At 71.5% G+C, this 54,438-nt stretch carries 58 protein-coding genes and 1 pseudogene (1 of these 59 only partly in view); 28 read left to right on the forward strand and 31 right to left on the reverse strand.

The window, feature by feature from the left end; translation table 11 throughout:
* Positions 1-863 precede the first annotated feature (863 nt).
* A complete protein-coding gene (locus tag ACFXAE_RS25170; protein WP_384718702.1) occupies positions 864-1,301 on the forward strand; it encodes a hypothetical protein in 438 nt (145 codons plus the stop codon).
* A 134-nt stretch (positions 1,302-1,435) separates the two neighbouring features.
* On the opposite strand, the gene ACFXAE_RS25175 is transcribed toward ACFXAE_RS25170, so the two are convergent.
* Positions 1,436-2,047 carry a DNA-3-methyladenine glycosylase gene (locus tag ACFXAE_RS25175; RefSeq protein WP_384718815.1) on the reverse strand — a complete coding sequence of 204 codons (612 nt, stop codon included), beginning with the start codon at positions 2,045-2,047 and terminating at the stop codon, positions 1,436-1,438.
* Positions 2,048-2,080: 33 nt separating this feature from the next.
* Positions 2,081-2,177: pseudogene (locus tag ACFXAE_RS25180) on the reverse strand (3-methyladenine DNA glycosylase); the annotation flags it as partial.
* Positions 2,178-2,383: 206 nt separating this feature from the next.
* Between ACFXAE_RS25180 and ACFXAE_RS25185 the strand changes: the two are divergent.
* The 3 genes from ACFXAE_RS25185 (at position 2,384) to ACFXAE_RS25195 (ending at position 4,466) form a co-directional block, all read left to right on the forward strand.
* Entirely contained in the window at positions 2,384-3,166 is a 783-nt protein-coding gene (locus tag ACFXAE_RS25185; RefSeq protein ID WP_384718704.1) for a sporulation protein, read from the forward strand.
* Between the two features lie 44 nt (positions 3,167-3,210).
* Positions 3,211-3,750: a YbhB/YbcL family Raf kinase inhibitor-like protein gene (locus ACFXAE_RS25190; RefSeq protein WP_384718706.1), complete on the forward strand. Its 540-nt coding sequence runs from the start codon at positions 3,211-3,213 to the stop codon at positions 3,748-3,750.
* Between the two features lie 209 nt (positions 3,751-3,959).
* A complete protein-coding gene (locus tag ACFXAE_RS25195; protein ID WP_384718708.1) occupies positions 3,960-4,466 on the forward strand; it encodes an HNH endonuclease in 507 nt (168 codons plus the stop codon).
* 84 nt (positions 4,467-4,550) lie between these two features.
* Here ACFXAE_RS25195 and ACFXAE_RS25200 read toward each other — a convergent pair whose 3' ends face one another.
* The 3 genes from ACFXAE_RS25200 to ACFXAE_RS25210 all read right to left on the reverse strand — a co-directional run bounded on the left by ACFXAE_RS25200 (position 4,551) and on the right by ACFXAE_RS25210 (position 6,968).
* Positions 4,551-5,498, reverse strand: coding sequence for an SPFH domain-containing protein (locus ACFXAE_RS25200; RefSeq protein WP_384718710.1), 948 nt, complete (start codon positions 5,496-5,498; stop codon positions 4,551-4,553).
* Between the two features lie 147 nt (positions 5,499-5,645).
* Complete coding sequence (locus ACFXAE_RS25205) at positions 5,646-6,077, reverse strand: NfeD family protein (protein ID WP_384718713.1); 432 nt, start codon at positions 6,075-6,077, stop codon at positions 5,646-5,648.
* A gap of 93 nt (positions 6,078-6,170) precedes the next feature.
* Entirely contained in the window at positions 6,171-6,968 is a 798-nt protein-coding gene (locus ACFXAE_RS25210; RefSeq protein WP_384718715.1) for an ABC transporter ATP-binding protein, read from the reverse strand.
* Positions 6,969-7,130: 162 nt separating this feature from the next.
* Here ACFXAE_RS25210 and ACFXAE_RS25215 point away from each other — a divergent pair, with 162 nt between their 5' ends.
* Positions 7,131-7,919 (forward strand): hypothetical protein, encoded by a 789-nt coding sequence (locus tag ACFXAE_RS25215; protein ID WP_384718717.1) that lies wholly within the window; start codon positions 7,131-7,133, stop codon positions 7,917-7,919.
* Positions 7,920-8,244: 325 nt separating this feature from the next.
* Here the strand turns inward: ACFXAE_RS25215 and ACFXAE_RS25220 are convergent, their stop codons facing one another.
* From ACFXAE_RS25220 to ACFXAE_RS25230, 3 genes are all read right to left on the reverse strand, one after another.
* Entirely contained in the window at positions 8,245-8,490 is a 246-nt protein-coding gene (locus ACFXAE_RS25220; RefSeq protein ID WP_030833995.1) for a chaplin, read from the reverse strand.
* 158 nt (positions 8,491-8,648) lie between these two features.
* A complete protein-coding gene (locus ACFXAE_RS25225; protein WP_384718719.1) occupies positions 8,649-9,290 on the reverse strand; it encodes a response regulator in 642 nt (213 codons plus the stop codon).
* Positions 9,283-10,428 carry a GAF domain-containing sensor histidine kinase gene (locus tag ACFXAE_RS25230; RefSeq protein WP_384718721.1) on the reverse strand — a complete coding sequence of 382 codons (1,146 nt, stop codon included), beginning with the start codon at positions 10,426-10,428 and terminating at the stop codon, positions 9,283-9,285. The genes ACFXAE_RS25225 and ACFXAE_RS25230 overlap by 8 nt, the downstream gene beginning before the upstream one ends.
* A 249-nt stretch (positions 10,429-10,677) precedes the next feature.
* Here ACFXAE_RS25230 and ACFXAE_RS25235 point away from each other — a divergent pair, with 249 nt between their 5' ends.
* From ACFXAE_RS25235 to ACFXAE_RS25245, 3 genes are all read left to right on the forward strand, one after another.
* A complete protein-coding gene (locus tag ACFXAE_RS25235) occupies positions 10,678-11,376 on the forward strand; it encodes an SDR family NAD(P)-dependent oxidoreductase (RefSeq protein WP_384718723.1) in 699 nt (232 codons plus the stop codon).
* On the forward strand, positions 11,373-12,416 hold the full coding sequence (locus ACFXAE_RS25240) for an S-adenosylmethionine:tRNA ribosyltransferase-isomerase (RefSeq protein WP_384718725.1): 1,044 nt from the start codon (positions 11,373-11,375) through the stop codon (positions 12,414-12,416). Before ACFXAE_RS25235 ends, ACFXAE_RS25240 begins: the two co-directional genes overlap by 4 nt.
* A gap of 341 nt (positions 12,417-12,757) precedes the next feature.
* Entirely contained in the window at positions 12,758-13,498 is a 741-nt protein-coding gene (locus ACFXAE_RS25245; RefSeq protein ID WP_384718727.1) for a transglycosylase SLT domain-containing protein, read from the forward strand.
* A 90-nt stretch (positions 13,499-13,588) separates the two neighbouring features.
* On the opposite strand, the gene ACFXAE_RS25250 is transcribed toward ACFXAE_RS25245, so the two are convergent.
* On the reverse strand, positions 13,589-16,126 hold the full coding sequence (locus ACFXAE_RS25250; RefSeq protein WP_384718817.1) for an FHA domain-containing protein: 2,538 nt from the start codon (positions 16,124-16,126) through the stop codon (positions 13,589-13,591).
* 241 nt (positions 16,127-16,367) lie between these two features.
* Here ACFXAE_RS25250 and ACFXAE_RS25255 point away from each other — a divergent pair, with 241 nt between their 5' ends.
* Both ACFXAE_RS25255 and serB read left to right on the forward strand, forming a co-directional pair.
* A complete protein-coding gene (locus ACFXAE_RS25255; RefSeq protein ID WP_384718729.1) occupies positions 16,368-18,278 on the forward strand; it encodes a streptophobe family protein in 1,911 nt (636 codons plus the stop codon).
* A 94-nt stretch (positions 18,279-18,372) separates the two neighbouring features.
* Positions 18,373-19,581 carry a phosphoserine phosphatase SerB gene (gene serB / locus ACFXAE_RS25260; protein WP_384718731.1) on the forward strand — a complete coding sequence of 403 codons (1,209 nt, stop codon included), beginning with the start codon at positions 18,373-18,375 and terminating at the stop codon, positions 19,579-19,581.
* Between the two features lie 78 nt (positions 19,582-19,659).
* Here the strand turns inward: serB and ACFXAE_RS25265 are convergent, their stop codons facing one another.
* From ACFXAE_RS25265 to ACFXAE_RS25280, 4 genes are all read right to left on the reverse strand, one after another.
* The gene (locus ACFXAE_RS25265; protein WP_384718733.1) at positions 19,660-20,178 is read right to left on the reverse strand and encodes a SixA phosphatase family protein; all 519 of its coding nucleotides are present in this window, start codon (positions 20,176-20,178) and stop codon (positions 19,660-19,662) included.
* A gap of 65 nt (positions 20,179-20,243) precedes the next feature.
* Positions 20,244-20,450 (reverse strand): hypothetical protein, encoded by a 207-nt coding sequence (locus tag ACFXAE_RS25270; protein WP_384718735.1) that lies wholly within the window; start codon positions 20,448-20,450, stop codon positions 20,244-20,246.
* A gap of 156 nt (positions 20,451-20,606) precedes the next feature.
* Positions 20,607-20,723, reverse strand: coding sequence for an SGM_5486 family transporter-associated protein (locus ACFXAE_RS25275; protein ID WP_006132620.1), 117 nt, complete (start codon positions 20,721-20,723; stop codon positions 20,607-20,609).
* 392 nt (positions 20,724-21,115) lie between these two features.
* Positions 21,116-22,420: a CynX/NimT family MFS transporter gene (locus ACFXAE_RS25280; RefSeq protein WP_384718737.1), complete on the reverse strand. Its 1,305-nt coding sequence runs from the start codon at positions 22,418-22,420 to the stop codon at positions 21,116-21,118.
* Positions 22,421-22,490: 70 nt separating this feature from the next.
* Between ACFXAE_RS25280 and ACFXAE_RS25285 the strand changes: the two genes are divergently transcribed.
* Positions 22,491-23,222, forward strand: a complete 732-nt coding sequence (locus ACFXAE_RS25285; protein WP_384718739.1) for a FadR/GntR family transcriptional regulator — start codon at positions 22,491-22,493, stop codon at positions 23,220-23,222.
* Positions 23,223-23,276: 54 nt separating this feature from the next.
* Here the strand turns inward: ACFXAE_RS25285 and fabI are convergent, their stop codons facing one another.
* The 5 genes from fabI to ACFXAE_RS25310 form a co-directional block, all read right to left on the reverse strand.
* Positions 23,277-24,044, reverse strand: coding sequence for an enoyl-ACP reductase FabI (fabI, locus tag ACFXAE_RS25290; protein ID WP_384718741.1), 768 nt, complete (start codon positions 24,042-24,044; stop codon positions 23,277-23,279).
* Between the two features lie 5 nt (positions 24,045-24,049).
* Positions 24,050-24,754 (reverse strand): 3-oxoacyl-[acyl-carrier-protein] reductase, encoded by a 705-nt coding sequence (fabG, locus tag ACFXAE_RS25295; RefSeq protein ID WP_384718743.1) that lies wholly within the window; start codon positions 24,752-24,754, stop codon positions 24,050-24,052.
* 140 nt (positions 24,755-24,894) lie between these two features.
* Positions 24,895-25,308, reverse strand: coding sequence for a PIN domain-containing protein (locus tag ACFXAE_RS25300; RefSeq protein ID WP_384718745.1), 414 nt, complete (start codon positions 25,306-25,308; stop codon positions 24,895-24,897).
* Positions 25,305-25,589 carry a type II toxin-antitoxin system Phd/YefM family antitoxin gene (locus ACFXAE_RS25305; RefSeq protein WP_384718747.1) on the reverse strand — a complete coding sequence of 95 codons (285 nt, stop codon included), beginning with the start codon at positions 25,587-25,589 and terminating at the stop codon, positions 25,305-25,307. Before ACFXAE_RS25305 ends, ACFXAE_RS25300 begins: the two co-directional genes overlap by 4 nt.
* 60 nt (positions 25,590-25,649) lie before the next feature.
* Positions 25,650-26,105, reverse strand: a complete 456-nt coding sequence (locus ACFXAE_RS25310; RefSeq protein WP_384718749.1) for an ATP-binding protein — start codon at positions 26,103-26,105, stop codon at positions 25,650-25,652.
* Between the two features lie 167 nt (positions 26,106-26,272).
* On the opposite strand from ACFXAE_RS25310, the gene ACFXAE_RS25315 reads away from it, so the two are divergent.
* The 5 genes from ACFXAE_RS25315 to tyrS all read left to right on the forward strand — a co-directional run bounded on the left by ACFXAE_RS25315 (position 26,273) and on the right by tyrS (position 31,733).
* Positions 26,273-27,133, forward strand: a complete 861-nt coding sequence (locus ACFXAE_RS25315; RefSeq protein ID WP_384718751.1) for a helix-turn-helix domain-containing protein — start codon at positions 26,273-26,275, stop codon at positions 27,131-27,133.
* Positions 27,130-27,330 carry a DUF397 domain-containing protein gene (locus tag ACFXAE_RS25320; protein ID WP_384718753.1) on the forward strand — a complete coding sequence of 67 codons (201 nt, stop codon included), beginning with the start codon at positions 27,130-27,132 and terminating at the stop codon, positions 27,328-27,330. Before ACFXAE_RS25315 ends, ACFXAE_RS25320 begins: the two co-directional genes overlap by 4 nt.
* A gap of 154 nt (positions 27,331-27,484) precedes the next feature.
* Entirely contained in the window at positions 27,485-29,008 is a 1,524-nt protein-coding gene (locus tag ACFXAE_RS25325) for a TldD/PmbA family protein (RefSeq protein ID WP_384718755.1), read from the forward strand.
* Positions 29,005-30,399 (forward strand): metallopeptidase TldD-related protein, encoded by a 1,395-nt coding sequence (locus ACFXAE_RS25330; RefSeq protein ID WP_384718757.1) that lies wholly within the window; start codon positions 29,005-29,007, stop codon positions 30,397-30,399. The genes ACFXAE_RS25325 and ACFXAE_RS25330 overlap by 4 nt, the downstream gene beginning before the upstream one ends.
* 65 nt (positions 30,400-30,464) lie before the next feature.
* Complete coding sequence (tyrS, locus tag ACFXAE_RS25335) at positions 30,465-31,733, forward strand: tyrosine--tRNA ligase (RefSeq protein ID WP_384718759.1); 1,269 nt, start codon at positions 30,465-30,467, stop codon at positions 31,731-31,733.
* A 97-nt stretch (positions 31,734-31,830) separates the two neighbouring features.
* Here the strand turns inward: tyrS and ACFXAE_RS25340 are convergent, their stop codons facing one another.
* Positions 31,831-32,115, reverse strand: coding sequence for a GlsB/YeaQ/YmgE family stress response membrane protein (locus tag ACFXAE_RS25340; protein ID WP_384718761.1), 285 nt, complete (start codon positions 32,113-32,115; stop codon positions 31,831-31,833).
* 244 nt (positions 32,116-32,359) lie between these two features.
* Between ACFXAE_RS25340 and ACFXAE_RS25345 the strand changes: the two genes are divergently transcribed.
* Together ACFXAE_RS25345 and ACFXAE_RS25350 are read left to right on the forward strand one after the other, a co-directional pair.
* Entirely contained in the window at positions 32,360-32,758 is a 399-nt protein-coding gene (locus ACFXAE_RS25345; RefSeq protein WP_384718819.1) for a DUF3099 domain-containing protein, read from the forward strand.
* A gap of 244 nt (positions 32,759-33,002) precedes the next feature.
* Positions 33,003-33,227, forward strand: coding sequence for a hypothetical protein (locus tag ACFXAE_RS25350; protein WP_384718763.1), 225 nt, complete (start codon positions 33,003-33,005; stop codon positions 33,225-33,227).
* Between the two features lie 5 nt (positions 33,228-33,232).
* On the opposite strand, the gene moaA is transcribed toward ACFXAE_RS25350, so the two are convergent.
* The 3 genes from moaA to ACFXAE_RS25365 all read right to left on the reverse strand — a co-directional run bounded on the left by moaA (position 33,233) and on the right by ACFXAE_RS25365 (position 36,360).
* Complete coding sequence (gene moaA, locus ACFXAE_RS25355) at positions 33,233-34,222, reverse strand: GTP 3',8-cyclase MoaA (RefSeq protein WP_384718765.1); 990 nt, start codon at positions 34,220-34,222, stop codon at positions 33,233-33,235.
* A 156-nt stretch (positions 34,223-34,378) separates the two neighbouring features.
* Positions 34,379-36,007, reverse strand: coding sequence for a cation acetate symporter (locus ACFXAE_RS25360; protein ID WP_384718767.1), 1,629 nt, complete (start codon positions 36,005-36,007; stop codon positions 34,379-34,381).
* Positions 36,004-36,360 (reverse strand): DUF485 domain-containing protein, encoded by a 357-nt coding sequence (locus ACFXAE_RS25365; RefSeq protein WP_384718769.1) that lies wholly within the window; start codon positions 36,358-36,360, stop codon positions 36,004-36,006. The genes ACFXAE_RS25360 and ACFXAE_RS25365 overlap by 4 nt, the downstream gene beginning before the upstream one ends.
* 270 nt (positions 36,361-36,630) lie before the next feature.
* Here ACFXAE_RS25365 and ACFXAE_RS25370 point away from each other — a divergent pair, with 270 nt between their 5' ends.
* The 5 genes from ACFXAE_RS25370 to ACFXAE_RS25390 all read left to right on the forward strand — a co-directional run bounded on the left by ACFXAE_RS25370 (position 36,631) and on the right by ACFXAE_RS25390 (position 43,503).
* Entirely contained in the window at positions 36,631-38,160 is a 1,530-nt protein-coding gene (locus ACFXAE_RS25370; protein ID WP_384718771.1) for a S8 family serine peptidase, read from the forward strand.
* A 52-nt stretch (positions 38,161-38,212) separates the two neighbouring features.
* Positions 38,213-39,745: a S8 family serine peptidase gene (locus ACFXAE_RS25375; protein WP_384718773.1), complete on the forward strand. Its 1,533-nt coding sequence runs from the start codon at positions 38,213-38,215 to the stop codon at positions 39,743-39,745.
* A 69-nt stretch (positions 39,746-39,814) separates the two neighbouring features.
* Positions 39,815-41,218 (forward strand): CoA transferase, encoded by a 1,404-nt coding sequence (locus ACFXAE_RS25380; protein WP_384718775.1) that lies wholly within the window; start codon positions 39,815-39,817, stop codon positions 41,216-41,218.
* A gap of 207 nt (positions 41,219-41,425) precedes the next feature.
* Complete coding sequence (locus tag ACFXAE_RS25385; protein WP_384718777.1) at positions 41,426-42,412, forward strand: CopD family protein; 987 nt, start codon at positions 41,426-41,428, stop codon at positions 42,410-42,412.
* 107 nt (positions 42,413-42,519) lie between these two features.
* Positions 42,520-43,503 carry a DEDDh family exonuclease gene (locus tag ACFXAE_RS25390; protein ID WP_384718779.1) on the forward strand — a complete coding sequence of 328 codons (984 nt, stop codon included), beginning with the start codon at positions 42,520-42,522 and terminating at the stop codon, positions 43,501-43,503.
* Positions 43,504-43,699: 196 nt separating this feature from the next.
* Here the strand turns inward: ACFXAE_RS25390 and ACFXAE_RS25395 are convergent, their stop codons facing one another.
* On the reverse strand, positions 43,700-43,948 hold the full coding sequence (locus ACFXAE_RS25395; RefSeq protein ID WP_384718781.1) for a hypothetical protein: 249 nt from the start codon (positions 43,946-43,948) through the stop codon (positions 43,700-43,702).
* A gap of 226 nt (positions 43,949-44,174) precedes the next feature.
* On the opposite strand from ACFXAE_RS25395, the gene ACFXAE_RS25400 reads away from it, so the two are divergent.
* The 4 genes from ACFXAE_RS25400 (at position 44,175) to ACFXAE_RS25415 (ending at position 47,989) form a co-directional block, all read left to right on the forward strand.
* Positions 44,175-44,474 (forward strand): hypothetical protein, encoded by a 300-nt coding sequence (locus ACFXAE_RS25400; protein WP_384718783.1) that lies wholly within the window; start codon positions 44,175-44,177, stop codon positions 44,472-44,474.
* Between the two features lie 62 nt (positions 44,475-44,536).
* Positions 44,537-45,331 carry an SURF1 family protein gene (locus tag ACFXAE_RS25405; RefSeq protein ID WP_384718785.1) on the forward strand — a complete coding sequence of 265 codons (795 nt, stop codon included), beginning with the start codon at positions 44,537-44,539 and terminating at the stop codon, positions 45,329-45,331.
* A gap of 116 nt (positions 45,332-45,447) precedes the next feature.
* Positions 45,448-47,229 carry a glycoside hydrolase family 15 protein gene (locus tag ACFXAE_RS25410; protein ID WP_384718787.1) on the forward strand — a complete coding sequence of 594 codons (1,782 nt, stop codon included), beginning with the start codon at positions 45,448-45,450 and terminating at the stop codon, positions 47,227-47,229.
* A 4-nt stretch (positions 47,230-47,233) separates the two neighbouring features.
* Positions 47,234-47,989: an SDR family oxidoreductase gene (locus ACFXAE_RS25415; RefSeq protein WP_384718789.1), complete on the forward strand. Its 756-nt coding sequence runs from the start codon at positions 47,234-47,236 to the stop codon at positions 47,987-47,989.
* Positions 47,990-48,123: 134 nt separating this feature from the next.
* Here the strand turns inward: ACFXAE_RS25415 and amaP are convergent, their stop codons facing one another.
* Genes amaP through ACFXAE_RS25440 form a run of 5 tightly spaced genes read right to left on the reverse strand, consistent with a single transcriptional unit; the run spans position 48,124 to position 50,398 of the window.
* The gene (gene amaP, locus ACFXAE_RS25420) at positions 48,124-48,702 is read right to left on the reverse strand and encodes an alkaline shock response membrane anchor protein AmaP (RefSeq protein WP_384718791.1); all 579 of its coding nucleotides are present in this window, start codon (positions 48,700-48,702) and stop codon (positions 48,124-48,126) included.
* Between the two features lie 2 nt (positions 48,703-48,704).
* On the reverse strand, positions 48,705-49,319 hold the full coding sequence (locus ACFXAE_RS25425) for a DUF6286 domain-containing protein (protein WP_384718793.1): 615 nt from the start codon (positions 49,317-49,319) through the stop codon (positions 48,705-48,707).
* A complete protein-coding gene (locus ACFXAE_RS25430) occupies positions 49,316-49,687 on the reverse strand; it encodes a hypothetical protein (protein ID WP_384718795.1) in 372 nt (123 codons plus the stop codon). The genes ACFXAE_RS25425 and ACFXAE_RS25430 overlap by 4 nt, the downstream gene beginning before the upstream one ends.
* A 5-nt stretch (positions 49,688-49,692) precedes the next feature.
* The gene (locus ACFXAE_RS25435) at positions 49,693-49,878 is read right to left on the reverse strand and encodes a hypothetical protein (protein ID WP_384718797.1); all 186 of its coding nucleotides are present in this window, start codon (positions 49,876-49,878) and stop codon (positions 49,693-49,695) included.
* 25 nt (positions 49,879-49,903) lie between these two features.
* On the reverse strand, positions 49,904-50,398 hold the full coding sequence (locus ACFXAE_RS25440; protein WP_384718799.1) for an Asp23/Gls24 family envelope stress response protein: 495 nt from the start codon (positions 50,396-50,398) through the stop codon (positions 49,904-49,906).
* 87 nt (positions 50,399-50,485) lie between these two features.
* Between ACFXAE_RS25440 and ACFXAE_RS25445 the strand changes: the two genes are divergently transcribed.
* Positions 50,486-51,220, forward strand: coding sequence for a nucleopolyhedrovirus P10 family protein (locus tag ACFXAE_RS25445; RefSeq protein WP_384718801.1), 735 nt, complete (start codon positions 50,486-50,488; stop codon positions 51,218-51,220).
* Between the two features lie 243 nt (positions 51,221-51,463).
* Here ACFXAE_RS25445 and ACFXAE_RS25450 read toward each other — a convergent pair whose 3' ends face one another.
* The 3 genes from ACFXAE_RS25450 to ACFXAE_RS25460 all read right to left on the reverse strand — a co-directional run.
* Positions 51,464-52,267, reverse strand: coding sequence for an enoyl-CoA hydratase/isomerase family protein (locus ACFXAE_RS25450; RefSeq protein ID WP_384718803.1), 804 nt, complete (start codon positions 52,265-52,267; stop codon positions 51,464-51,466).
* Positions 52,268-52,373: 106 nt separating this feature from the next.
* Entirely contained in the window at positions 52,374-52,595 is a 222-nt protein-coding gene (locus tag ACFXAE_RS25455) for a helix-turn-helix domain-containing protein (RefSeq protein ID WP_016826854.1), read from the reverse strand.
* Between the two features lie 355 nt (positions 52,596-52,950).
* On the reverse strand, positions 52,951-54,438 hold the 3' portion of the coding sequence (locus ACFXAE_RS25460) for an ABC-F family ATP-binding cassette domain-containing protein (RefSeq protein WP_384718805.1). The gene runs 111 nt beyond the window's last position; 1,488 of the gene's 1,599 nt are visible here — the last part of the coding sequence; the start codon falls outside the window, past its right edge; it ends in the stop codon at positions 52,951-52,953.

The raw sequence follows: 54,438 nt of genomic DNA on the forward strand, positions 1-54,438 counted from the left end.
AAGGAACGGACGCTTCCTTTGTACTCACCCTCTCGGGCTTTCCTCCGGGCGCTTCCCTTCGGTCTTGCGTTTCCGACTCTATCAGATCTTCCCGATCCGATTCCCTCGGTGCTTTCCAGGTTCCCGCTTCCGCGTTTCCCTTTCCGGCGGCTCCGACTCTATCAGATCCTTTCGGGCCTGATTCCCGGTCGACGGGATGTGCCTTTGAGCCTTCGGCTTGCGCCTGTCGGCCTTTCGACATTCACTACGCTAACCGATTCCCCCGCTCGATTCATAATCGGGCTCCGCGGTTCGAAATTCAGACATGCGGACATGACGAATTCGACCCCGCTGAGGGGTGATCGTAGGTAGTGGGTTGGCCGCTTCCGGCTGCAGGCGATCGCCGTACCCGGATCAAGCGGCTCGGGCTACATTACGCGCCCTGCAAGGCCGAGTCAACTTGGGCGGTCGCGCAGCGGGGTGGGAAGTCGGAAGGGAGACGTCTCCGTATCGACCACACGTGCGGGCATCAGCAGGTGCGATGCCGACCTGACGGAGATCCGGACCGAGCCGACAGGCCGGGCGGCGACGGAAGGATGGGGCATGGAAGGGGTCGGGGACGCTCGGCTGGCGGCCGGGCCGGAGGCCACCTGCGTACCTCGAGACGGCGTTCATGCCCGGGGAGCACCTGGGGACGGTGTACGACGATCCGACGACACCCGTCGTGGTCACGGGGATTGAAGAGGTGACCGCCATTCGCATACCCAGCGGTCGTCTTGTCGTGGACGCGCCGTGGCATGACGACGAAGCCCGGGAGTACGAGCGAGGACCGCCGACGAGGCCTCCACGGGAGCCGGCGGTGCGAATTCCCCGGCGCCCACCGGGTGGAGATCGCGTGGACGGCGGGGCCGTACGAATTCTCCGGGGAGCGCTTCGACGGCGCCGTGTGCGCCGCAACCCGCTTGTGCATCGGTGACGACCCCGTGGTCGGGTGGGAGAGGGGTCTGGGTGTCGACGACGATATCGACCGGCTTCAGCCGGGCGTGCAGATCGGCTCCGACGCCCATGCGGGCTGCTTCGCCGACGCCGGCGCGTGGACGGCTTTGACCGCGCCGTTTCGCACGTATGTGGACGGCGGGCCGGTGCCGCGCGACTCCGAACAGCTGCCCGGCTGGTGCGAGCGGGTGACCGAGGAGTCGCAACAAGCCGATCTGGTCACGTTCACGGCAGAGTCGGGCGACGTCGTCTGGCTGGGCCGCACCAGGACCGGCGACGTGGCCGCGATCGTCGTCACCAGCGGCATGCCCGGCGCCAAGGCCTGACACGGCGCCACCGGGCCCGCCGGTCGCCGGCCGGGCCGAGCAGACGCACGAGCATGGGGCCGGGGCGGGTGAGCTCTGGAGTTTCAGCGGGCCGCGAATGCGGCGAGCGCCTTCGGGCCCGACTCCACGTCGGCTCAGGCTCCGGCGGACGGCTTGGCCCTCGGGCTCAGTCGGTACGCCGAGACCGTGGGATCACCGGCGAGGTAGAAGCGGTGCTGCCAGTCGTGGGCTCTGCTCACGCCGACCCGAGGGCCGGCCCGGACGAGTGCGTCGGGGACCGGCTCGCCCTGGGACAGCGTGACCGAGGCGCCCGCCAGTAGGTCTGTGCCGTTGTGCGCTGCCGTGATGCCGAGCGCCTGGCAGAAGTTCCCCGGACCCCGCGCAAGACGTGGGGTCTCGACCTTCTCTCCTCGCCGCTCGCGTGCCAGGTCTTCCCCTTCGATGACCCTGCCCGCCCGGATGAGGACAGCTGAGGCGATGCCGTCTGTCCCGGTGACGATGTTCGCGCACCAGTGGAGGCCGTGGGACCGGTAGACGTACAGGTGTCCTGCAGGTCCGAACATGACGGCGTTTCGGGGTGTCCTGCCCCGGTAGGCGTGGGAGGCGGGGTCGGCCGTACCGGAGTACGCCTCGGTCTCCGTGATGGTGATGCTCACGGTTCCCTCGGGGGTCTCGTGGGTGAGGATGGCACCGAGCAGCCCGGGGGCGACTTCTTCAGCGGGGTGAGCGAGATCCATGACGTTCATGCTGACCGACTTGACATGCCGTGGGTGAAGTGGACGTACACAGGGCGCCGAGGAGATCGGGGGCGGCCTCGAGGACGGGGCGGTCGAAGAACCCTCCGGGCGGGGGCGTACGGTCGGGGATCGCGATCATGCCGTCCGAGGGTACTGGAGACGGACAGGTGCCACGGGGTGGTCAGCGGGCTCCGCGGTTGCCAGGGTGTGGGAAGCGGAACCGGCCACGGCCGGATCGCGTTGTTAGGGATCAAGGGTCCATACGTACGACGGTCCATACGTACGGCTCGACGCAGGACGACGGATCAGGTGTGGCCCACGGGGGTCGCCTGGAGAGGGAGAGACATGGCGTTCAAGAAGCTGCTGGCGAGTCTGGGTGCCGGCGGGGCCTCGGTCGAGACGGTGCTGCACGAGGTCAACGTGGTTCCGGGCGGTGTCGTCCAGGGTGAAGTGCGGATCCAGGGCGGGTCCGTGAACCAGCAGATCGAGGGGCTGTCGGTCGGACTCCAGGCCAAGGTCGAGGTGGAGAGCGGCGACCAGGAGGTCAAGCAGGACATCGAGTTCACGAAGTCGTCGCTGGGCGGCGCCTTCGAGATCCAGGCCGGTGCGGTGCACGCGGTGCAGTTCGGGCTGGAGATCCCGTGGGAGACGCCGATCACGATGATCGACGGGCAGGCGCTGCGCGGGATGAACATCGGGGTGAGCACCGAGCTGGCGATCGCGCGGGCCGTGGACTCCGGTGACCTGGACCCGGTCAACGTGCACCCGCTGCCCGCGCAGAAGGCGATCCTGGACGCGTTCATCCAGCTGGGCTTCCGGTTCAAGAACGCGGACATGGAGCGCGGGCACATCCGGGGCACCCGGCAGAAGCTGCCGTTCTACCAGGAGATCGAGTTCCTGCCGCCGCAGCAGTACCGGGGGCTGCACCAGGTCGAGCTGAGCTTCGTGGCCGACGAGCAGGCCATGGACGTCGTGCTGGAGATGGACAAGAAGCCGGGTCTGTTCAGCGAGGGCAGCGACACCTTCCGCTCCTTCAAGGTGGGGCTGAACGACTACCAGGGGACCGATTGGACGGCGTACCTCAACCAGTGGCTGTCGGAGGTCGGCAGCAAGCGCAACTGGTTCTAGGCTCGGTCTGCGACTGAACGCAAAACCGATCAGGAGGTACCGAGGTGACCGAGCTCAAGCGGCGGCCGCTCCCCCACGACTTCCATCCGCCCGTGCCGTCGTTCACGGTGACGAGCGAGGACGTGCAGGAAGGGGCGACGCTCAAGGACGCTCAGGTCCACGCGGCCGGCAACACCTCGCCGCACCTGCAGTGGGAGGGGTTCCCGCCGGAGACCAAGAGCTTCGCCGTGACCTGCTACGACCCCGATGCCCCGACGGGCAGCGGGTTCTGGCACTGGGTGGTGTTCGACATCCCGGCCACGGTGACCGAGCTGCCGGTCGGTGCGGGGAGCGGGAAGTTCGAGGGGTTGCCCGAGGGCGCGGTCCACGCGCGCAACGACTACGGCGGCAAGGACTTCGGTGGTGCCGCGCCGCCGCCCGGGGACGGGCCGCACCGGTACGTGTTCACGGTGTACGCCGTGGATCAGGAGAAGCTCGGTCCGGACGCGGACGCGTCGCCCGCCGTGGTGGGCTTCAACCTGCGGTTCCACGCGCTGGCGCGTGCGCAGCTGATCGGTGAGTACGAGGTGCCCGCGAAGTCCTGAAGCGGTCCGAGCGGTCCCGAGCGTTCATGGAACGTTTGCCCGTCCCTGGTCATGGAATTGATCAGGGGCGGGCATTTTTGTTGCCGGGGGTCGCGGGGGTCACCTCCCGCAGGAGCAGCAGATATTGCGTTGTCCATCTCGGCGTGCCCGGCCAGAGTTGATCCCAGCCCGCCGAGGGGTGGGCCGGTGCACACGGGAGGTGGGCTGGTATGCGGGACACGCTGGTACTGAACGCGAGTTTCGAGCCGTTGTCGACGGTGACGCTGAACCGAGCCGTCGTGCTGGTGCTTCAGGACAAGGCCGTCGTCGAGCAGGCCCACCCCGAGCTGCGGATGCGTGGAGCCGCGGTCGACATACCGGCGCCCCGGGTGATCAGGCTCTGCCAGTACGTGAGGGTGCCGTTCCGAAGACGAGCGCCGTGGTCGAGGCGGGGCGTCCTGGTGCGGGACCGGCACCGGTGCGCGTACTGCGGGCGGCGGGCGACGACCGTGGACCACGTGGTGCCGCGGTCGCACGGCGGGCAGGACACGTGGCTGAACACGGTGGCGTCGTGCGCGGAGGACAACCACCGGAAGGCGAATCGGACGCCCGAGCAGGCGGGGATGCCGCTGTTGCGGCGGCCTTTCGAGCCGACGCCGGCCGATGCGATGTTGCTGGCGCTGGGCACCGAGGACTTCGAGGCGTTGCCCGAGTGGTTGACGCTGGATGCGGCGTGACGGCTTCGCCGTAGGGGTGTGAGTGGTTCCCCGGGCGCGGGTTGTGCGTGGTTGTTCGCGCCGTTCCCCGCGCCCCTGGGGGTTTCAGTCGATGGACGGCTTTTCGCGGCGTTCCTGGGGTGGGACGTTGGCGGCTCCCGAGGCGCCGTTGCCGCCCATCGCGCCGAAGTTGCCCATCGCGCCGGAGAGGCCCTTGAGGGCGTCGCCGATTTCGCTGGGGACGATCCAGAGCTTGTTGGCGTCGCCCTCGGCGATCTTGGGGAGCATCTGGAGGTACTGGTAGGAGAGGAGCTTCTGGTCGGGGTCACCCGCGTGGATGGCCTCGAAGACCGTACGGACCGCTTGGGCCTCACCCTCGGCACGCAGGGCCGCCGCCTTGGCCTCACCTTCGGCGCGCAGGATCTGGGACTGCTTCTCGCCCTCGGCGCGCAGGATCTCGGACTGGCGGACACCTTCGGCCTGGAGGATCGCGGCGCGCTTGTCGCGGTCGGCGCGCATCTGCTTCTCCATCGAGTCCTGGATGGAGGTGGGCGGTTCGATGGCCTTGAGCTCGACGCGGTTGACGCGGATGCCCCACTTGCCGGTGGCCTCGTCGAGGACGCCGCGCAGGGCCGCGTTGATCTCCTCGCGGGAGGTGAGGGTCCGCTCCAGGTCCATGCCGCCGATGATGTTGCGGAGCGTGGTGACGGTGAGCTGCTCGATGGCCTGGATGTAGCTGGCCACCTCGTAGGTGGCGGCGCGGGCGTCGGTCACCTGGTAGTAGATGACGGTGTCGATGTTGACGACCAGGTTGTCCTGGGTGATCACCGGCTGCGGCGGGAACGGGACGACCTGCTCGCGCAGATCGATGCGGTTGCGGATGGTGTCGATGAACGGGACGACGATGTTGAGGCCCGCGTTGAGCGTCCGCGTGTAGCGGCCGAAGCGCTCGACGATGGCGGCGCTGGCCTGTGGGATGACTTGGATCGTCTTGATCAGGGCGATGAAGACCAACACCACCAGGATGATCAGGACGATGATGATCGGCTGCATCGTCGGTTCCCCGAACCCTTCTTCGCCTCGGCGCCTACGGCAGATCTTATGCCTGCGGAAGATCCTCAGTTGAGGATCTTGCTGGTCGAGTGTGACAGACCATCGGTGCAACTGGGGAGTTGTTCGGCCCAGTTGTGTCGTGCGCGGTCACATGATGATCGCTGTGGCTCCCTCGATGTCCACGACGTCCACTTCCTGGCCTACTTCATAGGCGTGGCCGGCGTCGAGGGCGCGTGCCGACCAGACCTCGCCGGCCAGCTTGATCCGGCCGCCGGAGCCGTCGACACGTTCCAGCACGACGGCCTGTCTGCCTTTCAGGGCGTCCACGCCGGTGGCGAATTGGGGCCGCTGGGCCCGGTGCCTGTTCGCGATGGGCCGTACGACGGCGATGAGGGCGGTCGAGACGATGGCGAAGACCGCGACCTGGGCGACGGCGCCGCCGCCGAAGATGCCGGAGACCACTGCCGCGGCGACGGCGCCCACCGCGAGCATGCCGAGTTCGGGCATCGCGGTGATCACGAGCCCGATGCCGAGTGCCGCCGCGCCGATCAGCCACCACAGCCATGCGTCGATGTCCACGTGGTCATGGTAGGACCGCACACCCGGTCGCCGACAGGGCGCCGATCAGTTTGAACGCGCCTTGCGACTCCGGGCCTTGGGCCACGGGAGGGGTCAGGACATCGGGAGGCCCTGGGCGGTGAAGCGGTCGCCGACCTGTTCGACGACGAGCGGCAGGCCGAAGCAGAGGGAGAGGTTGCGGGAGGTGAGTTCCAGCTCCAGCGGACCGGCGGCGAGGACCTTGCCCTGGCGGATCATCAGAACATGGGTGAAACCCGGGGCGATCTCCTCGACGTGGTGCGTGACCATGATCATGGAGGGGGCGATCGGGTCACGGGCGAGCCGGCCGAGACGGCGCACGAGGTCCTCGCGGCCGCCGAGGTCGAGTCCGGCGGCGGGCTCGTCGAGAAGCAGCAGCTCGGGGTCGGTCATCAGGGCGCGGGCGATGAGGGTGCGCTTGCGTTCGCCCTCGGAAAGCGTGCCGAACTTGCGGTCCAGGTATTCGGACATGCCGAGGCGGTCGAGGAAGGCGCGGGCGCGCTGCTCGTCGATGTCCTCGTACTCCTCCTGCCAGCCGGCGGTCATGCCGTAGGCGGCGGTGAGCACGGTCTGCAGGACGGTCTGGCGCTTGGGGAGCTTGTCGGCCATGGCGATGCCGGCCATGCCGATGCGGGGGCGCAGTTCGAAGACGTCGGTGCCGGGTGTGCCGAGGGTCTCGCCGAGGATGCTGACGGTGCCCTTGCTGGGGTGGAGGTAGCTGGACGCGATGTTGAGGAGGGTGGTCTTGCCGGCGCCGTTGGGGCCGAGGATGACCCAACGCTCGCCCTCCTTGACCGACCAGGAGACCTGGTCCACCAGAGCCCGGTCCTCACGGACCACGGATACGTCCTGAAGCTCCAGAACATCGCTCATGAGCGCGTTGTCTCCCCTTGCAGTGTGGCCGGTCTCGGCTGTCGCGTACGCCTGTGGGTCGGTCCGCCGCACCCGTGGGCGCAGCCCATCATGAAATCTACGCCACTGGTCGACCCGGACATTCCTCCGGTCCGGTTCTCGGGCTCTGTCTAGGGTGTACGCATGCTCTCGGAACCTCGCTCTGGACGCCTCGCCGCTTGGGGAAACGCCCTTCTCGCCGGACTTGTCTCACCGGATGACGCCGTGCTCGCGATCGTCGGGGAGGACGCGGTGCACCGGGTGGAGGGGGTGCCGGGCGAGCCGGCGCCCGTGGGGCTCACGCTGGCGCTGGGGCGGCTGCGGGCGCTCGGGGTGAGCGGGCTGCGGGTGGCGCTGCCGGCGCCGGGGCATCCGCTGGGGCTGAGCGGGCCGCCGGAGTTCAACGCGCGGGCGCTGGAGGCGGAGGAGGCGGTGGTCTGTTCCGGGGCCGCGCTGGGGCTGGTGCCGGAGGTGTACGAGGCCGGGCCCTCGGGTGATGTGCACGTGGAGGTGGTGTGGCACTGCCTGCCGACGCGGGAGGCTCCGCCGGCGGATGTGCCGTCGCTCGGTGAGGCGGAGCGGGAGCTGGCGGAGGCGCTGCGGGAGGCTACCGAGGTGCTGACGCGGCTGGATGTGGCCGGGTCGGGGCCGGTGGCGGAGGCGGCGATCGACGCGTACCGGGCGCGGGCCTCGGGCTCGCGGGGGCGGGAGGTGCTGGCGCCGGGGTATCCGCCTCGGGCGGTGCGGGTGCTGGAGCTGGCTCAGCGGGTGGGGGCGTTGGTGTCGCTGGCGGGGGGTGGGGGGCACGGGGGTGCGGTGAGTGCGTCGGAGATGTCGGGGCGGGCTGCCGCGTTGCGGCCAGTGGAGCGGACGGCTCGGCGGGCGCAGGTGGCCGCGTACAACTCCGTCGTGGAGGAGCGGGGGGTGGGGTGAGGTCCGCTGGGCTGGTGACCGGTGTGGGGCGTGCCGGGGGTGGGTCGTGCAACCCGGTGCTTTGCAGGTGCCCTGCGTTGGTGCCGGCCGGGGGTGGGTTGCGCAGCCCGGCGCTTGCGGGGTGCCGCTGCGCCCACCCGTGCCGCCCCAGCGGCACGACTGCCCGCAGCTGGGGCGGTGCGGCTGCCCGCAGCTGGGGCGGTGCGGCTGCCCGCGGCTGGGGCGGTGCGGCTGCCCGCAGCTGGGGTGATGTGGCTGCCCGCGGGCTGCGCTGAGCCCCGGGCGTCCGGGTGGGGGCCGGGCGGCCGGGGCTTGGCTGGTGGCGTCAGTGGTTGACGGCGGTGTTGCCGAAGGCCGGGTTCAGGAGGCCGATGACGTTGACGCTGTTGCCGGACACGTTGACCGGGACGTCGACCGGCACCTGGACGACGTTGCCGGAGACGACGCCCGGGGAGCCCACGGCCGTGCCGTCGGCGTGGCTGCCGTCGGTGGCGGAGGCCATTCCCGTACCGGCCGCGAGCAGACCGCCGGCCACCATCGTCACAGCCGCTGCCTTCTTCAGGTTCTTCACTTTCCGAGCCCTCCTTGCGATGACCGCGGCAGGCGCCGCGGTGCGCACTGGAGAACGGCGGACGCCGACGAGGGATACGGCCGTCCGGGGGACATTCCCACTACGGTATGAATCTCGGATCGGACGGGAACCTTCCGCAGGGCGTGCGGCGTCCCGGGTCAGCCGCTGAGATCGTGGCGTACGGCCCACAGGGCGGCCTGGGTCCGGTCCGCCAGGTCGAGTTTCATCAGGATGTTCGAGACGTGGGTCTTCACGGTCTTCTCGGAGAGCACCAGGGCGCGGGCGATCTCCCGGTTGGCGCGGCCGTCCGCTATGAGCCCGAGCACCTCGCGCTCCCGTTCGGTGAGGGACCCCGCGCGTCCCTGGCCCGATCCCGTCTCCTCCTGGGACAGCAGCGCGCCGGCCACCTCCGCCTGGAGCAGAACGTGCCCCGCGTGCACGGAGCGGATGGCTCCGGCGAGCGCGTCGGGGTCGATGTCCTTGTACACGTAACCGGCGGCGCCCGCGCGAAGGGCGGGGACGACCGTGCGCTGCTCGGTGAAGCTGGTGACGATCAGCACGCGCGCGGGGTGGTCCAGTTCGCGGAGCCGGCGCAGCGCGTCCACGCCGTCCATGCCGGGCATCTTGACGTCCATGAGGATGACGTCGGGCTCCAGCTCCCCCGCCAGGGCGACTCCTTCGGCGCCGTCCGCGGCCTCCCCGACGACCTCGATGTCGTCCTGCACCTCCAGGAAGGTGCGCAGACCCCGGCGTACCACCTGGTGATCGTCGACCAGCAGTACCTTGATCGCGTCAGCCACCGGGGACCTCCATCTCGATCGTGGTGCCCTTGCCGGGCGCCGATTCCACGGTCAGCCTGCCGCCGACCCCGCTCGCCCGGTCCCGCATGGAGACCAGGCCCAGATGGCGGCTCGCGCGGCGGACGATCCGCGGGTCGAAGCCGCCGCCGTCGTCACTGACCCGCAGGACCGCTCCGCCGCCGCGACGGTCCAGGGTGACGTCGACGTGGTCGCCACCGGAGTGCCGCAGCGCGTTGTGCAGCGCCTCCTGGGCGACGCGCAGCACCGCCTCCTCCTGGGCGGCCGGGAGGGCGCGTACGCCGTGCCCGGTGAAGGTCACGCGCGCGGTGTGGGCGCGGTCGAGGACCTGGATCTGGGTGCGGAGCGTGGCGACGAGGCCGTCCTCGTCGAGCGCCGCGGGGCGTAGTTCGACGACCGCCGCGCGCAGTTCGTCGGCGGCCTCGGCGGCCAGGGCGGCGACCTGCTGGAGTTCGCCCTTGGCGCGGGAGGGGTCGCGGTCCACGAGACGGGCGGCGGCCTGTGCGGTGAGCCGGAGGGAGAAGAGTTTCTGGCTCACGGCGTCGTGGAGTTCGTGGGCGAGGCGGGAGCGTTCCTCGGCGATGGTCAGTTCGCGGCTGCGTTCGTAGAGCCGGGCGTTGGTGAGGGCGATCGCGGCGTGCTGGGCGAGGATGCCGAGCAGTTCCTCGTCGTCCTCGGTGAAGCCGCAGGTGCCCTCGGGTTTGGGGCACCTCTTGTTGGCCAGGAACAGGGCGCCGATGACCTCGTCTCCGTCGCGGATGGGCAGGCCCAGGAAGTCGACCAGGTCGGGGTGTGCGCTGGGCCAGCCCTCGAAGCGGGGGTCCCGGCGCACGTCGGCGAGGCGCTGCGGGGTGGCCTCGTTCAGCATCGCGGCGAGGATGCCGTGCTGGCGCGGGAGGGGGCCGATGGCCTTCCACTGGTCGTCGCTGACGCCGTCGACCACGAACTGGGCGAAGCCGCCGTGGTCGTCGGGCACGCCGAGCGCGGCGTACTGCGCGTCGAGGAGTTCGCGGGCCGAGGCGACGATCGTCTTGAGGACGTCGCGCACCTCGAGGTGCCTGCTCATGGCCAGCAACGCGGAACTCACCGCGGCGAGGCCGGACCGGGGGCCGTGGCTCATGTCCTCACGGTACCGGCGGGCTGTGACAGGGCGGATCGGGCAGGTGGTGGCCGTCGGCCGGGGCGATGGTCCTAGGTCCGCGGTCCCGCGTCGTGCGGGGTGGCGCAGGACCAGGGGCCCGGGGTCGGCGGCGTAGGCCGAAGGGCCCCGGGGCGCTGCGTCCCGGGCCCGAGGCGGTGGCGGTGGGCCGGTCCCTAGGTTGAGGGCACGCCGGTCAGACGGCGTCGACGACGAGAGGGGACGGTCGGCATGCCGGTTGCGATCATCACGGGGGCTTCGAAGGGGCTCGGGGAGGCGCTCGCCCGGGCGCTGGCGGCGCGCGGCTGGGATCTGGTGCTCGACGCGCGGGGGCCGGTGCCCCTGGCGGAGGCGGCCGGGCTGGTGTCGGCGCACGGCACGCGCGTGACGGCGCTGCCCGGGGACGTCACGGACGCCGCGCACCGCGCGGAGCTGGTGGCGGCGGCGTGGCGGCTGGGCGGGGTGGATCTGGTGGTGCACAACGCGAGCGCGCTGGGCGCCGAGCCGCTCGTCCGGCTGGAGGAGCTGCCGCTGGAGGGGTTGCGGCGGGCGCTGGAGGTGAACCTGGTGGCGGCGCTGGGCCTGGTGCAGGAGGCGCTGCCGCTGCTGCGGTCCGCGCCGGCCGGGGCGGTGCTGGTGGTCAGCTCGGACGCCGCGGCGGAGGCGTATCCGACGTGGGGCGGGTACGGGGCGTCCAAGGCGGCCCTGGACCAGCTCGCGGCGGTGCTGGCGGTGGAGGAGCCGGGGCTGCGGGTGTGGGCGGTCGATCCCGGGGACATGGCGACGGACCTGTACGCGGCGGCCGTACCGGACGACGACGATCCGCGGCCGGAGCCGGCCCGTGTGGTGCCCGCCTTCCTGCGGCTGCTGGACGAGCGGCCGGCGAGCGGTCGCTACGGCGCTCCGGCGCTGCTGGAGGAGCGGCGATGACCGTGCTCGTCGAGGTGCCGGAGGAGCTGTCCGCGCGGGTGCCGGTGGAGCAGCGGGGGCCGGGTCTGGAGCGGGACTCGGTGCGGCTGCTGGTGTCGCGGGGCACGGCGGTGTCGCACCACGCCTTCGTGGAGCTGCCGCGGCTGCTGCGGGCCGGGGATCTGCTGGTGGTGAACACGTCGCCGACGCTGGCGGCGGCCGTCGGGGGGTGGATCGGGCACGCGCGCGTGGTGGTGCATTTCTCCACGCGCGGTGACGACGGACGGTGGGCGGTCGAGCTGCGGGATCCCGACGGACGCGGCACCACGCGTGCGCGCGCGGGGGCGCCCGCGGGTACAGAGGTGCGGCTGGTCGGGGGTGCGCGGCTGGTGCTGGAGGAGCCGCTGAGCGCGCGGGGCGAACGGCTGTGGTGGGCGCGCGTGCCGGGGGACGTGCTCGGGGTGCTGCGGGAGCACGGGCGGGCCATCCGGTACGCGTACACGGAGCGGGACCAGCCGTTGTCGGTGTACCAGACGGTGTTCGCGCTGCCGTCGCCGGACGGTGCGGGAAGTGCGGAGATGCCGAGTGCGGGGCGTCCGTTCACCGCGCGGATGGTGGCTGAGCTGGTGAGCCGGGGGGTGCAGTTCGCCCCGGTCACGCTGCACACCGGGGTGGCGTCGGGTGAGGCGCACGAGCCGCCGTATCCGGAGCGGTTCGTGGTGCCGGAGGCGTCGGCGCGGCTGATCGGGGCGGTGCGGGCGGGGGGCGGCCGGGTGATCGCGGTGGGGACGACGGCCGTACGGGCGGTGGAGTCGGCGGCCGGCGCGGACGGTGTGGTGCGGGCTCGCGCGGGGTGGACCGATCTGGTGGTGACCCCTGAGCACGGGGTGCGGGTGGTGGACGGGCTGCTGACCGGGCTGCACGAGCCGGAGGCCTCGCATCTGCTGATGCTGGAGGCGGTCGCGGGGCGGGCGGCTGTCGACCGGGGGTACGAGGAGGCGCTGCGCGGGCGCTATCTGTGGCACGAGTTCGGCGACGTGCACCTGGTTCTTCCGGAGTGACCGGACCTCCTCACACAGAGCATTGCTCAAGCAACTATCAGTAAGGCCGATGGGTGACCGATGTGAGGCCGGGCATAGGGCGCACATCACGTACGAAGGGGATTAGGAGCGACATACCGTCCACATGAGCGGGGCGTTAAGCACCTTCTGCCCCGATTGACCCCTCCCTGATCCACTACCCGGCTTCGTACGTCACACCTTTGCCCTGCCATTTTGCGGCCGCTAAGAATGGCTGCGTCGCTCGGCGCCGTGGGTATCTCCCCGCGGCGTCTGTGCCGGAAGCACCCTGTCCCCACCGGACGCTGAGCGACCTCCGCGCTATTCGAAGAGGTCCGTCCCGCATGTCCAAGAACATCCTCACCCGTGGTCATAGTCGTGCCCTGACCCGTCACCACAAGATCGCCGCAGCCGGTGTCGCGGCCCTCGGTGCCGCCGCCATCGGTTTCTCGGCCGTCCCGAGCAACGCGTCCACCACCACGACCGGGATCGCCGCCCCGACCGCGAAGGTGGCGTACAGCACCGAGCAGATCGAGGGCGTCCAGGCCGGCGTCACCGACCGGATGGCGGGCGCCAGCGTCAAGGTCGAGCAGATCGCGGCCAAGAAGCAGGCCGCCGAGGAGGCCGCCGCACAGGCTGCCGCCAAGAAGGAGGCCGCCGCTGCCGCCGCGAAGGCCGAGGCGGAGAAGGCCCGCCAGGCCGAGGAGGCCGCCGGCCGTGCCGCCGAGCGCGCCACGGTGAAGAAGGCCGCTCCCAAGACTTACAGCGACACCCTGGACGGCTGGATCCGTGAGTCCCTGGCCATCATGGAGAAGCACGGCATCCCGGGCTCCTACGAGGGCATCCACCGCAACGTCATACGGGAGTCCTCCGGCAACCCGAAGGCGATCAACCTCTGGGACATCAACGCCCAGAACGGCATCCCGTCCAAGGGCCTGCTGCAGGTGATCCCGCCGACCTTCGAGGCCTACCACGTCCCGGGCACCTCGAAGAACATCTACGACCCGGTCGCCAACATCACCGCCGCCTGCAACTACGCGGCCGACAAGTACGGCACCATGGACAACGTCGACAGCGCGTACTGAGGTCGGCGCGGACCTCTTCTCGCGAACACGGACGCCGAAGGGCGGCACCCTCCTGACGGGGTGCCGCCCTTCGGGGCCGTACGGCGCGGGTTACTTGCGCATGACCTCGGGCTCGTGGCGGCGCAGGAAGCGGGCCACGAAGAAGCCGCAGATCACGCCGAGGACGATCAGCGCGCCCATGTCCATCACCCAGGCCCCGGCCGTGTGCTCCCACAACGGGTCGGTGTCGCCGGCCGTCTCCGGCGGGCTGATCCTGTTGAAGTCCAGCGTGGCGCCCGAGGCGGCGACCGCCCAGCGCGACGGCATCAGGAACGAGAACTGGTTGACGCCGATCGAGCCGTGCAGGGCGAACAGACAGCCGGTGAAGACGACCTGGATGATCGCGAACATCACCAGCAGCGGCATGGTCTTCTCGGCGGTCTTCACCAGCGAGGAGATGATCAGGCCGAACATCATCGAGGTGAAGCCGAGCGCCATGATCGGCACGGAGAGTTCCAGCAGCGTGAAGCCGCCGAAGACCAGGCCCTCCTCCGGGATCTCCCGGCTGGAGAAGCCGATCACGCCGACCAGCAGGCCCTGCAGCACGGTGATCATGCCGAGCACGAACACCTTGGACATCAGGTACGCCGAGCGGGACAGGCCGGTGGCGCGCTCCCGCTCGTAGATGACCCGTTCCTTGATCAGCTCACGCACGGAGTTCGCCGCGCCCGCGAAACAGGCGCCCACCGCGAGTATCAGCAGGACCGTGGTCGCCGTGCCGTTCGGGATGATCCGGCCGGTCTGCGGGTTCGGCGGGTTGGGCAGCAGGCCCTTGTCCGCGTCGATGAGCAGGCTGACCGCGCCGAGGACCGCGGGCAGGATCACCATCAGGGCGAGGAAGCCCTTGTCGGAGACGATCACCGAGACGTAGCGGCGCACCAGGGTCACGAACTGTGACATCCAGCCCTGCGGCTTCGGCGGCTTCATCGCCTGCATCGCCGGGACCTGTACGGACTGCGGCGCGACCGCGTCGATGTCCGCGGCGTACATCTGGTAGTGCTGCGAGCCCTTCCAGCGGCCCGCCCAGTCGTAGTCGCGGTAGTTCTCGAAGGCGGAAAAGACGTCGGCCCAGGTGTCGTAGCCGAAGAAGTTCAGCGCCTCCTCGGGCGGGCCGAAGTAGGCGACGGAGCCGCCGGGCGCCATCACCAGGAGCTTGTCGCAGATCGCCAGTTCGGCCACCGAGTGCGTGACGACGAGGACCGTACGGCCGTCGTCGGCGAGGCCGCGCAGCAACTGCATGACGTCGCGGTCCATGCCCGGGTCGAGGCCGGAGGTCGGCTCGTCCAGGAAGATCAGCGACGGCTTGGTGAGCAGCTCCAGGGCGACCGAGACGCGCTTGCGCTGGCCGCCGGACAGGGACGTGACCTTCTTGTCCTTGTGGATGTCCAGCTTGAGCTCGCGCAGCACCTCGTCTATACGGGCGTCGCGCTCGGCGGCCGTGGTGTCGGAGGGGAAGCGGAGCTTGGCCGCGTACTTCAGGGCCTTCTTGACGGTCAGCTCCTTGTGCAGGATGTCGTCCTGCGGGACCAGACCGATGCGCTGGCGCAGCTCGGCGAACTGCTTGTAGAGGTTGCGGTTGTCGTAGAGGACCTCGCCCTGGTTGGCGGGGCGGTAACCGGTGAGGGCCTTGAGGAGCGTGGACTTGCCGGAGCCGGACGGGCCGATGACCGCGATCAGCGACTTCTCGGGGACGCCGAAGGAGACGTCCTTGAGGATCTGCTTGCCGCCGTCGACGGTGACCGTCAGGTGGCGGGCGGAGAAGGAGACTTCACCGGTGTCGACGAACTCCTCGAGCCGGTCGCCGACGATCCGGAACGTCGAGTGGCCGACGCCCACGACGTCGGCGGGGCCGAGCAGCTGCGAGCCGCCCTTGGCGATCGGCAGACCGTTGACGTACGTGCCGTTGTGCGAGCCGAGGTCGCGGATCTCCATGCGGCCGTCGGGCGTCGAGTGGAACTCGGCGTGGTTGCGGGAGACCTGGAGGTCGGAGACGACCAGGTCGTTCTCGAGCGCACGACCGATGCGCATCACACGGCCGAGGGAGAACTGGTGGAACGTGGTGGGGCTGCGGTCGCCGTAGACCGGCGGCGCCCCCGCGCCGCTGCCGGGGCCCTGCTGCTGCGGGATGTGCGGCGTGGGCTGCTGCGCTGCCGGCTGCTGCTGCACCTGCTGCCAGCCGGGCTGCTGGGCGGGCGGCTGCTGCTGCGGCGCCTGCGAGGACCAGCCGGCGTTCGCGCCCTGGGCCGCGTACGGCTGCTGCGGCTGGGCCTGCGGCGTGGCGGCCGGGGCCGCGGCGCCTGCGCCGGACAGTGTCACGCGCGGGCCGTCGGTCGCGTTGCCCAGGTTCAGCACCGTGTCGGAGCCGAACTCCAGGTGGTGGATCCGCTGCCCCTGCACGAACGTGCCGTTGGTGCTGCCGTGGTCCTCGATGACCCAACTGCGCCCGTTGAAGCTGATCGTGGCGTGACGCCAGGAGACCCTGGCGTCGTCCAGCACGACGTCCCCCTGCGGATCGCGTCCGAGGGTGTAGGCCCTGGACGGATCGAGCGTCCAGGTCCGTCCGTTTGATTCCAGTACGAGTTCCGGCACTCCATGCCCCACTGAGTTGTCCCCCGAATTTCCCCCATCGCAGGGAGTCTAGGGATGTCGAACATCGGGGGGAACTATTTCAGGCCCGGCCCTCTGACCGAAAGTCGGGCCTTGTCACGAGCGCGCACCAAGGTGTTCACCGGCTTTCGTCGACGGGGTTGAAACCGCCTCGGAGAGTGGTAAACCACGCGAGGGGGACATGTGCGGCCGTCACGCCGCGTCGCGGATCGGGGGGTCTGCCATGAGTGCTGCCACGAACGTCCACACCGCGGAGCGGGGTGGAGGCGTGCCCTGGGTCGATGTGGTGATGTCCGCGGTCGCGGCGGTGAGCTGGGCGCTGATCGGGATGGCGGGGACGGCGGCGCTCGGGCTGCGTCTGCTGGACGCGGACGCGGCCGGTCCGCTGGGCCCGATGACCGCCGCGGTGGTGGCTCTGGGGGCGGGCGGCTCGGTCACGCCGTCCGGTGATGTGTCCGCCTTCGGGCTGTCGGGCGCGGAGGCCGGCACGGCCGTGGCGGTCACGCCGCTGGGTGTGAGCCTGGTGGGTGCGCTGCTGCTGTCGTACTTCTTTCTGCGGTCCCTGCGAACGGCGGGAGTCGTGGTCTCCGGCGCCGAACTCCTCGCGCGGGCGGGCGCGGTGGTCGGGCTGTTCGTGGCGATGACGGGCGGGCTGGTCTGGGCGGGGCACGACGTCATCACCATCGACGGGGGTTCGCTGGGACTGGACGACCTGCCGGGTGTGGGCGGCGGCGGGGTCGAGATCCCGGGGCTGGGCGATGTCGGAGGGCTGCTGCCGGACCGGGTGGGTGATCTCGTGGACGCGGAGGCGGCGGTCGGGTTCACCGTGGATACCGCGCCGACGCTGCTGGGCGGCCTCGGCTGGTCGGCCGGCGTCCTGCTCGTCGCGCTGCTGGCGTCCCGCCGCACTCCCCTGCCGCGCGGCTGGGACGCCGTGCACCGTGTCGTACGGCCGGCGGTGTCCGCCCTCGTCGCGGTGCTGCTGCTGGCGGTGGCGGCGGGGCTCGCGGCGGCGGGGTACGCGGCGACCGGCGACGACCGTCCACGGCGGATCGCAGGGGCGGCGCTGCTGGGGGCGCCGAACGGGGCGTGGACCGGGGTACCGATCGGTCTGTTCGTGCCGTGGGACGGCCGGGCGAGCGGGGCGCTGCTCGAGGTGCTGCCGCACCCCGTGGACGATCTCCTGCGGGTCGGCCCGGACCGGTCCGTCACACTGGGGCGGCTGGCGGAGTTCGACGGGCGGGTGTGGCTGCTGGCGGTGGCCGCCGCGCTGATGATGCTGCTGGCGGGGGTACTGACGGGCGTGCGCACGCCGGTCGGGGACGCGGCGGATCGTGGAACGGCCGGCTTCGCGGGCCGGTGTGCGCTACGACTGGGTGTCGCCACGGCGCCGGCCCTGCCGCTGCTGGTCTGGCTGACGGAGGTGTCGGCGAACGCCTCGCTGTCCGTCCTGGGCTTCGACGCGTTCGGCGCCGGCATCGAGCTGCGCGGCCGGCTCGGCACGGCGCTCCTGCTGGGCGCGGTGTGGGGCGCGGGCGCGGGCGCCGCGGGGGCACTGCTGGCACGGGCGAGCGGGGCGGCAGGGATGCGGGCGGCACCGCTGGCACGGGGTGACACCAGGGCGGCCGAGGAGTGGCGGTCGCTGGAGAGCGTCGAGGGCCCGGGCGGGGTGAGGGCCACCGGACCGTACGAGCCCGGGGTTCCTTACCGGCCCCCGAATCCGGACACCAATCCGTATCTGCGGGTGGGACCGGAACCGCAGGGGTCTCAGGAGTCACGGACGCCGCAGGACCCGTGGCGGCCGGGAGCACCGCACGGGGCGCGGGAAGCGGGGGCGCGGGCGCCATGGGGGCCGGAGGATCGAGGACCGCAGGAAGCACGCGGGGCGCAGGGGCCGCAAGGGCCGCAGGACGCGGCGCCGGCGGGCGGCGTCCCGCATGTATCCGGGGACCGCGACGGACACGACGACGTCGGCGACGTCTACGGGGCGCCCACCGTGATCGGGCCGGTCGGGCCGCCACGACGGAGGTCCGGGCCGCGGGGCCGGGACCGGTCGCCGTTGTGGCCGGACGAGCCGCCGCCACCACCGCCGCCACCGCCTCCCCCGCCGCCACGGAAGCCGGACGGCGCGTAAGCCCCGGTACATCCCGGCGACAGGCAGTGTTCGCTGTCCGGCTGACGGACCTCGGAGGCGCGGGGCACTGGGTGCCGGATACGGTGGAAGCACCATGAGCGCATCGCAGACCACCGACGTCCCCACCCTCCTTGTCAAGATCTTCGGCAAGGACAGGCCGGGCATCACGGCCGGCCTCTTCGACACCCTCGCCGCCTACTCGGTCGACGTGGTCGACATCGAGCAGGTCGTCACCCGTGGCCGCATCGTGCTCTGCGCGCTCGTGACCGAGCCTCCCAAGGGGCTGGAAGGGGACCTGCGGGCGACCGTCCACAGCTGGGCGGAGTCGATGAAAATGCAGGCGGAGATCATCTCCGGCATGGGCGACAACCGTCCGCGCGGGCTCGGCCGCTCCCTGGTCACCGTGCTGGGCCACCCCCTCACGTCGGAGGCGACGGCGGCGATCGCCTCGCGGATCACCAGGACCGGCGGCAACATCGACCGTATCTTCCGGCTCGCCAAGTACCCGGTGACCGCCGTGGAGTTCGCGGTGTCCGGCGTGGAGACGGAACCGCTGCGCACCGCCCTGGTGACCGACGCGGCGCGGCTCGGGGTCGACGTGGCCGTGGTCGGGGCGGGGCTGTACCGGCGGGCGCAGCGCCTGGTCGTCATGGACGTGGACTCCACGCTCATCCAGGACGAGGTGATCGAACTCTTCGCCGCGCACGCCGGCTGCGAGGACGAGGTCGCCGAGGTGACGGCGGCCGCGATGCGCGGGGAGCTGGACTTCGAGCAGTCGCTGCACGCGCGCGTGGCGCTGCTGGAGGGGCTGGACGTCTCCGTGGTGGACAAGGTCCGCAGCGAGGTGCGGCTGACTCCGGGCGCCCGCACGCTGATCCGTACGCTGAAGCGCCTCGGCTATCAAGTGGGCGTGGTCTCGGGTGGGTTCACCCAGGTCACGGATGATCTGAAGGAGCGGCTGGGGCTGGACTTCGCCCAGGCCAACACCCTGGAGATCGTCGACGGGAAGCTGACGGGCAAGGTCACCGGCGAGATCGTGGACCGGGCGGGCAAGGCCAGGCTGCTGCGCCGGTTCGCCGCCGAGGCGGGTGTGCCGCTGTCGCAGACGGTGGCGATCGGTGACGGTGCGAACGATCTCGACATGCTGAACGCGGCGGGGCTCGGTGTCGCCTTCAACGCCAAGCCGGTGGTGCGCGAGGCGGCGCACACGGCGGTGAACTTCCCCTTCCTGGACACGGTCCTGTACCTGCTCGGCGTCACCCGCGAAGAGGTCGAGGCGGCGGACACGCTCGACGTGGGCTGAGCCGCCCGGACCGGGGCACGGAGACGCGCGGGTCCGGTACCGACGGACGTCGGTACCGGACCCCTGCCGTGCCGGGGGTCACTCGGTGGGCGCCCAGTAGTCGACCAGCGTGCCGACGCCGGGCTCGAGGGACTTCCAGGAGCCGGTGAAGGACAGGACGGCGAAGGCGGCGGCCGGGTAGCCGCGCCGGCTCATGCGCTCACGGGCGTCGCCCTCCGCCGTACCGGCCAGGATGTCGGCGAGTCCCTGGATGCCCGGGTTGTGGCCGACCAGGAGGACGTTCTGCGCGTCGTCGGGGGTTTCGTTGAGCAGGGCGATCAGCTCGCCGGGCGAGGCATCGTAGACCCGCTCCTCGTAGACGGTCTTCGGTCGCTCCGGGAACTCGTGGACCGCGAGCTTCCAGGTCTCGCGGGTCCGGACCGCGGTGGAGCACAGGGCCAGGTCGAAGGCGATACCGGTGTCGGCGAGCTTGCGTCCGGCGACGGCGGCATCCATGCGGCCCCGCTCGGCGAGCGGGCGCTCGTGGTCGGAGACCGGGGGCCAGTCGGCTTTCGCATGCCGGAAAAGGACAATCCTGCGGGGTTCTGCGACGCTCATGTGCCCCAGCTTCGCACGAAACAGGCCATGGGGCGCAGGGAGTTGACCGGCGCTTCCGGGGGTGTTCAGCGGGCTATGAGCTGCTGAGCGCGCTCGACGAGGTGGGTGAGCGTGGGCTCACCGGCGGCCGCGTGGGCGTCGGAGGGGTTGAGGATCAGGGTGAGCAGGGCGACGAAGGCGAGGGTGGGCAGGGCCAGGGCCCACCACGGCAGCCGGGTGTCGGCGCCGGCCCGGAGGGCCGGGTGGGGTCGGGTGTGCGTGCGCGCCGACATGGAGGGCCTCCGCTCTTCGAATGGTCCGCGGCCCGCGTCTCGCGGCCACATCTCGAAGGTACGGATCCTCGGGGTCCCAACCCATCCGGTGACCTACCCACTTGACCCTGAACCTGGCCCCCTAGGGGATGGGGGTGCCAGCACCACCATGGGCCGTCATGGCGCGAGGACGGTCGCGATCACGCCGATGACGATGAAGATGGCGAAGAACGCGCCGAAGACGAGCAGCATCTTCTTCTGGCCGTTCTGCGGATTCGGGTCGAGGACTGGCATACGGCAAGTCTCGCACCTCGCTCGCCTGCGGCGGGCTTCGGGGGGCGTACGGCGTGGGCGGCCCGGCGGCCGGGCCCTCCGGCGCGACGGTTCCGCCGATCGGTCCACGCGGTGCGGCGGGGCCGGGACGGCGTGCCAGTGGGACTGGGGCAGTCGGGGCGGGGTGGCTTCTGGCCGTGGGGCGGTCGTTTTCCGCCCCCGCCGCCCCTTCCCGTCCCGTCCCTGGGGGCTCCGCCCCCAGACCCCCGTTCGCGCAGTTCCCCGCGCCCCTGGGAGGGCGGGGGTGGGCGGGGTCGCCAGGGGGCCGGTCGGGGGTTCTGTGGTCGGGGCTGCCGCGAGGCAGGGGCCGGTCGGGTGTTCCGTGGTCGGGGCTGCCGCGAGGCGGGGGCCGGTCAGGGCGTCGTCGCCTCGTCCTCCACCGTGCGGTCGCGGCCCGCCAGGACTCCCACGATCGTCTGCGGGATCATCAGGCCCGCCATCAGCGCGATCGGCAGTCCCCAGCCGCCGCTGTGCTGGTAGAGCACGCCCACCAGGAGCGGCCCGGGGATGGAGATCAGATAGCCGGTGCTCTGCGCGAAGGCCGACAGCTGGGCCACGCCCGCGCCGGTCCTGGCCCGCATCCCGACCATGGTGAGCGCCAGTGGGAAGGCGCAGTTCGCGATGCCCAGCAGCACCGCCCAGACCCAGGCGCCGGCGGCCGGCGCGAAGTACAGACCCGCGTATCCGACGAGGCCGCTGACGCCCAGCACGAGCACGATCGGACCCTGGCGCGGCAGCCGGGTGGCGAGGCGCGGGATGACGAAGGCCAGCGGTACGCCCATCACCATGATGACCGCGAGGAGCAGCCCGGCCGTGCCGGCGGGGACGCCCGCGTCCCGGAAGATCTGCGCCATCCAGCCCATGGTGATGTAGGCGGCGGTGGCCTGGAGCCCGAAGAAGACGGCCAGCGCCCAGGCGGTACGGCTGCGGGTGATGCGCAGCGCGGGCGCCTCGGTGGAAGCGACCTGCTCGTTCCGGGCGTCCCGTGCCCCGTCCCGCTCCCGTACGAAGGGCAGCCACGGCAGTACGGCGGCTGCCGCCAGGGCCGCCCACACGGCGAGGCCCGAGTGCCAGTCCCCGCCCAGCGCGCCGGTCAGCGGCACGGTCACGGCCGCCGCCGTGGCGGTGCCCAGGGCGAGGGCCATGGAGTACAGGCCGGTCATGGAGCCGACCCGGTCGGGGAACCGGCGCTTGACGATGACCGGCATCAGGACGTTGCTGACGGCGATGCCCATCAGCGCCAGCGCGCTGGTGGCCAGGAACGCCGCCGTGCCGCCCGCGTACGGGCGTATCAGCAGGCCGGCGCCGATGGCGGCCATGCCGGCGCAGACCACCGCGCCCGCACCGAACCGGCGGGCCAGCCGCGGCGCGGTGACGCCGAAGACGGCGAAGCACAGCGGGGGCACCGAGGTGAGCAGTCCGGCCACGCTCCCGCTCATGCCGATCCCGTCGCGGACCTCCTCCAGCAGCGCGCCCAGGCTGGTGATGGCGGGGCGGAGGTTGAACGCGGCCAGCACGATGCCGACGACGAGCAGCCGCGTCCGCCACGCGCGCGTGGCACCGGCCCCGGGGACGGGCCGGGCCTCGGACGCGGCCGGTGTGCGTACGGTCGTGGACGTGGACGTCCGGGGTTCCTCGCCAGTCATGACGCCCATCATAGAATCATGGGATGATTGGTTGTCCATGCCGAGGCCGCCGCGCGGCACCGCTGTCGTGCGAAGGTGTGTCATGCCGCTGAGCCATCCCCGTCGTTCGGCCCTGTCCGAGCAGGTCATCGCCGCGCTGCGGGCCCAGATCACCTCGGGCGAGTGGCCGGTCGGCGCGCGCATCCCCACCGAGCCGGAGCTGGTGGAGCAGTTGGGAGTGGCCCGCAACACGGTCCGCGAGGCCGTCCGCGCGCTGGCGCACAACGGGCTGCTGGACATCCGCCAGGGCTCGGGCACGTACGTGGTGGCCACGAGTGAGCTGGCGGGCGTGATGCACCGCCGCTTCGCCGACGCCGATCCCCGGCACATCGCCGAGCTGCGGTCGACCCTGGAGTCGGCGGCGGCGCGGCTGGCCGCCGAGCGGCGCACGGAGAAGGACCTCAAGCAGATCGACATCCTGCTGCTGCGCCGGGAGGAGGCCTGGGAGTCGGGTGAGGCGGAGGCGTTCGTGGCGGCGGACGCCACGTTCCACCTGGCGGTCGTGGCCGCCTCGCACAACGACGTGATGACCGCGATGTACGCGGACCTGGGCGAGGTGCTGCGGGACTGGCTGCGCGGCGACGTGGGCGGGGGCATGTCCCCCAAGACGCACATGGACCACGGCCGGCTGGTGGACGCGATCCGCGCGGGCGACGCGGCGACGGCGGCCGAGGAGGCCGCCGCCTATCCGTTCGTGTGCCGTCCGGGACTGTTCGGTCCGCCCCGGGTGGCCGACCCGCACCGGGCCGGCGGCACCACTGAGCCGTTCGGGTGACAACGCGAAGGCCCGCGCCCCGTACGGGGTGCGGGCCTTCGGCAAGGCGTCCGGTCAGGCGCCGACGGCGTGCAGACCGCCGTCCACGTGGACGATCTCGCCCGTGGTCTTCGGGAACCAGTCGCTCAGCAGGGCGACGACGCCCCGGCCGGCCGGCTCCGGGTCCTTCAGGTCCCACTCCAGCGGGGCGCGGGTGTCCCACACGGAGGCCAGCTCACCGAAGCCCGGGATGGACTTGGCGGCCATGGAGCCGATCGGGCCCGCGGAGATCAGGTTGCAGCGGATGTTCTGCTTGCCCAGGTCACGGGCCATGTAGCGGCTGGTGGCCTCCAGCGCGGCCTTGGCCGGGCCCATCCAGTCGTACTGCGGCCAGGCGTACTGCGCGTCGAAGGTGAGACCGACGACGGAGCCGCCGTTCTGCATCAGCGGCAGGCAGGCCATGGTCAGCGACTTCAAGGAGTACGCCGAGACGTGCATGGCGGTGGCGACCGACTCGAACGGCGTGTTCAGGAAGTTGCCGCCGAGCGCGTCCTGCGGGGCGAAGCCGATGGAGTGGACCACGCCGTCGAGGCCGCCCAGCTCCTCGCCGACGACGTCGGCCAGGCGCCCGAGGTGCTCGTCGTTGGTGACGTCGAGCTCGATGACCTTGGTGGGCTTGGGCAGCTTCTTGGCGATGCGCTCGGTCAGGGTGGGCCGCGGGAACGCGGTCAGGATGATCTCGGCGCCCTGCTCCTGGGCCAGCTTGGCGGTGTGGAAGGCGATGGAGGACTCCATCAGCACACCGGTGATCAGGACGCGCTTGCCCTCGAGGATTCCGCTCATGGTGTTCAGTGACCCATTCCCAGTCCGCCGTCAACGGGAATGACGGCTCCAGTGATGTACGAGGCCTCGTCCGAGGCGAGGAACCGCACCGTCGCGGCGATCTCCTCGGGCTGCGCGTACCGGGCGAGCGGCACCTGCGCGAGGATCTTCGTCTGCTGCTCGTCGGTGAGCGCCTTGGTCATGTCGGTGTCGACGAAGCCGGGCGCGACGACGTTGAAGGTGATGTTGCGCGAGCCCAGCTCGCGGGCGAGGGAGCGCGCGAAGCCGACCAGGCCGGCCTTGGAGGCGGCGTAGTTCGCCTGCCCCGCGGAGCCGAGCAGTCCGACCACCGAGGAGATCAGGACGACGCGGCCCTTCTTGGCGCGCAGCATGCCGCGGTTGGCGCGCTTGACGACCCGGAAGGTGCCGGTGAGGTTGGTGTCGACGACCGAGGTGAAGTCCTCCTCGGACATGCGCATCAGGAGCTGGTCCTTGGTGACACCGGCGTTGGCCACGAGCACCTCGACGGTGCCGTGCGCCTCCTCGATCTCCTTGTAGGCCTGCTCCACCTGCTCGGGGTCGGTGATGTCGCACTTGACGGCCAGGAAGCCGGCCGGCGGCTCCCCCGAGCGGTACGTGATGGCGACCTTGTCGCCGGCGTCGGCGAACGCGCGGGCGATGGCGAGGCCGATGCCCCGGTTGCCTCCGGTGACGAGAACCGAGCGGCTCAACGGATCACCCTTTCGATAGCGGTCTGGTGCACCGCCCGGACACCTGGACGACAGGCGGCTACCCCGAAAACCTATCGGTCCCGGTCCGTCCCGGGACATTGGGGCACCGACAGTGGCGCTCGTGGCCTCCTGTCGGGTTCCTACAGTTCGTGGCCCGGTCGGTCCACCATGCCCGGTGCGTGGGCCGACAGCCCTTCGGCGCGAGCGGTCCCGAGCATCCTGCCGTCGTAGGTCACTACGGCGGTCAGATCGTCCCTCAGGGAGAGGGCACTGGCCACGTGGATCGCGTCCGACGTCCTCAGGCGTCCGACCAGCAGGCCCGCCGCGTCACGTACCTCTCGGGTGAGGAGGATCTCGGTGATCCGGGCGTCCAGGTCCTCCATGGCCTTCGGGAAGTGCCCCATGAGGTCCAGGGTCCGTACGGTCTCCACGAAGCCGAGCGTGCCGGTGGCGAGCGGCTCCGTGGCCCGCTCCTGGAGGAAGGCGTCCGGCGCGCCCCGGTGACCGCGCCGGGTCATCCAGGTGACCGGCGCGGACGTGTCCAGGTAGATCAACGGTCGTCCTCTTCGCGCTCGACCAGCAGGAGCGCCACGGGGTCGACGTCTTCCGGCACCTCGTAGTGCGGCATGCCGTGGCGCTCGGCGGCGGTGACCGGCTTCAGCCTGATCTTCCCCTGCGCCACCAGGTGGGCGTACCGCTCCATGGGGCTGCCGGCCGGTGACAGTACCGCGATCACGTTGCCGTGCCGGGTGACCTCGATCGCCTCTCCCTTCTCGACCCGGGCGAAGACCGCGCTGGGGTTGTACGAGAACTCGCGCACGGAGATGGTGCTCATACCGGGTCCCCTCTCCTACGGCAGAGAAATTGTGCGTACGTCTCCTCGATCGCACCCACATCAACCTGATGGTGTGGGCAGCACACACTCCGCCCACACGGTCTTGCCCGGCCCTCTCCGCCCGTCCACACCCCAGCGGTCGGCAACGGCCTCCACGAGGAGCAGCCCTCTGCCTCCGTCGGTGTCCGCGGAGGGCCCGACCGTCGGCTCGGGAAGTTCCGGGCGCCCCGGGTGGGTGTCGGACACCTCGACGCGGACGAGTCCCGCGGGCCGGTCGTACGTGAGCCGCAGCTCGAAGTCGCGTCCCGGGACGCGGCCGTGGAGGACCGCGTTGGCGGCGAGTTCGGCCACGACGAGGGTGACGGTGTCGGAGGCCGGGCTGCCGTAGGGCAGGTCCCACAGGTCGAGCCGGTGGGTGGCGAGTCTGCGGGCGAGACGCGCGCCCCGGCGTGTGGCGGAGAAGCGTTGGGCGAACACACTTACGGTTACTTCCTCTTGGGCATTCTGTGTCGGCATGAGCCCAGCGTTCCGGCCCCCTCCCGGCCCTCAACAGGTACGACACCCATACAGGCGTGGCTGTATCGGTGCACACTCTGAACCGGGTGGGTAACTCCCCGTGACCCTGGGCGGGTCGGGCGGGGTTGAGCGAGGCGTGAAAGCGCGGACACGGGAGGCACGCGGCGATGAGGGCGGATCACGGTGGAGGCGGAAACGGCGGCGCGAATGGCACGGAGGCGGAACTCTCCGACAGTCTCAAGACCTTCGGCGCGGTCCTCAAGGCCCTGCGCGAGGAGTCCGGCCTGACGCAGGAGGAGTTCGCGCTGCGGGTGCGGTACTCGGCCGCGTACGTCGCCAAGATCGAGCAGGGGAAGCGGTTCCCGCCGGCGGACCTGCCCGCGCGGGCGGAGGAGGTCCTGGGGCAGGTCGCGGCCAAGGTCCTCACGGCGGCGGCGAAGAGCCTGACGAGGAGGGCGGGGCTGGCGTCGTGGTTCCGACAGTGGGCGGGGATCGAGGAGGAGACGATCTCCTTGTACGCGTACGAGTGCCGGGCTGTTCCCGGGCTGTTGCAGCCGGAGGGATACATCCGGGCGGTGTTCGATCGGCGGTTGCCACCTGCCTCCGAGGAGCAGATCGAACGTGAGGTCGCGGCTCGGCTCGACCGTCAGCAGCTCATTTCCACCAGGCAGAACACCGCGTTCAGCTTCGTCATCGAACAGAGCATCCTGGAGCGGCGCATGGGAGGGTGCGACGTCACAAGGCAGGTCATCGATCACCTTCTTGAGATGGGCATCCGGCGCAATGTCGAGATTCAGGTCATGCCCAGCCTCCAGGAGGACCATTGCGGCATCGACGGTCAGATGTACCTGGCCGAGACTCCTTCTCATCAGTGGGTCGGGTACACCGAGGGACAGCGGTCAAGCACACTGATCTCTACGCCCAAAGACGTCAGTGTCCTGCTCCAGCGCTATGGCAAGCTGCGTTCCCAAGCCCTGGACTGCCGGGCTACCGTGAAGCTGCTGGAACAGATGCGAGGAGTCCTATGAGCACTATCGATGAACCGCACTGGTTCAAGAGCAGTTACAGCGGCAGCGAGGGTGACAACTGCGTCGAGGTCGCCATGCGCCCCGAGGCCATCCACATCCGCGACTCCAAGGACAAGCGCATCCGTCCTCTCGTCGTCACGCCGACCGCATGGGTGGCGTTCGCGGCACTCGCGGCCGACGCGTCGCTGGACGACTGAGTTCGCGTCGTACGTGACGTCAGTGGGTGGGTACGGGAGTTGTTCCCGTACCCACCCGTTGGTCTGTTTTCCGGGTCAGGGGAGCTCGAGAGCAAGTCATGGTTCACTGCCTCCGACGGCCACCACAGGCAAGCCCCCGAAGGGATCTCCACCCGTGCCCCATGAAGTCGATCAGTCGTTTCTGGCACTGCCGCTAAGGGCCCTCGCCGACGCCGCGCTCGCGCGGGCGCGGTCGCTCGGGGCGGAGCACGCGGACTTCCGTCTGGAGCGGGTGCGCAGCGCGTCCTGGCGGTTCCGGGACGCCAAGCCGGCCGGGTCGTCGGACACCACCGACCTCGGCTACGCGGTGCGGGTGGTGCACGGCGGGACCTGGGGGTTCGCCTCCGGAGTGGATCTCACGCTCGACGCCGCCGCCAAGGTCGCCTCGCAGGCCGTCGCGATGGCGAAGCTGTCCGCGCAGGTGATCCGGGCGGCCGGGTCGGACGAGAGAGTGGAGCTGGCCGACGAGCCGGTGCACTCCGAGAAGACGTGGGTGTCGTCGTACGAGATCGATCCGTTCGCCGTGCCCGCCGAGGAGAAGGCCGGGCTGCTGGCCGAGTGGAGCGCGCGGCTGCTGGCGGCGAACGGGGTGGACCATGTCGACGCCTCGCTGCTCACCGTGCACGAGAACAAGTTCTACGCCGATACGGCCGGGACCGTGACGACGCAGCAGCGGGTGCGGCTGCATCCGGTGTTCACGGCCGTGTCCGTCGACGGCTCCAGCGGTGAGTTCGACTCCATGCGCACGATCGCGCCGCCGGCCGGCCGGGGCTGGGAGTACCTGACGGGCACCGGCTGGGACTGGGACGACGAGCTGGGGCGGATTCCGGAGCTGCTCGCCGAGAAGATGCGCGCGCCGAGCGTCGAGCCGGGGCTGTACGACCTGGTGGTGGACCCGTCCAACCTGTGGCTGACCATCCACGAGTCCATCGGGCACGCCACCGAGCTGGACCGCGCGCTCGGCTACGAGGCGGCCTACGCCGGGACCTCGTTCGCCACCTTCGATCTGCTGGGCAAACTGAAGTACGGCTCCGAGCTGATGAACGTCACCGGTGACCGCACCGCCGAGCACGGGCTCGCCACGGTGGGCTACGACGACGAGGGCGTCGAGGCGCAGTCCTGGGACCTGGTGAAGGACGGCACGCTGGTCGGCTACCAGCTGGACCGGCGGATCGCGAAGCTGACCGGGTTCGAGCGGTCCAACGGGTGCGCGTTCGCGGACTCCCCCGGCCATGTGCCGGTGCAGCGCATGGCCAACGTGTCGCTGCGGCCGGATCCGGCGGGGATGTCGACGGAGGACCTGATCGGGGGCGTGGACCGGGGCGTCTACGTCGTCGGTGACCGGTCGTGGTCGATCGACATGCAGCGGTACAACTTCCAGTTCACCGGGCAACGGTTCTACCGCATCGAGAACGGGCGGCTGGCGGGGCAGCTGCGGGACGTCGCCTACCAGGCCACGACCACCGACTTCTGGGGTTCCATGGCGGCGGTCGGGGGTCCGCAGACGTACGTCCTGGGCGGCGCCTTCAACTGCGGCAAGGCCCAGCCGGGGCAGGTCGCGGCGGTCTCGCACGGCTGCCCGTCCGCGCTCTTCAAGGGAGTCAACATTCTGAACACGACGCAGGAGGCCGGGCGATGAGCGCGCGTACCACCAAGCCGCACGAGATCGTCGAGCGCGCTCTGGAGCTGTCCCGGGCCGACGGCTGTGTCGTGATCGCGGACGAGGAGTCCACCGCCAATCTGCGCTGGGCGGGCAACGCGCTCACCACGAACGGTGTCACGCGCGGGCGCACGCTCACCGTGATCGCCACGGTGGACGGCGCGCAGGGCACGGCCTCCGGGGTGGTGTCCCGCTCCGCGGTGACCGTGGACGAGCTGGAGCCGCTGGTGCGGGCCGCCGAGGCCGCCGCGCGGGGGGCTGGTCCGGCCGAGGACGCGCAGCCGCTGGTCACGGGGGTGGTCCCGTCGCCCGAGTTCACTGAGGCGCCGGCCGAGACCTCCTCCGCGGTGTTCGCCGACTTCGCCCCGGCGCTGGGCGAGGCGTTCGCACGCGCGCGTGCCGGTGGCCGGGAGCTGTACGGCTTCGCCAACCACGAGCTGGTCTCCAGCTATCTCGGCACCTCGGCGGGGCTGCGGCTGCGGCACGACCAGCCGAACGGCACGCTGGAGCTGAACGCCAAGTCGCCGGACCGTACGCGGTCGGCGTGGGCGGGGCGCTCCACGCGGGACTTCAAGGACGTCGACCCGGCGGCGCTCGACGCGGAGCTGGCCGTGCGGCTGGGCTGGGCGGAGCGGCGCCTGGAGCTGCCCGCGGGCCGGTACGAGACGCTGCTGCCGCCGACCGCGGTGGCGGACCTGCTGATCTACCAGCTGTGGTCGGCCTCGGGGCGGGACGCGACCGAGGGGCGCACGGTGTTCTCCAAGCCGGGCGGCGGCACCCGGGTCGGCGAGCGGCTGACCGAGCTGCCGCTGACCCTGCGCAGCGACCCGGACGAGCCGGGTCTGGAGTCGGCGCCGTTCGTGATCGCGCATTCCTCGGGCGGTGACCAGTCGGTGTTCGACAACGGGCTGCCGCTGGCGGCCACCGACTGGGTGCGCGAGGGCGAGCTGAACCGGCTGACGACCAGCAGGCACGGCGCGGGCCTGACCGGTCTGCCGGTGGCTCCCGGGATCGACAACCTGATCCTGGACGGCGGCGGCGACCGGTCCCTGGAGGACATGGTCGCGGCCACGGAGCGCGGGCTGCTGCTGACCTGCCTGTGGTACATCCGCGAGGTCGACCCGGCGACGCTGCTGCTCACGGGGCTGACCCGGGACGGCGTGTACCTCGTCGAGAACGGCGAGGTCACCGGTGAGGTGAACAACTTCCGGTTCAACGAGTCGCCGGTGGACCTGCTCGGCCGGGCCACCGAGGCGGGCCGTACGGAGAAGACGCTGCCCAGGGAGTGGGGCGACTGGTTCACCCGGGCCGCGATGCCGGCGCTGCGCGTCCCCGATTTCAATATGAGCTCGGTCAGCCAGGGCGTATAACCTCGTAGGCGTCGTAATCGGCGGTCACCCGACCGGCCGAAGATCATCAAGGAGACACGAGAACCGTGACGGACATCGTCGACGAGCTGAAGTGGCGCGGGCTGTTCGCCCAGTCCACCGACGAGGACGCTTTGCGCAAGGCGCTCGCGGACGGTCCCGTCACGTTCTATTGCGGTTTCGACCCGACCGCGCCGTCCCTGCACGTGGGGCACCTGGTGCAGGTACTCACCCTGCGCCGGCTCCAGCAGGCCGGCCACCGGCCGCTGGCGCTGGTCGGCGGCGCCACGGGGCAGATCGGCGACCCGCGTCCGACCGCCGAGCGCACGCTGAACCCGCCGGAGACCGTCGCCGGCTGGGTCGAGCGGCTGCGCGGCCAGATCGAGCCCTTCCTGACCTTCGAGGGCGAGAACGCGGCCCAGATGGTCAACAACCTCGACTGGACGCAGAACCTGTCCGCGATCGAGTTCCTGCGGGACATCGGCAAGCACTTCCGCGTCAACAAGATGCTGACCAAGGACTCCGTGGCCCGGCGTCTGGAGTCCTCCGAGGGCATCAGCTACACGGAGTTCAGCTACCAGCTGCTGCAGGCCATGGACTTCCTCCAGCTGTACCGGCGCCACGGCTGCACGATGCAGCAGGGCGGCAGCGACCAGTGGGGCAACCTCACGGCGGGTCTCGACCTGCTCCACCGGCTGGAGCCGGACGCCTCCGTCCACGCCTACGCGACGCCGCTGATGACCAAGGCGGACGGCACCAAGTTCGGCAAGACCGAGGGCGGCGCCATCTGGCTCGACCCGGAGATGACGACGCCGTACGCGTTCTACCAGTTCTGGCTGAACACGGACGACCGGGACATCTCGGGCTACATGCGGATCCTGTCCTTCAGGTCCCGTGAGGAGTTGGAGGAGCTGGAGCGGCAGACGGAGGAGCGTCCGCAGGCCCGTACCGCCCAGCGCGCGCTGGCCGAGGAGCTGACGACGCTGGTGCACGGCGCCGACCAGACGGCCGCCGTGATCGCCGCGTCCAAGGCCCTCTTCGGGCAGGGCGAGCTGGCGGAGCTGGACGACCGGACGCTGGCGGCGGCGCTCTTCGAGGTGCCGCACGTCAAGGTGGCCGAGCTGGGTCCGGTGGTCGACCTGTTCGCCGAGGTCGGTCTGGTGCCGAGCAAGTCGGCCGCGCGGCGCACGGTGAAGGAGGGCGGCGCCTACGTGAACAACGTCAAGGTCACCGCCGAGGACGCCGTCCCCGCCGGGGAGGACCTGCTGCACGGGCGCTGGCTGGTCCTGCGCCGGGGCAAGAAGAACCTGGCGGCGGTGGAGGTCACGGCCGGCTGAGCCGAGGCGCTGGTGCGGGGCGGTTTCCGGCGTGCGCCGGAGGCCGCCCCTTCGCCGTACGCCGGAAACCGCCTCGTCGTACGCCGTCGTCGCCGGGTCAGGCCCGCCGCCGCTCGTGCTTCCTGCGCTTCATCGCGGTGTACAGCATCTCCGCGAGCAGGACGACGACGATCGCCGCGCCCAGTTGGAAGATGTGCCGGCCCCAGTCGATGCCCCGCGTCTCCTCGATCCCGAAACCCCGCGCGAGGGCGTTGCCCGCGACGGCGCCGATCATGCCGCAGATGGTGGCCAGCCACAGCGGGATGTGCTGTTTGCCGGGGATCACCGCCTTGGCGATCAGACCGAGCACGAATCCCACGATGATCGCCCACAACCAGCCCATGGCTGCCTCCTCGTACGGCTCGACGCGAGCATTACGGCCAGTGTCGGCCGAGACGCGGTACGCCGCATGTCGGACCTGCCGTACGTGCTACGGCGCAGGCGGGGCGCCGCGGGGCGGGGCGACCCGCTCTCGTGGCCCGGCCGGGCGCGGCGTAACGTGGACATGTCCGGACCCGGCGTCACGGGACGGTGCGCCGGCCGGTCAGGTACAGGGAAGGTCCGATGCGGGCGGATGGTGGAATGTGATGCGGAAGCAGCATGGCGGCGGCAGCGTCCAGGTGTTCCGGATCACCGGCGCCCGGGCGGGCCTCCATGACGACGTGCGGGCGAGGCAGCGCCGGTACGTGATCTCGATGATCGTCCGTACGATCTCGGTCATCCTCGCGGCGACGCTGTGGAACGTGGAGCGGCACGTCGCGATCGTGGCGCTGGTGCTCGGGATGGTCCTGCCGTACATCGCGGTGGTGATCGCCAACGCCGGGCGCGAGAACGCGCCGTCACTGCCGTCGACCTTCGTGACGACGCCGATGAGGCCGATGATCGCATCGCCGCGGACGAATGACGGTTCCGCGGAACCCGATGCGGAAGATGCGGCGTCACAGGCGGTGCCGGACGCACGAACGGAGCGGCCCGAGCGGTCGTGAAGATCGGGGGTGAGGGGAAACCGTGTCAAGCGGAAGGCGCTTCCCCGCCAAGCTCAAGATTTGCTCAGATCAATCATGTGCGTACGGTCCCGGGGGCGAGGTGTCCCGTGACATACTTCGTACGCGCTCCGCATCCCCCGTCGGAGCGACGGACCGACGCCGGGCAGCTCCCCCCGTGGCTGCTCGGCGTCGCCTTTTCCCCGGCATTTCGCACTGCGCCGGTCGGGTTAGGGTCGGCGGTGTGATGGTCCCTGATCCCGAGACGCCGATCTGTTCCGCCAAGGGTTGTCGCACCGCCGCCGTGTGGGTGCTCGCCTGGAACAATCCCAAGCTGCACACCCCCGAGCGCCGCAAGACCTGGCTCGCCTGCGAGGAGCACCGCGAGCATCTGTCGCAGTTCCTCGGGGTCCGGGGTTTCCTGAAAGACGTCGTCCGGTTCGAGGAGTGGGAGGCTCCGGAAGGGGCCTAGCCCGCTCAGCCCCCGATGGCGGACATCGGCCTGTCCGGCTGGACGAAGGCCGGGTCGTCCAGGCCCGCGCCCGCCTTCTTGCCCCACATGGCCAGCTTCCAGATGCGGGCGATCTCCTCGTCGGGGGCGTCGGAGCGCAGGGCCGCGCGCAGGTCGGTCTCCTCGGTGGCGAACAGACAGGTGCGCACCTGTCCGTCGGCCGTGAGGCGGGTGCGGTCGCAGGCGCGGCAGAAGGGGCGGGTGACGGAGGCGATGACGCCGACGCGGTGCGGGCCGCCGTCGACCAGCCAGCGCTCGGCCGGTGCGGAGCCGCGCGCCTCGTCGCCCTCGGCGGTCAGCTCGAAGCGGGTGCGCAGGGAGGTGAGGATGTCCCCTGCGGTGATCATGCCCTCGCGCTTCCAGCCGTGCTGGGCGTCCAGGGGCATCTGCTCGATGAAGCGCAGCTCGTAGTCGTGCTCCACGGCCCAGGCGAGGAGGTCGGGGGCCTCGTCGTCGTTGAGCCCCGGCATCAGGACCGAGTTGACCTTCACCGGGGTCAGACCGGCCTCGCGGGCCGCGTGGAGGCCGTCGAGGACGTCCTGGTGGCGGTCGCGGCGGGTGAGGGTCTTGAAGACGTCCGGGCGGAGCGTGTCCAGGGAGACGTTGACCCGGTCCAGGCCCGCCTCCTTCAGCGCGGGCGCGATGCGCCTCAGCCCGATACCGTTGGTGGTGAGCGACATCTGCGGACGGGGTTCCAGGGCGGCGACGCGCTCGACGATGCCGACCAGGCCGGGGCGGAGCAGCGGCTCGCCGCCGGTGAAGCGGACCTCCTCGATGCCGAGGGAGGTGACGGCGATGTCGACGAGGCGGACGATCTCGTCGTCGGTGAGCAGGTCGGGCTTGGCCAGCCACTGCAGCCCCTCTTCGGGCATGCAGTAGGTGCAACGCAGATTGCACCGATCGGTCAGTGAGACCCTCAGATCGGTGGCCACTCGGCCGTAGGTGTCGATGAGCACGTGGCCCCCTCCCTCGACGCGGATCACTCGTGCCCGGCTGTCTGCGAGCCTACGTGACGCCACCGACAACCCATAGCGATCCGATGCGACGAGGGACGAACGGCCGCGTCGCAGGGACCTGCGGGGTCCCTGCGACGCGGCCGCGCGGGGTGCGGATCAGTGGGCTCCGGTGCCGGTCAGGGACCGGACCTCCAGCTCCGCGTACTTCTTGACGTCGGGCTCCTCCTTCGACAGGACGGTGCCGAGCCAGCCCATCAGGAAGCCGAACGGGATGGAGATGATGCCCGGGTTCTTCAGCGGGAACCAGGCGAAGTCGACGTCCGGGAACATCGCCTTGGGGTCGCCGGAGACGACGGGCGAGAACAGCACCAGGCCGACGGCGACGACGAGACCGCCGTAGATCGACCAGAGCGCGCCCTGGGTGGTGAACCGCTTCCAGAACAGGCTGTAGAGGATGGTCGGCAGGTTGGCGGACGCGGCGACCGCGAAGGCCAGCGCGACCAGGCCGGCCACGTTCAGGTCACGGGCGAGGGCGCCCAGCGCGATGGAGACGACGCCGATGGCGACGGTCGCCCAGCGGGCCGCCCGCATCTCCTCCTTCTCCGTGGCCTGCCCCTTGCGGATGACGTTGGCGTAGATGTCGTGCGCGAAGGAGGACGACGAGGCGAGGGTGAGTCCGGCGACCACCGCGAGGATCGTCGCGAAGGCGACCGCCGAGATGGTGGCGAGCAGGATGGCGCCCCAGGCCGAGTCGACGCCGCCCAGGTGCAGGGCGAGCAGCGGGGCGGCCGTGTTGCCGGACGGGTTGGAGGCGATGATCTCGTCCTGGGAGATCAGCGCGGCGGCGCCGAAGCCGAGGGCGATGGTCATCAGGTAGAAGCCGCCGATGATGCCGATGGCCCAGTTGACGGACTTACGGGCGGCCTTGGCGTTGGGCACCGTGTAGAAGCGGATCAGGATGTGCGGCAGACCGGCGGTGCCCAGCACCAGGGCGATGCCGAGGGAGATGAAGTCCAGCTTGGTGGTGCCGTCGGCGCCGTACTGCAGGCCGGGCTCGAGGAAGGCGTCGCCCTTGCCGCTGTTCTCGGCGGCGCTGCCCAGCAGGTCGGAGATGTTGAAGTTGAACTTCAGCAGCACCAGGAACGTGATGAGGATCGTGCCGCCGATGAGCAGTACGGCCTTGACCATCTGGACCCAGGTGGTGCCCTTCATACCGCCGATGGAGACGTACACGATCATCAGGAGGCCGACGAGGGCCACGATGAGGATCTTGCCCGCGTCGGAGGTGATGCCGAGCAGCAGCGAGACGAGGACGCCCGCGCCCGCCATCTGGGCCAGCAGGTAGAAGATCGACACGACGATGGTGGAGGTGCCGGCGGCGGTGCGCACCGGGCGCTGGCGCATGCGGTAGGCGAGGACGTCGCCCATGGTGTAGCGGCCGGAGTTCCGCAGCGGCTCGGCCACCAGGAGGAGCGCCACCAGCCAGGCGACCAGGAAGCCGATGGAGTACAGGAAGCCGTCGTAGCCGAAGAGGGCGATGGCGCCGGCGATGCCGAGGAAGGACGCGGCCGACATGTAGTCGCCGGAGACCGCGAGTCCGTTCTGGAAGGCGCTGAACTGGCGTCCGCCCGCGTAGAAGTCGGCGGCGTCCTTGGTCTGCCGGCCCGCCCAGACGGTGATGCCGAGGGTGGCGAGGACGAACAGCGCGAACAGGGTGATGATGAGTCCGCGGTGTTCGCTGGCCTCGTTCGCGGCGAGGGTGACATGGGTGATCGCGGGGCTCATGCGCCGCCCTCCATACGGGTCTTGATGGCCTCGGCCTTGGGGTCGAGCTTGGCGGCGGCGTGCCGGGAGTACCACCACGCGATGAGGAACGTGGTGACGAACTGCAAAACGCCGAAGACGAAGGCGACGTTGATGTTGCCGAACAGCTTGGCGCCCATGAAGTCGCCCGCGTAGTTGGAGAGCAGGACGTACAGCAGGTACCAGAGGATGAAGGCGACGGTCAGCGGGAAGGCGAAGGAGCGGTAGGAGCGGCGCAGTTCACCGAACTCAGCGCTCTCCTGCACCTCGGTGAACTCCTCGGGAGTGGGGAGTTTGTGTTGTTCTGTCGAGGGGGGCGGTGCTTCGGCGGCCACGGAGTCTCCTCGCGGTGCGGTTTCGGTTCGGGCGGGGACGAAAGGCGAGTGTCCTCGCGCTTCCTGCCCAAGGGCACGGCGCCACGCGAGGACCGGTTCAACTCTCCGCCGTTCTTTTCCCGTGGCGTTTTCCGAAGACGTAACCGGCCAAACATTGCTGGCCAGCGAGAGCGCGGGATAGCTTCACCCTGCACCACCCCGTCATGTACCTGCCCGAGCACCACCCTTGTGTCTCGGGCCGGTTTCGTTTCCGGATGATGTGGAGACCCCATGGCTCATCTGCGTTCCAGACGCCGGCTCGCCCTCGCCGTGCCCGTCGTGCTGTCCCTGACCGCCTCGCTCGGATTCCTGCCGGCGGCGGCCTCGGCGGCCCCGCGGACGGTGGCGGCCGAGCAGACGGCGGACGCGCCCGCCCTGGCGTACGTCGTCAACACCGAGGTGGACCGCCGCACGATCGCGTCGGTGAAGCGGGCGATCGCCGCGGCCGGCGGGAAGGTCGTGGTCACGTACGACCGGATCGGCGTCATCGTCGTCCACTCGGCGAACCCCGGCTTCGGCGAGGAGATCCGCGCGGCGCGCGGGGTCCGGTCGGCCGGCGCCACCCGTACCGCGCCGCTGACCGCGGCCGGGACGACGGACGAGGGCGCCGCCGACTTCATGAGCGCCGCCGAGGCCGCGCGGACGGAGGCCGCCTCCGCGCGGACCCCCGGCAGCGAGCCGCTCGAGGCCGACCAGTGGGACCTGCGGGCGATCGGCGCCGACCAGGCCGCGAAGATCAACGACGGCAGCCGCAAGGTGACCGTCGCCGTGATCGACACCGGCGTCGACGACACCCACCCGGACCTCGCCCCGAACTTCTCCGCCGCCCAGTCGGCCAACTGCGTCGGCGGCAAGGCGGACACCAGCGAGGGCGCCTGGCGCCCGTACACGGACGAGGACTACCACGGCACCCATGTGGCCGGTGAGATCGCCGCGGCGCGCAACGGCGTCGGCGTCGCCGGTGTCGCACCCGGCGTGAAGGTGGCCGGCATCAAGGTCAGCGACCCGGACAACGGCCTGTTCTACCCGGAGAACGTCGTCTGCGCGTTCGTGTTCGCCGCCGACCACGGCGTGGAGATCACGAACAACAGCTACTACGTCGACCCGTGGCTGTACAACTGCATGGACGACCCGGACCAGAAGGCGATCGTCGACGCGGTCAACCGGGCCCAGCTGTACGCGCAGAAGAAGGGCACCCTGCACCTCGCCTCGGCCGGCAACTCCAACCACGACCTGGCCTCCGACGCCATCGTCGACGACTCCAGCCCCGACGACTCCACACCGGTGACCCGCACCATCGACCCGCACGAGTGCTTCGACGTGCCGACCCAGCTGCCGGGCATCGTCACGGTCAGCGCGACGGGCGTGCAGAACCTCAAGTCGTACTACTCCACGTACGGCAAGGGCGTCGTCGACGTCGCGGCACCGGGTGGCGACCGCCGCTACCAGCTGCCGGACACGCCGTCGAAGGACGGCCGCATCCTGTCGACCATGCCGAACGGCGAGTACGCCTTCCTGCAGGGCACCTCGATGGCCTCGCCGCACGCCGCCGGTGTCGCCGCGCTGCTGAAGTCCGAGCACCCGCGGGCCACGCCCGCCCAGCTGCAGGCGCTGCTGAAGGCCCAGGCGGACAACCCGGGCTGCCCCGAGTCCTACGACCAGGACGGCGACGGCGCGCAGGACGCCACCTGCGAGGGCGGCAGCCGGGTCAACGGCTTCTACGGCTTCGGCATCGTCGACGCGCTGCGCGCCGTCGAGTGACCCGCACGGCCCCGCACTTCCCGCCCGCACCCGTGAACGAACTGGAGACTCCATGACAGCGTCCCACCCGCGTCACCGCCGCGCGCTCGCCGTCCCGGCCGGGATGGCCATGGCGACCGCGCTCGCCTTCCTGCCGAACACCGCGGCCACAGCCGCCCCGGCCCCCGAGCAGCCGACCGCGGTCTCCGCCGACGCCACCCCGCTCAGTTACGTGGTCAACGTCCGGGGCGGGCACGGCACGTCGGCGCACGTGAAGAAGGCGATCGGCGAGGCCGGCGGGACGATCGTGACGTCGTACGACAAGATCGGCGTCATCGTCGTCCACTCGTCGGACGCCGACTTCGCGAAGACCATCCGCACGGTGCGCGGAGTACAGTCGGCCGGTGCGACCCGCACCGCGCCGCTGCCGTCGGCGGTCACCACGGACACGGGCACCCCGAAGGCACTCAGCGCCTCCGAGATCGCCCGGGCCGAGTCCGCGGCGGCCGAGGGCCAGGACCCGCTCCAGGGCCTGCAGTGGGACCTGCCCGCCATCAAGGCGGACCAGGCGCACGAGAAGTCGCTGGGCAGCTCCGAGGTGACCGTCGCCGTCATCGACACCGGTGTGGACGACACGCACCCGGACATCGCGCCCAACTTCGACCGGGCCGCGTCGGTCAACTGCGTGTCGGGCAAGCCGGACACCAGCGACGGCGCCTGGCGGCCGGGCGCGGAGGAGAGCCCGCACGGCACGCACGTCGCCGGTGAGATCGCCGCCGCGAAGAACGGCGTCGGCATGACCGGTGTCGCGCCGGGCGTGAAGGTCTCGGGCATCAAGGTGTCCAACCCGGACGGTTTCTTCTACACCGAGGCCGTGGTGTGCGGCTTCGTATGGGCGGCCGAGCACGGGGTCGACGTCACCAACAACAGCTATTACACCGACCCCTGGTACTTCAACTGCACGAACGACCCGGACCAGAAGGCGCTCGTCGAGGCCGTCACCCGGGCGTCGAAGTACGCGGAGCGCAAGGGCGCGGTGAACGTGGCCGCGGCCGGCAACGAGAACTACGACCTCGCGGCCGACGAGATCACCGACCCGGTCTCCCCGAACGACTCCACCCCGTCGGACCGGGTGATCGACCCGTCCGAGTGCTACGACATCCCGACCCAGCTGCCGGGTGTGGTGACGGTCGCGGCGACCGGTGCGAAGGGCCTGAAGTCGTCGTTCTCCAACTACGGGCGGGGTGTCGTCGACATCGCCGCGCCGGGCGGTGACTCGACGAAGTACCAGACGCCGGAGCCGCCCGCCACCAGCGGTCTGATCCTGGGCACGATGCCCGGCGGGTCGTGGGGCTACATGGCGGGTACGTCGATGGCGTCCCCGCACGTCGCGGGCGTCGCCGCACTGATCAAATCGACGCACCCGCACGCCTCGCCGGCGCTGGTGAAGGCCCTGCTGTACGCGGAGGCCGACGCCACCGCGTGCACGGACCCGTACGACATCGACGGTGACGGCAAGGCCGACGCGGTGTGCGAGGGCCCGAAGAACCGCAACGGCTTCTACGGCTGGGGCATGACCGACGCGCTGGACGCGGTGACGCGGTAGTCGCGCGGGAGCGGTGAGCGCAGGGGGCCGGGCGATCGCGCCCGGCCCCTTTCGCGGCATAGTGCGGGCATGACCGATCTCGCCTCCGTCTGGTCCGCCCTGGGCGGCGCTCCCGCCCTCCTCGCGCGCGTGTCGGCCGTCGAACGGCCCGGTGCGCTCCCTTCCCGCCTGCCCGTACGGGGGTTGGCGCGCGCCTGTGCGGGCGCGTGCGCGCTGGCCGCCGCCGAACTGGGGGCACGGCGGACGGGCGGCGAGGTGCCGGCGGTGCGGGTGGACGACGGGGCGGTGGCCACGGCGTTCGTCAGCGAGCGGCATCTGCTGGTCGACGGGCGGGCCCCGGAGACCTTCGCGCCGCTGTCGCGGTTCTGGCGCACGGCCGACGGATGGGTGCGCACGCACGCCAACTATCCGCACCACCGGGCCCGGCTGCTGTCCGCGCTGGGCGTGCCGGAGGACTCGGGGGCGGTGGCGGCGGCGCTCGCGGAGCGCTCCGCGCGTGAGGTCGAGGAGGCGGTGTACGCGGCAGGAGGGCTCGCCGTCGCCCTGCGGACGCCCGAGGAGTGGGCGGCGCACCCACAGGGCGTGGAGGTGGGGAAGCGGCCCCTCGTGGAGCGCGAGCGGCTGGACTCGGCCCCCGCGCGGGTGCTCGCTCCGGTGGGCCGGGATCCGCTGCTGCCCGCGGCGGGGCTGCGGGTGCTGGATCTCACGCGGGTGATCGCGGGCCCGGTCGCCACCCGCACGCTCGCCCTGCTCGGTGCGGACGTGTTGCGCGTGGACGCGCCGGGGCTGCCCGAACTCGCCGACCAGCACGCCGACACGGGCTTCGGGAAGCGGTCGGCGCTGCTGGATCTTTCGACCGGCCGCGATGTGTTCGAGGAGCTGCTCGCGACGGCGGACGTGGTGGTGACGGGGTACCGTCCGGGCGCCCTGGACCGCTTCGGTCTGACGCCCGGGGCGCTGGCCGGGCGGCGGCCGGGGGTGGTGGTGGCCCAACTGTCGGCGTGGGGCGCGTACGGGCCGTGGGGCGGGCGGCGTGGCTTCGACAGTCTGGTGCAGGTGGCGACGGGGGTCGCGGCGGCCGAGAGCGGTGCTTCGGCGGGGCGGCGGCCGGGGGCCCTGCCCGCGCAGGCGCTCGACCATGGCACCGGATACCTGTTGGCGGCGGGGGTGTTGCGGGCGCTCGGCGAGCAGGTGGAGGTGGGTGGGAGCAGGGTGGTGCGGGTGGCGTTGGCGCGGACTGCGGGGTGGTTGCTGGAAGGTGCGGTGCCCGGGCCCGCCGAGCCTTCCGGTGACGTGCCCGTCGGGCGGTGGCTCGCGGAGCGGGACAGTCCGCTGGGGAGGCTGCGGTACGCGTTGTCGCCTGTGGTGTTCGACGGTGGGCCGCGTGACTGGGCGCGGGCGCCGGGGTGTTGGGGAAGCGATCCGGCCCGGTGGGTCCGAGGGACCGCGCGGGGTGTCACTCACCGGCGTTGACGGGTGTCTCCCCCACCGCCCACCCGTGCCGCCCTGGGGGTGCCTCCCATGCCTTCAACGCACTGGGGGAGGCACGATTGCCCGCAGTGGGGGCGGGAACTGCCCGCAGCGGGGCGGGAACCGCCCTCACCTACGGCAGGACGGTCGGCTTCACCCCCGTACTTGCCCGCTTCTGTGGGGCCTTGTGAAGATCCTGGGGTGAGTTCGATGAGGATCAGGGTCAAGGCGGACGGTGCGCACAGGGGTGGGCGGGGGCGGGCCGTCGCCGTGCTCGTGCTGGTGGCGCTCGGGGCGGTGATACCGCTGTCCGGGCCGGCGCCCGCGTTGCACGGCACCGGGGAGGCCGACGCGCCCGGCACCGGTGGCATAGCCCTGCTGCGGACGGTGCTGTTCGCGGCGCTGTCCATACCCGTCGGCGAGTTGTTCGTGCGGCGGCTGGTCCGTTCCGTGCCCGGCGCTCCCCCTGCCGCGCCCCGCAGTTGGTCCACCGCGGCGAACTCCGTCGGCTTCGTGGCCGCCCTCGGGCTCGCCTCCGTCGTGGCCACCGGCAACCTGGTGCCCGGCGGCCTCGCCGACATCGACGTCGGCGGTCTCTACGACTCCAGGGACGGCAAACTCGCCCTCCTGGAGGTCAACGCCTTCCTCGCGGCGGCCCTGTGCGCGGCGTCCGGCCGTCCCGGCACCCAGGTGTGGCCGCTGGCCGCGGTGATCGTCGCGGAGGCGCTGCGCGCGCATCCGCCGACCGAGTACAGCCCGCTCATCGGCTCCGGGCTGACCCTGGTGCACCTGATCTGCGCGGCGCTCTGGACGGGCGGTCTGCTGCACGCGCTGCGCACCCTGCGGCTGTGGCGGGGAGCGGAGGCGGGCGCCGTGCTGCTGGGGCGCTACGCGCGCGTGGCGGCCGTGCTGCTCGTCGCCGTCACCGCGACGGGCGTGTGCAGTTCGCTGCGCCGGATGCCGCCGGAGACGATCCTGGAGCAGTTGACGGACACGGCGTACGGGCGTGTCCTGCTCGCCAAGGTGATCCTGACGGCCGGGGTCGCCGTCCTCGCCCTGTGGGCCCGCATCCGGCTGGCCCGCGCGCGGGACCCGCTGACCGCCTGCTCCCCCGCGCGGGCGGAGGTGTACGCGCTCGGCGTGGTGGTCGCGGTGTCGGGGCTGCTGACGGCGCTTCCGGTGCCGATCCGCTGGTGAACGGGCTTTCGCGACGCGTACGGACATTCCCGGCGTCCGCACGCGCGGGCCGTGCGGGAGGGCCTGGCGGTCGGCGGTGTCAGTCCCGGCCCGTATCCTCGTGAACCATGCTCGACGACCTCATGACCGCAGCGTCCTCCCCCACCGCGTGGCCGGCCGCGTACCCGCAGGGATACGCGGTCGTCGACGTGGAGACCACGGGGCTGGCCCGGGACGACCGCATCATCTCCGCGGCCGTCTACCGGCTGGACGCGCGCGGTGAGGTCGAGGACCACTGGTACACGGTGGTCAATCCGGAGCGGGACCCGGGCCCGGTGTGGATACACGGTCTGACGAGCGACGTACTCGAGGGAGCACCCCTCTTCCAGGACATCGCCGCGGAGTTCGCGACCCGGCTGGAGGGCCGGGTGCTGGTCGCGCACAACGCGGTCTTCGACTGGCAGATGATCGCCCGGGAGTACGCCCGCGCGCGGAGCGAGGCGCCGGTGAAGCAGCGGCTGTGCACCATCGCCCTCTCCAAGGAGCTGAAGCTTCCGCTGCCCAACCACAAGCTGGAGTCGCTCGCCGCGCACTTCGGTGTCGTACAGCGGCGGGCGCACCACGCGCTGGACGACGCGCGCGTGCTGGCGGAGGCGTTCCGGCCCAGTCTGCGGGCCGCGGCGGCGGGTGGCGTACGGCTGCCGCTGCTCGAGTGCCGGCCGCTGACCGAGTGGACGGACGGGCCCCGTACCGGGCAGCAGGCGGGTCCCGGCGGCTACCGGCCGGCCAGCTGGCGCCCGTCCCGCAAGCGGCCCGCGTGCCCGTACCCCAACCCGGGGCGGTACGAACCGGGCAAGCCGATCAAGCAGGGCATGCGGGTGGCGTTCTCCGGGGACACCTCGATCGAGCGGGACCTGCTGGAGGACCGCGCGACCGAGGCCGGGCTGCATGTCGCCGGCAGCCTGTCCCGGCTCACCAGCCTCCTCGTCACCAACGATCCGGACTCGGGCACGTCCAAGGCGGTCAAGGCCCGGCAGTACGGCACCCCGGTCGTCGACGAGGCCGCGTTCGGTCAGCTGCTCGGGAACGTCGAACCCGCGTCGGAGGACTGACCGGGAGACCGGGGCCCGACCGTACGGACGGGTGATCGGCGGGCGACTCGCCCGCTCGCCCGCCCTGTGGCCCATGGCGACCACATACGTCACGACTCCCGGCGACCTCGACGCCCGCAGGAACGGGCCGCCGGCGGGCAAGGCGGACCGTACGGTCCCGGTCGGCACCCGTTCGGCGCATTCGAGGGGCCGCTTCCTATGCCGGTGCCCCGACCTTGTCGACGATGCCCGCCTTGCCCTCGGCGCGGGCGCAGTGCGCGCCGCAGTACCAGTGGCCGTCGGCCTCGACACCCTGACCGATGATCTGCACCCGGCAGTGCTCGCAGATCGGGGCCATGCGGTGGATCGCACAGGCGAACGAATCAAAGACGTGACGAGCGCCGTCCCGGGTCTCCACGGTGAACGCTAGCGAGTAGTCATTCCCGCACACTTCGCAACGTGTCATAAGCATCATGGTCAGCCGCCGGGAAGGCACTCGCAAGCCGACAGCGCCACGCCGGCCATCCGTTCACGACGCGGCCCGCGAAGACGCCGCCCCGGCCGGCTCCGTGCCGACAGGGCGTACCGCTCCGCCCCTCGCGCCCACTGGGCGATCGACCGGGAACCGCGTGTCCCACGCTCCTGGACCTGGGACACGGCCCGCTGCCGGGCCGCCGGGATGACCCGACACCGTGTGCTTCGCCACGAGACCCGCACGCGCCGCCCGCGTGATCGGCCGCACCCCGGACGCCGGCATCCTCGTGTCCCGGGTGGCCGACGACGAGATCCACGGGAGCGACCCGCACCTGCGGCCCGCGCTGGAGCGACGCCGGCTCGGCCACGTCCTCGCTGTCGCCTGTGACCACCGGATCACCACCCGCGCGGGCAGGATCCGCGCCGGTGCCCTGGCCAGGACGATCCCGGAACGGGCCCGGCGGAAGCTTTCCGCCGGCGCCACCGCGCCCGCGCGGAGGGAAGGGCGGGGATCGTAGACCGGGTGTGAATGGACGTACCCGCCTGAATGCACCCCGCGACCGAGTTGTACGGTCGTGGGGTGTACCGCTTTCTGTTGTCCCGCCAGTGGGTGATCATCACGCTGGTCGCCCTGCTCCTCGTCCCCACGATGATCTGGCTGGGCTTCTGGCAGATGGACCGCCACGACGAGCGCGCCGCCCGCAACCGGCTGGTCGCCGACGCGCTGGCCGCCGATCCGGTGCCGGTGGAGCGGCTGGCCGCGCCGGGGGACGCCGTGACGCGCGCCGAGCGGTACCGCACCGTGACCGCCGAGGGGCGCTTCGACACGGATGACGAGGTCGTCGTCCGCCGTCGCACCAACGCCGACGACCGGGTCGGCTTCCACGTCCTCACCCCCTTCGTCCTCGACGACGGCAAGGTCCTGCTCGTCAACCGGGGCTGGATCCCCGCGGAGGCGGGCCGGACCACGTTCCCCGAGGTTCCCGCGCCGCCGCGCGGCGAGACCACGGTCAAGGGCCGGCTGATGCCCGACGAGACGACCGAGGCGAGCGGCATCAAGGACCTCGAGGGCCTGCCGGACCGGCAGATCATGCTGATCAACAGCGAGCAGCAGGCGGAGCGCCTCGGTGCTCAGGTGCTCGGCGGCTATGTGGCGCAGACGGCGCCCGAGCCGAAGGACGGCACCCCGGAGCGGCTCGGGGACCCCGGCAAGGAGAACGCGGCGCTGAACTACGCGTACGCCGTCCAGTGGTGGCTGTTCGCGGCGGCCGTGCCGGTCGGCTGGTTCGTGCTGGCCCGCCGCGAGGCCCTGGAGCGGACCCGGCCCGCGGCCGGGGAGGCGGACGCCGAGGAGACGGAACCGGCGGCGGTGTAGCCCTCCTCGGACCCCGGTGCGGTCTCCTCCGGTGACGGCGCGGCGGCGGCCGACGGTCCGTCACTCCCCCGGCTCCAGCCCTGATTGCCGCCCCGGCTGCCGGGAACCCGCACCCCGTGCACCGTATCGAGGACTACGCGCTCATCGGCGACGAACAGACCGCTGCCCTGGTGGGCGCGGACGGCTCGGTCGACTGGCTCTGCCTGCCCCGCTTCGACTCGGCGGCCTGCTTCGCGCGGCTGCTCGGGGACGAGGACAACGGGCACTGGCGCATCGCCCCGGCCGGCGCGGACCGGTACACCCGCCGCTCCTACCGCAAGGACACACTGGTCCTGGACACCGAGTGGGAGACCCCCGAGGGGGCGGTGCTGGTCACCGACCTGATGCCGCAGCGCCACCGCGCGCCGGACCTGGTGCGGATCGTGCAGGGCGTACGGGGCGAGGTGACCGTGCGCAGCACGCTGCGGCTGCGCTTCGACTACGGCTCGGTCGTGCCGTGGGTGCGCAAGGAGAACGGGCACCGGGTGGCGGTGGCCGGGCCGGACTCGGCGTGGCTGCGCAGCGTCCCGGACGTGGACACCTGGGGCGAGGACCGGTGCACCGTCTCCGAGTTCACGGTGCGGGAGGGCGAGCGGGTCGCGTTCGTGCTCACCTGGCACCCCTCCCACGAGCCGCGGCCCCCACTGGTCGACCCGCACTCCTCGCTGCGGCACAGCGTCGCGGACTGGCGCGCCTGGGCGGCCCGGTGCCGTTACGACGGCCCGCACCGGGACGAGGTCGTCCGGTCGCTGATCACCCTCAAGGCGCTCACCTACCGCCCCACCGGCGGCATCGTCGCCGCGCCCACCACCTCGCTGCCGGAGGAACCGGGCGGGGTGCGCAACTGGGACTACCGCTTCTGCTGGCTGCGCGACTCCACCCTGACCCTGAACGCGCTGCTGGCCGCCGGGTACCAGGACGAGGCGGAGGCCTGGCGCAACTGGCTGCTCCGCGCGGTCGCGGGCGATCCGGCGGACCTGCAGATCATGTACGGGCTCGCGGGTGAGCGGCGGTTGCCGGAGTTCGAGCTGCCGTGGCTGTCCGGTTTCGGCGGTGCCACACCCGTACGGATCGGCAACGCCGCCGTGAACCAGCTCCAGCTGGACGTGTACGGCGAGGTCATGGACTCCCTGGCGCTGGCGCGGAGTTCGGGGCTGTCCGCGCAGCCGGACGTGTGGGCGTTGCAGTCGGTGCTGATGGACTTCCTGCGCACGGCGTGGCGGCAGCCGGACGAGGGGCTGTGGGAGGTGCGCGGCGGCCGGCGCCACTTCGTGCACTCCAAGGTGATGGTGTGGGTGGCCGCCGACCGCGCGGTGCGCACGCTGGAGGGGCACCCGGACTTCGACGGGGACCTGGACGGCTGGCGCGCGCTGCGCGACGAGGTGCACCGGGAGGTGTGCGAGAAGGGGTACGACCCCGCGCGGAACACGTTCACGCAGTCGTACGGCTCCCGCGAACTCGACGCCGCGCTGCTGCTGATCCCCCGGGTGGGTTTCCTGCCGCCCGACGATCCCCGGGTGCTGGGCACCATCGACGCGGTCCGCGCGGAGCTGGGGCAGAACGGGTTCGTGCGCCGCTACACCCCGCAGGCCACGGCCGTCGACGGGCTGCCCGGCGGGGAGGGCACGTTCCTGGTCTGTTCGTTCTGGCTCGCGGACGCCCTGCACATGACCGGCAGGACGAAGGAGGCGCGCGAGCTGTTCGAACGGCTGATGGGGCTCGCCAACGACGTGGGTCTGCTGGCGGAGGAGTACGACCCGGTGGGCGGGCGGCTGCTGGGCAACTTCCCGCAGGCGTTCAGCCACATCGGCCTGGTGAACACCGCTCTCGCCCTGTTCGGGGACGAGGGGGCAGGATAGGGCCATGGATCTTGGACTGAAGGACCGGGTGTACGTCGTCACCGGGGCGACCCGCGGGCTGGGCAACGCCTCCGCGCGGGAGCTCGTCGCCGACGGCGCGAAGGTGGTCGTCACGGGACGGGAGGAGGAGACCGTCGCTCAGGCGGCGGCCGTGCTGGGTCCGGACGCGGTCGGGGTGGCCGTCGACAACGCCGACCCCGAGGCGCCGGCGCGGCTGATCGCCACCGCGCGGGAGCGGTTCGGGCGCTTCGACGGCATCCTCGTCAGCGTGGGCGGGCCGCCGCCGGGGTTCGTCTCCGACACCACCGACGAGCAGTGGCAGGCGGCGTTCGAGTCGGTGTTCCTGGGCGCGGTGCGGATGGCGCGGGCGTCCGCGGCGGAGCTGGGTGAGGGGGGTGTCATCGGGTTCGTGCTGTCGGGGTCGGTGCACGAGCCGATTCCCGGGCTGACCATTTCCAACGGTCTGCGGCCGGGGCTGGCCGGGTTCGCCAAGTCGCTGGCGGACGAGTTGGGGCCGCGGGGGATTCGGGTGGTGGGGCTGCTGCCCGGGCGCATCGATACGGACCGGGTGCGGGAGCTGGACTCGTTGTCGGCGGATCCGGAGGCTACGCGGCAGGCTGCGGAGTCGCGGATTCCGTTGCGGCGGTACGGGAGTCCTGCGGAGTTCGGGCGTGCGGCGGCGTTCTTGCTGTCGCCGGCGGCGTCCTATCTGTCCGGGGTGATGGTGCCGGTGGACGGTGGGGTGCGGCACGGGTTCTGACGCCCGGCCGTTTCACGGGTGCCCTGTGCTGGTGCGGAGCGGGGGTGGTCGCGCGGCCCGGCGCTTGCGGGGCGCCGTCGCGCCCACCCGTGCCGCCCTGCGGCACGACTGCCCGCGGTTACGGGGGGGGCAGGTCAGGTCACTCGTTCGGGGCGGTGTTTCACGGCTTGCAGGCGGGTCTCCGTGGGGAGGGTGGCGAGGCCTGCGGAGTCCCGGGCGTGGGTGAGGGGGCCCCTCGTCAGGGACTGCAGGGTGGTTCCGGGGTCGATGTGGGGTTGCAGGCGGAGGAGTACGCGGGCTCTGGGGGCGCCCCGGCGGCCGGTCAGGAGGACATGGGCCCGGGCTACGCCGTCCAGGTGGCTCGCCTCCTCGGCGAGTGCCTGTTCCAGGGCCCGCCCGCGCAGTGACGCGTCCTCGTCGTCGCCGGTGTCGACCCGTACCTCCGCCAGCCGTCGCCTGCGCAGCACCGCGAGCAGCCACCACAGGGAGAGCAGGACCAGGACGGCGAGAACGGCGATGACGACCGGCCACCACCAGCCGTCGTCCCGCCACCGGGTCCGCTCGGCCTCGTCCAGCAGCACGTCGTGCCGTCCGTCGTGCGGCCACCAGGAGGGCGCCGGCGCCCCCAGCCCGATCGCCAGCACGGACCCGCCGAGGACGACCAGCACCAGCCCCACGATTGCGAGCAGCACCCGGTTGACGCCCTTGAGCACCTCTACCGCCCCTTCCGGCCGGGCCGCCGTACACGCAGTGACAGCGAGGGCGGCCGGGCCAGGCCAAGACCTTCCACGGCGTCGTCGAGCACCGCGGCCAAGTCAGCCCGTACATCGTCCAGTTCACGGAAGTGCGCCACCGCGCGGACGTCCGCGCGACGGCGTCTCACCCTGACCCGCACCGACCGCACGCCGGCCACCTCCAGGGCCCGGTCCCGCAGCACCATGGCGGCGGCGTCCCGGTGCAGTCCCGCGCGGACGTCGGGATCCGTGGGACGCATCGGGAGCAGGGCGCGCAGGCCGGGGGTCAGGGCGAGCAGCAGCAGCCAGAGCCCGAGGGCGGTGGCGACACCGGCGCCGATCAGCACCCAGATGTCGTCCAGGGGCCGTTCCGCGAGTTGCCGGGCCAGTTCCCGGCGCCAGCCCAGCGCGGAGCGATGGGCCCGCACGGCGGCGACGTCGTACAGGAACGCGCCCGTGATCAGCAGGGTCAGCAGCGCGACCAGGCCCGCGGGGACCCGGCGGGCCGACCAGAAGCGCCGGTGCCCGCCGGAGCCGCCGGGCACCTCCGCGGGCGGCGGGTTCTTCTCCAGGACCGTGCCCCCGGGGTCGCTCATCGCGTCCTCCCCCGGGCCGCTTCCGGCGTGGCCGTCAGGTGCAGCCGCTCGACCAGGACGACGACCTCCGGTACGTGCATCCCCGCCAGAGCGCGCACCCGGTCGACCACCTGGCGCCGCACCCGCGCGCACCGGCCGCCGATGTCACCGGGGTAGTCGAGTTCGACGTGCACCCGGACCCGGGCGGCCTCATGGCGCACCACCACCGTGGCGTGCGGCGGAGCGGTGCCCGGCGGCAGGGGGCCGACCGCCTCGCGGGCCGCCTGCGAGGCGATCTTCGCGACCACCCGGTCGGCGATCCTGGTCGCCCCGCGCTCGCCGGGCGCGACGGCGGCCGGGCCCCGGCCGGGCTCGGCGATCGTGCTCATCGCCGTCACCGCCGCCGTTCGTCACGGGCTCGGAAGAAGTCGCCGAGTTCCAGGTCCCCCTCGAGGAACCGCCCGACGACGAACCCGACGGCACCCAGGGCCGCCACCAGCAGGAAAGCCCCGAATCCGCCGAAGTATCCGGCGAAACCCAACGCCATGCCGACGATCATGCCGACCACGGCCACGTTCATGGTGCGCTCCTCCGCTCACCGAGCCTCACTGAAGGCGTGTCTCCGGCTCCTCGTCCTCCTCCTCGGGCAGTTTCACGTCGCTCACCGCGATGTTGACCTCGACGACCTCCAGGCCGGTCATCCGCTCGACCGCCGCGATGACGTTCTCCCGTACGGCCCTGGCGACATCGGCGATGGACACGCCGTAGTCGATGACGATCTCCAGGTCGAGCGCGGTCTGCAACTCGCCCACCTCGGCCTTCACACCGCGCGTCACCGACTTCGAGCCGCCGGGCACGCGGTCGCGCACGGCGCCGAAGGTCCGTGACAGGCCGCTGCCCATGGCGTGCACGCCGAGCACGTCCCGCGCGGCCAGCCCCGCGATCTTCTCCACGACGCCGTCGGCGATGGTGGTACGGCCACGGGTCGCGGGATCACCACCGCCGCGCCGGGTTCCATGACCCTTGCGGGGGGTGGCCTCCAAGAGGTTCTTCTCCGGGTCGGGGGCCCGTACCGAGCCCTCTTCGGTCATGTCGGTCATCGCCGTACATCCCTTCGATCGTCCTCCTTACGACCACCGTATGCGCGGTTGCCCGTTACCGCGCCGGGGATGCGTCAGGCTGGAGGAATGACAGTGGACCGGTGGACTCGGGCGGTGCGGCAACAGGTGGGGCTGGGCAGGATCCTGCCCCTGGGAGGGCCACGCGACGGCGCGTGGATCGCGGAGTGGGCGGCGGAGGCTGTCCTGCGGCGCGCGGTGGTACGGGATGCGCCGGGCGTGCGCCTGGACGGTGTCCGGATCGGGCTCGCCGATCCGGAGGCGGCGACGGGCGAGCCGGTCGTACCGCCTCCGCCGAGCGCGCTGCCGCCGGGGCCGTTGCGGCTGACCGTCGAGTTCGCGGCCACGGCGGCGCGGCCGGTGCCGGTGACGGCGTCGCGGCTGCGTACGGTGCTGGCGGAAGCGGCGGTGGAGCGGGTCGGGTTGGCCGTCACGGAGGTGGATCTGCGGGTGACGGAGTTGCTGGACGCGGAGCCGGTGCCGGTGCCGGTGCCGGTTCCGGTTGCGGAGCCGGTGCGGGAGTCGGGACCCGAGCCGTCGGATTCCGGCTCCGAGGCGGGTCGTGTCGCGGTGGCGGCGCGCGCCGTGCCGGGGGTGAGCCGGTTGACGGGCGCGCTGGGCCGCTCCGTGCACCTGGCTGAGCACCCGGGTGGCGCCAGTCTGCCCCGGCGCCACGCGCGCGTGGACCTCGCGGTCGTGGCGGATGCCCGTCCGCTGGACGTGGCCCGGGGCGTTCGTTCAGCGGTGGCGTCCGCTCTGCCGGATGGGCCCACGGTGGCCGTGCTGATCACAGCGGTCGACTGACCGGGGTGGTCCGCTGGGGTGGGGTGTTCGCGCAGCCCGGCGCTTGCGGGGTGCCGTCGCGCCCACCCGTGCCGCCCCAGCGGCACGACTGCCCGCGGGAGCGGAGGCACAAAGGCACGACTGCCCGCGGGAGCGGAGGCACAAAGGCACGACTGCCCGCGGGAGCGGAGGCACAAAGGCACGACTGCCCGCGGAAGCGGAGACACAAAAGCACCACTGCCCGCGGAAGCGGAGGGCGGTGGGTCAGTCGCCCAGGCCGGCCAGGTCGCGCAGGCGGCGGGACTGGGCTGCTCGTTCGGCGGTGCGTTGTTCGTCGTAGGTGCGGTCCTGGGCGCCGCGGAGCAGGGACTTGGTCTCGATGACGGCGTCCCGGGGGGCGGCCAGCAGGGCCCCGGCGAGGTCCTGGACCGCCGCGTCCAGGTCGGCCGCGGGCACGGCGAGGTTGGCCAGGCCGGTGTTCACGGACTCCTCGGCCGTGACGAAGCGCCCGGTCGCGCAGATCTCCAGCGCGCGTGCGTATCCGACGAGACCGACCAGCGGATGCGTACCGGTCAGGTCGGGGACGAGACCGAGGCTGGTCTCGCGCATGGCGAACTGCACGTCGTCCGCGACGACGCGCAGGTCACAGGCGAGGGCCAGCTGGAATCCGGCCCCGATGGCGTGTCCCTGGACGGCCGCGACGGACACGATGTCGCTGCGCCGCCACCAGGTGAACGCCTCCTGGTACTCGGCGATGGTCGCGTCCAGCGCGGCGTCGTCGCGACGCGCCAGGTCGATGAACGACGGCTCGCCCTCGATTCCCTCGGGCGTGAACATCTGCCGGTCGAGCCCGGCGGAGAAGGACTTGCCCTCCCCGCGCAGCACCACGACCCGGACGGAGCCGGGCAGCAGCCGGCCCGCCTCGGTCAGCGCCCGCCACAGAGCGGGGCTCTGCACGTTGCGCTTGGCCGGGTTGGTCAGCGTCACCGTGGCGATCGCGTCGTCGACGGTGAGCCGTACGCCGTCCTTGTCGAGTACGGGACCGAGGTCCTGGGCGGACGAAGCCATGGAGCGCCTCCGATGGGTGCGGTCAACCTAAGTGACTGCACAGTAACCACCCGGCCGGTCAGTCGGCCGACCGGGTGGCACCATCGGGTTCTCGGGGCATCCGAGGTCAGGCCGTAGGGGCCTTTTTGCCCCGTGTCGCCCCGCCACGCCCTCGCAGCGTGACGCCCGATTCGCTGAGCATGCGGTGCACGAAGCCATACGAGCGGCCGGTCTCCTCGGCCAATGCCCGGATGCTCGCACCGGCGTCGTACTTCTTCTTCAGGTCTGCCGCGAGCTTGTCGCGCGCGGCGCCGGTCACCCGGCTGCCCTTCTTCAGAGTCTCGGCCACCCGTGCCTCCTCATGGGAAGTGCGCTCTGGTCTCCTCATGATCACCCCTCCGGGGCTTCATGGCCACCCATTCGGCAAGGTCGATGAGACAAGGTTGTGACGACGGGAGCGCATCCCCACATGCGGAACGAGAGATTCCGCGGCGTGTCGGCGGTGCCTCCGAACGGGTTCTTCCACGAAGCACCAGGTCAGAAAGGCGTGACGGCCGAGCCCCGGTTCACCGGGAGCTCGGCCGCGAAATCCGTGTAGGACACACCTCGGGATGAGGAGATCTCACACGAATGATGGATCACCGATGGGCCGAATGATCCATACGCAGTGGATCACACCTTCGGTCAACCCCGGCTGACGTCTCTCAGGCGAGGGCGACCAGATCCGCGTAGTCGGCGCCCCACAGGTCCTCGACGCCGTCCGGCAGCAGGATGATCCGCTCCGGCTGGAGCGCCTCGACGGCGCCCTCGTCGTGCGTGACGAGGACGACCGCGCCCTTGTACGTGCGCAGCGCGCCGAGGATCTCCTCGCGGCTGGCCGGGTCGAGGTTGTTGGTCGGCTCGTCGAGCAGCAGCACGTTCGCCGAGGAGACCACGAGGGTCGCCAGCGCCAGACGGGTCTTCTCGCCGCCGGAGAGGACACCGGCCGGCTTGTCCACGTCGTCGCCGGAGAACAGGAACGAGCCGAGCGTCTTGCGGACCTCGACGAGGTCGAGGTCGGGGGCGGCGGAGCGCATGTTCTCCAGGACCGTGCGCTCCGGGTCGAGGGTCTCGTGCTCCTGTGCGTAGTAGCCGAGCTTGAGGCCGTGGCCCTCGATGACCTGGCCGGTGTCGGGCTTCTCGGCGCCGCCGAGGAGGCGGAGCAGGGTGGTCTTGCCCGCGCCGTTGAGGCCGAGGATGACGACGCGGGAGCCCTTGTCGATGGCCAGGTCGACGTCGGTGAAGATCTCCAGCGAACCATAGGACTTCGACAGTCCCTCCGCCATGAGCGGGGTCTTGCCGCACGGGGACGGCTCGGGGAAGCGCAGCTTGGCGACCTTGTCGGACTTCCGCTCGGCCTCCAGGCCGGCCAGCAGCTTGTCCGCCCGGCGGGCCATGTTCTGCGCGGCGACCGTCTTGGTGGCCTTGGCGCGCATCTTGTCGGCCTGCGAATGCAGCGCGGACGCCTTCTTCTCGGCGTTCTGCCGCTCGCGCCTGCGGCGCTTCTCGTCGGCCTCGCGCTGCTGCTGGTAGAGCTTCCAGCCCATGTTGTAGACGTCGATCGTGGCGCGGTTGGCGTCCAGGTAGAACACCTTGTTGACGACCGTCTCGACCAGGTCCACGTCGTGGGAGATCACGATGAAGCCGCCGCGGTAGGTCTTGAGGTAGTCGCGCAGCCAGACGATCGAGTCGGCGTCGAGGTGGTTGGTCGGCTCGTCGAGGAGCAAGGTGTCCGCGTCGGAGAAGAGGATGCGGGCGAGCTCGACGCGGCGGCGCTGACCGCCGGAGAGGGTGTGCAGGGGCTGGCCGAGCACGCGGTCGGGCAGGTTCAGCGCGGCGGCGATGGTGGCGGCCTCGGCCTCGGCGGAGTATCCGCCCTTGGTGAGGAACTCGGTCTCCTGGCGCTCGTACTGCCGAAGCGCCTTCTCGCGGGTGGCGCCCTGACCGTTGGCGATGCGCTGCTCGTTCTCGCGCATCTTGCGGATCAGTGCGTCGAGGCCGCGGGCGGAGAGGATGCGGTCGCGGGCGAGCACGTCGAGGTCGCCGGTGCGGGGGTCCTGGGGCAGGTAGCCGACCTCGCCGGAGCGGGTGACGGTGCCGCCGGCGGGGATGCCCTGGCCGGCGAGGACCTTGGTGAGGGTGGTCTTGCCGGC

The organism is Streptomyces sp. NPDC059454, from assembly GCF_042749965.1.
In the GTDB taxonomy this organism is placed as follows: domain Bacteria; phylum Actinomycetota; class Actinomycetes; order Streptomycetales; family Streptomycetaceae; genus Streptomyces.

Excerpts from the sequence above, each read along its gene's own strand:
- ACFXAE_RS25175 (WP_384718815.1), bottom strand. The coding sequence starts at position 2,047 with ATGAACGTCATGGATCTCGCTCACCCCGCTGAAGAAGTCGCCCCCGGG.
- ACFXAE_RS25185 (WP_384718704.1), top strand. The coding sequence starts at position 2,384 with ATGGCGTTCAAGAAGCTGCTGGCGAGTCTGGGTGCCGGCGGGGCCTCG.
- ACFXAE_RS25195 (WP_384718708.1), top strand. The coding sequence starts at position 3,960 with ATGCGGGACACGCTGGTACTGAACGCGAGTTTCGAGCCGTTGTCGACG.
- ACFXAE_RS25200 (WP_384718710.1), bottom strand. The coding sequence starts at position 5,498 with ATGCAGCCGATCATCATCGTCCTGATCATCCTGGTGGTGTTGGTCTTC.
- ACFXAE_RS25210 (WP_384718715.1), bottom strand. The coding sequence starts at position 6,968 with ATGAGCGATGTTCTGGAGCTTCAGGACGTATCCGTGGTCCGTGAGGAC.
- ACFXAE_RS25215 (WP_384718717.1), top strand. The coding sequence starts at position 7,131 with ATGCTCTCGGAACCTCGCTCTGGACGCCTCGCCGCTTGGGGAAACGCC.
- ACFXAE_RS25230 (WP_384718721.1), bottom strand. The coding sequence starts at position 10,428 with ATGAGCCACGGCCCCCGGTCCGGCCTCGCCGCGGTGAGTTCCGCGTTG.
- ACFXAE_RS25235 (WP_384718723.1), top strand. The coding sequence starts at position 10,678 with ATGCCGGTTGCGATCATCACGGGGGCTTCGAAGGGGCTCGGGGAGGCG.
- ACFXAE_RS25240 (WP_384718725.1), top strand. The coding sequence starts at position 11,373 with ATGACCGTGCTCGTCGAGGTGCCGGAGGAGCTGTCCGCGCGGGTGCCG.
- ACFXAE_RS25245 (WP_384718727.1), top strand. The coding sequence starts at position 12,758 with ATGTCCAAGAACATCCTCACCCGTGGTCATAGTCGTGCCCTGACCCGT.
- ACFXAE_RS25255 (WP_384718729.1), top strand. The coding sequence starts at position 16,368 with ATGAGTGCTGCCACGAACGTCCACACCGCGGAGCGGGGTGGAGGCGTG.
- serB (WP_384718731.1), top strand. The coding sequence starts at position 18,373 with ATGAGCGCATCGCAGACCACCGACGTCCCCACCCTCCTTGTCAAGATC.
- ACFXAE_RS25265 (WP_384718733.1), bottom strand. The coding sequence starts at position 20,178 with ATGAGCGTCGCAGAACCCCGCAGGATTGTCCTTTTCCGGCATGCGAAA.
- ACFXAE_RS25270 (WP_384718735.1), bottom strand. The coding sequence starts at position 20,450 with ATGTCGGCGCGCACGCACACCCGACCCCACCCGGCCCTCCGGGCCGGC.
- ACFXAE_RS25275 (WP_006132620.1), bottom strand. The coding sequence starts at position 20,723 with ATGCCAGTCCTCGACCCGAATCCGCAGAACGGCCAGAAGAAGATGCTG.
- ACFXAE_RS25280 (WP_384718737.1), bottom strand. The coding sequence starts at position 22,420 with ATGATGGGCGTCATGACTGGCGAGGAACCCCGGACGTCCACGTCCACG.
- ACFXAE_RS25285 (WP_384718739.1), top strand. The coding sequence starts at position 22,491 with ATGCCGCTGAGCCATCCCCGTCGTTCGGCCCTGTCCGAGCAGGTCATC.
- fabI (WP_384718741.1), bottom strand. The coding sequence starts at position 24,044 with ATGAGCGGAATCCTCGAGGGCAAGCGCGTCCTGATCACCGGTGTGCTG.
- ACFXAE_RS25305 (WP_384718747.1), bottom strand. The coding sequence starts at position 25,589 with ATGAGCACCATCTCCGTGCGCGAGTTCTCGTACAACCCCAGCGCGGTC.
- ACFXAE_RS25310 (WP_384718749.1), bottom strand. The coding sequence starts at position 26,105 with ATGCCGACACAGAATGCCCAAGAGGAAGTAACCGTAAGTGTGTTCGCC.
- ACFXAE_RS25315 (WP_384718751.1), top strand. The coding sequence starts at position 26,273 with ATGAGGGCGGATCACGGTGGAGGCGGAAACGGCGGCGCGAATGGCACG.
- ACFXAE_RS25320 (WP_384718753.1), top strand. The coding sequence starts at position 27,130 with ATGAGCACTATCGATGAACCGCACTGGTTCAAGAGCAGTTACAGCGGC.
- ACFXAE_RS25330 (WP_384718757.1), top strand. The coding sequence starts at position 29,005 with ATGAGCGCGCGTACCACCAAGCCGCACGAGATCGTCGAGCGCGCTCTG.
- ACFXAE_RS25340 (WP_384718761.1), bottom strand. The coding sequence starts at position 32,115 with ATGGGCTGGTTGTGGGCGATCATCGTGGGATTCGTGCTCGGTCTGATC.
- ACFXAE_RS25345 (WP_384718819.1), top strand. The coding sequence starts at position 32,360 with ATGCGGAAGCAGCATGGCGGCGGCAGCGTCCAGGTGTTCCGGATCACC.
- ACFXAE_RS25350 (WP_384718763.1), top strand. The coding sequence starts at position 33,003 with ATGGTCCCTGATCCCGAGACGCCGATCTGTTCCGCCAAGGGTTGTCGC.
- ACFXAE_RS25360 (WP_384718767.1), bottom strand. The coding sequence starts at position 36,007 with ATGAGCCCCGCGATCACCCATGTCACCCTCGCCGCGAACGAGGCCAGC.
- ACFXAE_RS25370 (WP_384718771.1), top strand. The coding sequence starts at position 36,631 with ATGGCTCATCTGCGTTCCAGACGCCGGCTCGCCCTCGCCGTGCCCGTC.
- ACFXAE_RS25375 (WP_384718773.1), top strand. The coding sequence starts at position 38,213 with ATGACAGCGTCCCACCCGCGTCACCGCCGCGCGCTCGCCGTCCCGGCC.
- ACFXAE_RS25380 (WP_384718775.1), top strand. The coding sequence starts at position 39,815 with ATGACCGATCTCGCCTCCGTCTGGTCCGCCCTGGGCGGCGCTCCCGCC.
- ACFXAE_RS25385 (WP_384718777.1), top strand. The coding sequence starts at position 41,426 with ATGAGGATCAGGGTCAAGGCGGACGGTGCGCACAGGGGTGGGCGGGGG.
- ACFXAE_RS25390 (WP_384718779.1), top strand. The coding sequence starts at position 42,520 with ATGCTCGACGACCTCATGACCGCAGCGTCCTCCCCCACCGCGTGGCCG.
- ACFXAE_RS25395 (WP_384718781.1), bottom strand. The coding sequence starts at position 43,948 with ATGACACGTTGCGAAGTGTGCGGGAATGACTACTCGCTAGCGTTCACC.
- ACFXAE_RS25415 (WP_384718789.1), top strand. The coding sequence starts at position 47,234 with ATGGATCTTGGACTGAAGGACCGGGTGTACGTCGTCACCGGGGCGACC.
- ACFXAE_RS25425 (WP_384718793.1), bottom strand. The coding sequence starts at position 49,319 with ATGAGCGACCCCGGGGGCACGGTCCTGGAGAAGAACCCGCCGCCCGCG.
- ACFXAE_RS25430 (WP_384718795.1), bottom strand. The coding sequence starts at position 49,687 with ATGAGCACGATCGCCGAGCCCGGCCGGGGCCCGGCCGCCGTCGCGCCC.
- ACFXAE_RS25435 (WP_384718797.1), bottom strand. The coding sequence starts at position 49,878 with ATGAACGTGGCCGTGGTCGGCATGATCGTCGGCATGGCGTTGGGTTTC.
- ACFXAE_RS25440 (WP_384718799.1), bottom strand. The coding sequence starts at position 50,398 with ATGACCGACATGACCGAAGAGGGCTCGGTACGGGCCCCCGACCCGGAG.
- ACFXAE_RS25445 (WP_384718801.1), top strand. The coding sequence starts at position 50,486 with ATGACAGTGGACCGGTGGACTCGGGCGGTGCGGCAACAGGTGGGGCTG.
- ACFXAE_RS25450 (WP_384718803.1), bottom strand. The coding sequence starts at position 52,267 with ATGGCTTCGTCCGCCCAGGACCTCGGTCCCGTACTCGACAAGGACGGC.